This is a genomic window from Burkholderia sp. YIM B11467 (genome assembly GCF_052952715.1).
The window spans coordinates 847422-905092 of sequence record NZ_JBQVSQ010000002.1; the positions used below are offsets into that span (position 1 = coordinate 847422).

Here is a 57671-nt window from a genome sequence, read left to right on the forward strand (position 1 = left end):
GGCCGTTCGCCGGTCATCAGCGCGGCAACGAGCCGCGCGCTGCCCGGCGCCGTTGTCACGCCGAGCCCTTCGTGCCCGACCGCGAGCCACACGCCCGGCCGCGCCGGGTGCTCGCCGAGCAGCGGCAGGCCGTCGGGGCTCGCCGAACGGAATCCCGTCCATGCGCGGAGCCCGTTCAGGTCGACCAGATCCGGCAGATATCCGACCGCGCGGCGCAGCATGCGCGCGAGCACAGGCGGCTCGACGCGGGCATCCTCGGTGTCGAACTGGCGCGACGAGCCGATCAGCAGCTGGCCGGTCGGACGTGGCTGCACGTTGAACGCGACCGACGTGCCGTCGCTCGCATGCGCGCTCGCCGCATAACCGAGCTCGACGAGCTGGTGCGACACCTGGCCCGGATAGCGGTCGGTAATGAGCAAATGGCCCTTTTTCGGGCGCAGCGGCAGCTCGGGCAGCAACGTGCGGGCCGCGACGCCGTTCGCGACGACCACGCGTTCCGCACGCAGCGTGTCGCCGCTCGCGAGCGTCACGCTCGGGCCATCGACCGCAACGGCCCTGTCGCGGCGCAACGCGATGCGCGGTGCGCGCTGCAGCAACCAGTTCGCGGTGACGGGTGCATAGAGGATCGCGTCGCCGGGTATCTTCAGCGCGCCGCCGAGGCCCGCGCGCAGCATCGGCTCCAGTTGCGCGAGCGTCGCCGCGCCGATCAGCTCGCCCGCCACGCCGTGCGCGGCAAGCGTCGCCTGCTTCGCGCGGGCCAGATCCATCTCGTGCGCATCGGCCGCGAGCCACAGCGTGCCGCAGTTGCGGTACGCGCAGCCTTCCGGCATCTCGCCGCTCAACGCGCGCCACAGCTCGATCGAGTAATGGCTCAGCGCGAGCTCGGCCGCGTTGTCGTCCATCGCGACGAGATGGCCCATCCCCGCGCCGGTCGCGCCGCCGCTCGCGTCGTCGACGACGAGCACGCGCAGCCCGCGCTGCGCGAGTTCGTGCGCGCACGCCGCGCCGACGATGCCGGCGCCGATCACGACGACGTCGGTCCTTGTTTCGCTCACGACACGATGCCCCAGCCGAATGGATCGTCTTCCTCGATCAGCAGCGTCGCTTCCGCGCTCAGGTGCGCGCTGCCGCGGATGGTCGGCACGATGCCGCCGTCGGCCTGCTCGTAGCTCGCCTGGAACACGCTGCCGATCACGCTCGCCTGCCGCCACACCGCGCCCGGCGCGAGCTTGCCGTCGGCCGCGAGGCACGCGAGCTTCGCGCTCGTGCCGGTGCCGCACGGCGAACGGTCGTACGCGAGGCCAGGGCACAGCACGAAGCTGCGGCTGTCGTGCGCGGGATCGTCGGCGAACAGCTCGATGTGGTCGATCTCGTCGCCGTTCGCGCCGGTGATGCCCGCGCGTTCGAGCCCTTCGCGCACGGCCGACGCATACGCGGTGAGCGCCGCGACGTTGTCGCCGGCGACGCGCTGCCCGTGATCGCTGATCAGGAAAAACCAGTTGCCGCCCCACGCGATGTCGCCCTTCACGGGGCCGTAACCCGGCACGTCGACCGCGACGCCCTGCGCGTGGCGATACGCGGGCACGTTGCGCACGCTGACCGACAGGTCGTCGTGCAGCGTCGCCTCGACGGTGCCGACGGGCGTTTCGATCCGGTGCATGCCGGGGCGGATGCGCCCCATGTGATGCAGCGTGCGCACGACGCCGATCGTGCCGTGCCCGCACATCCCGAGATAGCCGCTATTGTTGAAGAAGATCACGCCGGCCGCCGCGTCGGGCGACACGGGTTCGCACAGCAGCGCGCCAACCAGCACGTCGCTGCCGCGCGGCTCGAGGATGCACGCGGTGCGGTAACGGTCGTGCTCGCGCGCGAGCACGTCGCGGCGCTCGGCCATCGTGCCGTTGCCGAGCGACGGAAAGCCGGACACGACGAGCCGAGTGGGTTCGCCGCCCGTGTGCGAATCGATGATCTGGATGCGCTTCATCATGAGCCTTCCGAAGTGGGGAAAGGAGCATAGCTTCCTCTGTCGCGCGTCCGTCCGCTTGTGGCTTTTCGATGAGGACGACGACGAAATCGGCATAGTGCGAGGCGCCCTTCGCACGCCGTCCGGCCGCTGTGCCGATTTCGTCATTTTGCTCCGCGATACGACTCAAGCGTGATGGGCATTTGCGCGGCGATACTGGTTGCCACACCGACACACCTGTCGGCCGACCGATACGAACGTAGGAGATTTCAGTGAGCCGCAAAGCCATTCAGTGGACCGGGGTTTTCCCGGCCGTCAGCACCCAGTTCAAGCCGGACTTTTCCCTCGACATCGACGCCACGCACCGCGTGGTGAAGAACCTGGTGAACGACGGCGTGTCGGGCCTCGTGGTCTGCGGCACGGTCGGCGAAAACACGTCGCTGTCGACGAGCGAGAAACTCCAGGTGATCGAAGCCGCGCGCGATGCGGCCGGCGGCAAGATTCCGGTGATCGCCGGCATCGCCGAGTTCACGACCGAATTCGCGCGCAACACGGTGCGTGAAGCACAGCGCGTCGGCGTCGACGGCGTGATGGTGATGCCCGCGCTCGTCTACTCGGCCAAGCCGCACGAAACCGCCGCGCACTTCCGCGCGGTCGCGACGAGCACCGACCTGCCGGTGATGGTCTACAACAACCCGCCGATCTACAAGAACGACGTGACACCCGACGTACTGATCGCGCTGCAAGACTGCGAAAACATCGTCTGCTTCAAGGATTCGTCGGGCGATACGCGCCGCTTCATCGACCTGCGCAATGCGGTCGGCGATCGCTTCGTGCTGTTCGCGGGCCTCGACGACGTCGTGGTCGAGAGCATTGCCGTGGGCGCCGAAGGCTGGGTGTCGGGCATGTCGAATGCGTTCCCGAAGGAAGGCGAGACGCTGTTCCGCCTCGCGAAGCAGAAGCGGTTCGACGAAGCGCTCGCGCTGTACCGCTGGTTCATGCCGCTGCTGCACCTCGACGCGCGCCCCGATCTCGTGCAGTGCATCAAGCTGTGCGAAGAGCTGGTCGGCCGCGGCAGCGCGATCACGCGTCCGCCGCGCCTCGCGCTGCAGGGCGACACGCTCGCGGAAGTGAAGGCGATCGTCGCGAAGGCGCTCGAAACGCGCCCGGCATTGCCCGACGTCGGTCTCTGACCGATTCTCCCCGGCGGCGGCGCAAGGTTTTCCCCCTCGCGCCGCCGTCTCCGGTCCGGCATGGCCCACACGGGCCCGCCCCGGTCGTTCGAACCGGGCGACGCCGGCCGGCAGGCGTGCGCCGCTGCTCCGTCGGAGCGCGGCGCACTCGACGCCTGCACCGCCATTCCCCCAGGAGACAAGCCCATGCCAGGCCAAGGCAATGCTCACCCGTCCGTCCCGCTTTCCGGTTCCGCGCACCCCGACGCGGGTCACGGCAAGTTCAAGAAACAGCTGTCGCTGACCGATCTCACGTTCATCGGTCTCGGCGCCATTTTCGGTTCGGGGTGGCTGTTCGCCGCGAGTCACGTGTCGACGATCGCGGGCCCGGCCGGCATCTTCTCGTGGCTGTTGGGCGGCTTCGCGGTGCTGCTGCTCGGCATCGTCTATTGCGAACTCGGCGCCGCGCTGCCGCGCGCGGGCGGTGTGGTCCGCTATCCGGTGTTCTCGCACGGCCCGCTGCTCGGCTACCTGATGGGCTTCATCACGCTGATCGCCTTTTCGAGCCTGATCGCGATCGAAGTCGTCGCCGCACGCCAATATGCGGCCGCGTGGTTTCCGGGCCTGACCGTCGAAGGATCGAGCGACCCGACGACGATCGGCTGGCTCGTGCAGGCCGCGCTGCTGTGCTTCTTCTTTTACCTGAACTATTCGAGCGTGAAGACGTTCGCGAAGGCGAACAACATCATCAGCATCTTCAAGTTCATCGTGCCGCTCGCGGTGATCGGCGTGCTGTTCACGTTCTTCAAGCCCGCGAACCTGACCGTGCACGGCTTCGCGCCGTTCGGCATGCCGGGCATCGAGATGGCCGTGTCCGCGGGCGGCATCATTTTCGCGTACCTCGGGCTCACGCCGATCGTGTCGGTCGCGAGCGAGGTGCGTAATCCGCAGCGCACGATCCCGATCGCGCTGATCCTGTCGATCCTGCTGTCGACGCTGATCTACGTGCTGCTGCAGCTCGCGTTCATCGGCAGCATTCCGACCGCGATGCTCGCGGGCGGCTGGCATGACGTGAGCAAGGCATTTTCGCTGCCGTACCGCGACATCGCGCTTGCGCTCGGCGTCGGCTGGCTCGCGGTGATGGTCGTCGCCGACGCGATGATCTCGCCGAGCGGCTGCGGCAACATCTACATGAACGCGACGCCGCGCGTCGTCTACGGCTGGGCGAAGACGGGCACCTTCTTCAAGGTGTTCACGCGCGTCGACGAAGCGTCGGGCATCCCGCGCGCGGGCCTGTGGCTCACGTTCGGCCTCGCGATCTTCTGGACGATGCCGTTCCCGTCGTGGGAAGCGCTGATCAACATCGTGTCGGCCGCGCTGGTGCTGAGCTATGCGGTCGCGCCCGTGTCGGTCGCCGCACTGCGACGCACCGCCCCTGACCTGCCTCGGCCGTTCCGCGCGAGCGCGTTCGGCATCACCGGGCCCGCGTCGTTCGTGATCGCCGCGCTGATCGTCTACTGGTCGGGCTGGAGCACGGTGTCCTGGCTGCTCGGCCTGCAGATCGTGATGTTCGTCATCTATCTCGCGTGCCGCCGCTGGGTGCCGACCGCGCACCTGAGCCTCGCCGAACAGGTGCGCTCTTCCGCGTGGCTGATCGCGTTCTATGCGGCGATGATCGTCCTGTCGTATCTCGGCGGCTTCGGCGGCACGGGCCAGCTCGCGCATCCGTACGACACGGTCGTCGTCGCGGCCGTCGCGCTGGTCATCTACTACTGGGGCGCCAACACAGGCGTCCGCTCCGACAAGCTGCAACTCGACGACGACGAGGACTGACGCGCCCGTCTCCCCTTTCACACCATCCCTTCGGCCGGGCGCCCCACGCCCGGCCCCTGTTTTTTCCGAGGAAAACCATGCAAATCACAGGTCAGCTCCTGATCGGCCCGTCCGCCGTCACCGGACAGAACGGCACCCTTCACGCGATCGCCGCCGCGACCGGCGAACGGCTCGAACCCGCTTTCGGCGGCGCGAGCCTGCACGACCTGGAGACGGCCTGCGCACTCGCCGACGACGCGTTCGACACGTACCGCGAAACGAGTCTCGACGCGCGCGCCGCGTTTCTCGACGCGATCGGCCGCCACATCATGGCGCTCGGCGACGACCTGATCGAGCGCTGCGTCGCCGAAACGGGCCTGCCGCGCGCCCGCGTCGAAGGCGAGCGCGGCCGCACGGTCGGCCAGCTCGGGCTGTTCGCGTCGCTCGTGCGCGACGGCGGTTTTCTCGATGCGCGGATCGATCCGGCGCGCCCCGAGCGCAAGCCGCTGCCGCGCGTCGACCTGCGCCTGCGCAACGTCGCGGTCGGGCCCGTCGCCGTGTTCGGCGCGTCGAACTTCCCGCTCGCGTTCTCGGTCGCCGGTGGCGATACCGCTTCGGCGCTCGCGGCCGGCTGCCCGGTGATCGTCAAGGCGCATTCCGCGCATCCGGGCACGTCGGAACTGGTCGGCCGCGCGATCCAGCAGGCCGCGCGCGAATGCGGGATGCCGGCCGGCGTGTTCTCGCTGCTGTTCGACGCGTCGCGCGAGATCGGCCAGGCGCTCGTCGCCGATCCGCGCATCAAGGCCGTCGGCTTCACCGGCTCGCGCCGCGGCGGCGTCGCGCTGATGCACATCGCGGCCGCGCGCCCCGAGCCGATTCCCGTCTACGCGGAAATGAGCTCGATCAATCCGGTGCTGCTGTTGCCCGCCGCGCTCGATGCGCGCCACGCTACGATCGCGCCGCAGTTCGTCGCGTCGCTCACGCTCGGCGCCGGCCAGTTCTGCACGAACCCGGGCCTCGTGCTTGCCGTCGACGGCCCCGCGCTGCGCGCGTTCGAAGCCACGGCGGCCGATGCCGTGCGCGCGGCGGCCGCGCAGACGATGCTGACGCCCCCCATCCACGCGAGCTACGTGCACGGCGTCACGGCGCTGCGCGATCACGAGGCGGTCGAGCTGCTGGCGGAAGGCGCCGAAGGCGGCCGCCATCAGGCCCGCGCGGCGCTGTTCGCGACGTCGGCCAATGCGTTCATCGCGCACCCCGAACTGCGCGAGGAAGTGTTCGGCCCTGCTTCGCTGATCGTGCGCTGCCCGGACGCCGACATGCTGCATCGCGTGCTGAAGTCGCTCGAAGGCCAGTTGACGATCGCCGCGCATCTCGCCGACGGCGACGCGCCGCTGTTCGCCACGCTGCGTCCCACGCTCGAACGCAAGGCCGGCCGCATTCTCGTTAACGGTTTCGGCACCGGCGTCGAGGTCGGTCATGCGATGGTGCACGGCGGCCCGTTCCCGGCAACCTCCGACACGCGCACGACCTCCGTCGGCGCACGCGCGATCGAGCGCTTCCTGCGCCCGGTGTCGTACCAGGACCTGCCGGACGCGCTGCTGCCGGACGCGATCCGCGACGGTAATCCGCTGAACGTGCCGCAACGCATCGACGGCGTGCCCGCGCCGCGGGAGGCGAACCATGTCTGAGCACACCACCGAAGTCGTCCTGTCGCTCGATGAAGTCCACGCGCTCGCGCTGCGCGTGCTGACGCACAACGGGATGTCCGATGCGCACGCGCATGCCATCGCCAACGTGATCACGCAGGGCCAGCGCGACGAATGCCATTCGCACGGCGTGTACCGGCTGCTCGTGTGCGTGCGTTCGCTGCGCAAGGGCAAGGTCGATCCGCAGGCCGTGCCGACGCTGCGTCGGCTGTCGTCGTCGATCGTCGCGGTCGACGCGCATCGCGGCTTCTCGCTGCTGAGCTTCGAAACCGGGCTGCCCGTGCTGGTCGAGATGGCGAAGCAGCACGGAATCGCCGCGATGGCGATCAATCACTGCTACCACTTCTCCGCGCTGTGGCCCGAGGTCGAGGCGATCGCGGCCGAGGGACTGGTCGGCATCGCGATGAACCCGAGCCATAGCTGGGTCGCGCCGGAAGGCGGGCGCGAGCCCGTGTTCGGCACGAACCCGATCGCGTTCGCATGGCCGCGCCCGGGCGGCGAGCCATTCGTGTTCGATTTCGCGACGAGCGCGATCGCGCGCGGCGACATCGAGCTGCACGCGAAGCAAGGCAAGGCGATTCCGCCGCACTGGGCGATCGACGCCGACGGCCAGCCGACCACCGACCCGAAGGCCGCGCTGCAGGGTGCGATGCGTACGTTCGGCGGCCACAAGGGCTCGGCGCTCGCGGCGATGGTCGAACTGCTCGGCGGCGCGCTGATCGGCGACATGACGAGCCGGGAATCGATGGACTTCGACGAAGGCGTCGGCGCGACGCCGTGCCACGGCGAGCTCGTGATTGCGTTCGACCCGAAGGTGTTCCTCGGCGACGATCTCGACGCGGGGCTCGCGCGCGGCGAGCGGATGTTCGGCTCGATCGTCGCGCAAGGCGCGCGGCTGCCGTCGCAACGGCGCTTCGACGCCCGCGCGCGCAGCATCGCGAACGGCGTGCGGATTCCGAAGGCGCTGTACGACGAGATCCTGACGCTGCTCGACTGACGCCGGCGGGCGGAAGCCGCGCGCATTCATCGCCGATCAACGCGCGATCCGGACGGTCGCGCGGGCGTGCCGCGGCCGCCCGCGCATTGCGCGCCGGGCACGCCGCACGCGCCGGTTGCCGGCCCCGCGGGCGCCACGCGCCCGGCGGCTGTGGGATAATCGTGCGGTTTGCCCAGGGCGCAGCTCAAGAGGTTGTTCGCACGGGCGCGAGAGAGGCCTTTATTCCCGTGCCTCCACCCTTTTCCCGCGATATTTCTTCAGCAACGACAATGCCCATTTACCGTTCCAAAACCTCCACCGCCGGCCGCAACATGGCAGGCGCGCGCTCGCTGTGGCGCGCCACCGGCATGAAAGACGACGATTTCTCGAAGCCGATCATCGCGGTCGTCAACTCGTTCACGCAGTTCGTGCCCGGGCACGTGCACCTGAAGGATCTCGGCCAGCTGGTTGCGCGCGAGATCGAGGCTGCCGGCGGCGTCGCGAAGGAATTCAACACGATCGCGGTCGACGACGGCATCGCGATGGGCCACGACGGCATGCTCTATTCGCTGCCGAGCCGCGACATCATTGCCGACTCGGTCGAATACATGGTGAACGCGCATTGCGCGGACGCGATGGTGTGCATCTCGAACTGCGACAAGATCACGCCCGGGATGCTGATGGCCGCGATGCGCCTGAACATTCCGGTGATCTTCGTGTCGGGCGGCCCGATGGAAGCCGGCAAGACGCGCCTCGCGAACCCGATCACCAAGACCGTCGAACTGAAGAAGCTCGACCTCGTCGACGCGATGGTGATCGCGGTCGACCCGTCGTATTCCGACGCCGAAGTCGCCGAAGTCGAACGCTCGGCCTGCCCGACCTGCGGTTCGTGCTCGGGCATGTTCACCGCGAACTCGATGAACTGCCTGACCGAAGCGCTCGGCCTGTCGCTGCCCGGCAACGGCACGGTGGTGGCCACGCACGCCGATCGCGAACAGCTGTTCAAGCGCGCCGGCCGCCGCATCGTCGAACTGACGCGCCAGCACTACGAGCAGGACGACATGCGCTTGCTGCCGCGCTCGGTCGGCTTCGCGGCATTCGAGAACGCGATGACGCTCGACATCGCAATGGGCGGTTCGACCAACACGATCCTGCACTTGCTGGCGATCGCGCAGGAAGCCGGCATCGACTTCACGATGAAGGACATCGACCGCCTGTCGCGCACCGTGCCGCAGCTGTGCAAGGTTGCGCCGAACACGAACAAGTACCACATCGAGGACGTGCACCGCGCAGGCGGGATCATGGCGATCCTCGGCGAGCTCGAGCGCGCCGGCAAGCTGCACACCGACGTGCCGACCGTGCACGCACCGACGCTGAAGGACGCGCTCGACCAGTGGGACATCGTCCGCACGCAGGACGAAGCGGTCCGCAAGTTCTACCTGGCCGGCCCGGCCGGCATCCCGACGCAGGTCGCGTTCAGCCAGGACACGCGCTGGCCGAGCCTCGACCTCGACCGCGCCGAAGGCTGCATCCGCTCGTACGAGCATGCGTTCTCGAAGGAAGGCGGCCTCGCCGTGCTGACGGGCAACATCGCGCTCGACGGCTGCGTGGTGAAGACGGCCGGCGTCGACGAGAGCATCCTCGTGTTCGAGGGCTCGGCTCACGTCACCGAATCGCAGGATGAAGCGGTCGAAAACATCCTGAACGACAAGGTCAAGGCCGGCGACGTGGTGATCGTGCGCTACGAAGGCCCGAAGGGCGGCCCCGGCATGCAGGAAATGCTCTACCCGACCAGCTACATCAAGTCGAAGGGGCTCGGCAAGGCTTGCGCGCTGCTGACGGACGGTCGCTTCTCGGGTGGCACGTCGGGTCTGTCGATCGGCCATTGCTCGCCGGAAGCGGCAGCAGGCGGCGCGATCGGCCTCGTGCGCGACGGCGACAAGATCCGCATCGACATCCCGAACCGCACGATCAACGTGCTGGTGTCGGACGAGGAACTGGCGCGCCGCCGCGAAGAGCAGAACGCAAAGGGCTGGAAGCCGGCGCAGCCGCGCCCGCGCAAGGTATCCGCAGCGCTGAAGGCCTACGCGAAGCTGGTCATGTCGGCCGACAAGGGTGCGGTGCGCGACCTGTCGCTGCTCGACGACTGACGGAGTGGGCGCGGGCTGCTCAGAGCCGCCCGCTCGCCCGATCCAGAAGCCGCTCTACGGAGCGGCTTTTTTTCGTCCGGCTCCGGGAGAAACCGCGGCGCTGCCGCCGTCAGTGACGGAACTCGTCGGTGCCACCACCGCCACCGCCTCCGCCACCACCGCCGCTACCACCACCGTGGCTGCCGCCGCCGTTTCCACCGCCTTGCGGCCGCGCACCGTAGCCACCACCGCCCCCTCCACCGCCCTGGCGCATCGGCGGAGGCATCGTGCGCGCCTCTCCGCCCGGCCCGGTCGGCGCATGCAGCACGGCCGGCGGCGGGCCCGCCGGACGGGCATTACCGCCGGCGTTCGGCATCGGCGCGGGTGCCTGCGGCGGCGGCGTGCGGATCGCACCGTTCCAGCCACCGCGTGCGGCCGACGGCCGTGCGTCATGCTGCGCGGGCGGGCCGCCCGGTGCGACCTGCATCGTCCCGCCCGGTTGCGGACGCCCCTGTCCCGGCGGCATGCCTCCGGGGCCGAGCCTCGGCTCCGGACGATGCGCCCAGCGATCGCGGTCGTGAAACCACGGCCGGTTGCGATAGTAGCGATCCCAGTACGCGGCGATCGCGAATCCGGTAATCGGGACACCGATGATCGCGCCATATTCCAGCATCGGCACGTAGCTGCCCTGGTACGGATATTCGAGCAGTTGCGCATCGATCCAGCCGCGCACGCCCGGCAGCGCGACATCGCACCACGAGTAGTCGCTCAGGCAGCCGAACACATCCAGCGCCGTATCGGGCGGGATCTGCGCGACCACCGGATAATCGGGTGCCGGCCCCGCGTACAGTTCGGCCGGCGAATTCGTATAAGCGCTGCTTTGCGCATCGGCGACGCCCGGCGCGGCCGCGAGGCCAAGCAGGACGACGCACAGACTTCGGACAATCGTGTTGCTCATGATGCTCTCCCGCGCGGTACCGCCGCGCGCCGGTCAGTGCCGATGGCCGCCGCCACCCCAATGCCCGCCGCCCCACGGGCGGTGCCAGTAACCGCCGCGGCCACCCCAGTATCCGCCGCCCCAACGGCCCCAGAAGCCGATCGTCACGGGCGGCCCGTACCAGCCCGGGTAGTATGCGGGGTAGTAGACCGGATACGGCGGCGGCACATAGGCCGGTGCGACATACACAGGTGCCTGCGCGTCGACGTCGGCCGGCGTGCCGGGCACCGGTGAAAGGGCCGGACCGGATGGGGCCGGTGCCACCGGGATTTCGCGCTGCGTCAACGTGGCGGGCACCGGCGCGTAATAAGGCGCATAGCCGTACGGGCTCGTGTAGTAACAGCCGCCGAGCGTCAGCGCGGCGAGCGCGATGACGGCAGGCCTCGCGGCGGGAATCGGGTTCATCTCATGCTCCGGCAGAATCCGCGCGTCGCCGCCGGGCGCGCGCTTGACTCTAGCTTACGTCCCCTGCAGATTTCCGCGGGTATGATCGGTTACTTTTTGTTTCCTGCACCGGACGGTCGTGCGAGCATGGCGCGTGCCGGCACGTCTGCCGCACCCGCGTTGAAGTTGGCGGAAATGCCCTCAACTTGAACGATGTCAGGCTGACCGGCGCGAACGGGCGTTCGCGGACACCCGGGTTGCCAGAACCAGGCGGACTTCGGCCCGCCCAGACAGGAACGCGGCTCACGCCGCCATCGACATGACTACGCCACGCCCCACTCCCCGGGCGGACTCGCCGCTCGATCCGATCATCCAGTTGCTGGCGCTTGCCGGCGAACAGGGTTATCTGACGCACGCCGACCTCGTCGACGCGCTGCCGCCCGAAAGCGACAGCCCCGACGCGCTCGAGGTCGTGCGCGCCGCGCTCGCCGACATCGGCATCGCCGTGCTCGACGAGCCGGCCGCGCCCGCGCCGTTTGCCGGCACGGCGCCTGTCGACGTCGATCGCGACGCGCTCGACGAAGGCCGGGCCGTGCTCGGCGACCTCGCTCGCGGCACGAGCGCGTCGACCGATCCGCTCGCGCTCTACATGCGGCGCATGCAGGCGGTATCGCTGCTCACGCGCGAAGGCGAAATCGTGCTCGCCCGCGAGATCGAGACGGGCCGCCACCAGGTGCTGCACGCGGTGGCCGGCTGTCCGGCGGCGGTCGACGCGCTGCTTGCGCGTCACCGCGCGACGGGTGCGGCCGCCGCAACCGGTCCGTCCGATGACGACACCGCCGACACGCCGTTGCCCGCCAGCTACGACGCACTGCAGGCAGCCGTCTCTGCGTTGCGCGGCGCACTGCTTGTGCATGGCTGCCGTTCGGACGAATACCGCGACGCACGCAACCGCATGGCCGCCCTGCTCGGTTCGATCGCGTGGGTCGCGCCGGCCGTCGACGACGCGAGCCGCGTCGTGCGCGCGCTTGCGGCAGCGCCGCGTGACACAGCCACCGGCGAAAGCGCCCGCTTCGACGCGGTCGCGCGACGGGCACTCGCGGCTGCGCTGAGCGACGGCCAGCAGAAAGTGCACGACGCCACCCGCGCGATGCTCGAGGCGAACCTGCGGCTCGTGCTGTCGATCGCGCGCAAGTACATGAACCGCGGCGTCGACCTGCCCGATCTCGTGCAGGACGGTTGCCTCGGCCTGATGCGCGCGATCGAGAAATTCGAATACCGGCGCGGGTTCAAGTTCTCGACCTACGCGACCTGGTGGATCCGCCAGGCGATCACGCGCGCGGTCGCGGATCGCTCGCGCACGATCCGGGTGCCCGTGCACGTCGGCGACCAGTATCAGCGCGTGCAGCGGCATGCGCTGCGCTTTCGCCAGCGCACCGGCCGCAAGGCGACGCCGGCCGAACTCGCGGCCGAAACCGGCCTCGACGAGGACAAGCTGCGCGCGGTGCTCGCGCTGCCCGCCGAGCCCCTCTCGATCGACACGCCGCTGCCCGACGCGGACACCGGCCTCGTGGATCTGATCGAGGACCAGGCGTCGGCCAGCCCGTTCGAGCAACTGGCCGACACGCGCATGCGCGAATGCGTGACGTCGCTGCTCCGGTCGGTCACGCCGGCCGAGGCCGACGTGCTGCGCCGGCGCTTCGGCCTCGGCGGCACCGAGCCCGATACGTACGACGCGATCGCGCACGACGCGGGCATGTCGCGCGAGCGCGTGCGGCAGATCGAGAAGCGCGCGCTCGCCACGCTGCGCACGGCCGCCGAGGCCGAGAACGCGCAGTCGTTTCTCGACGCGTGATCGGGTCAAGCGACGCACGGTCGTGCCATCTGCCGGCACGACCGTGCGCTTCGCGCATGTGCTACGTTTGCCATTGACGTGCGTCAAGTTTTGTTCATCGCGTACCGCGACAATGGTGAAAGGCCGACCGGCGCATCGCTCGCCGCGTCCATTTCGTTTGTGCTTCCCCAGGTCCCGCGCCATGCAGACGACCATCAGCCAAACGTACGAGGAAAACCGGCATATCGCGGCATGCCTGCGCGAGGCCGCTCAGCGGCTGGCCGACCAGGGTGCGAATCCGTATCGGGTCGCCGCGTACCGCGCGTCGGCCGATACGGTCGATGCGCTCGACCACGACATCCGCACGCTGTTCGAGGCCGGTGGCGTGGATACGCTCGGCGCGCTGCCCGAGATCGGCACGGGCGTTGCGCAGGCCATCGCCGAGCTGCTGGTGACCGGGCGCTGGCGCCAGCTCGACCGCCTGTGCGGTGACGCTGAACGCGCCTCCGCGTTCGAAGCCGTGCCGGGCATCGGCCACGGGCTCGCGCTGCGCATTCACGACCTGCTGCATATCGATACGCTCGAGGAACTCGAACGCGCGGCCCGCAACGGCCAGCTCGAGACGATCTCGGGGGTCGGCCCGCGGCGCGCGGCCGGCATCCGCAGCGCGCTCGACGACGTGCTAACCCGCCGCCGGCGCTGGCAGGGCCACGCGCAAGACGCCGGCCCCGGCACGGAACCGCCGGTCGAACTGCTGCTCTACATCGACCGCCTGTACCGCAACAAGGCGGCCGCCGGCGTGCTGCCGACGCTCGCGCACCGGCGCTTGAACGCGGACGGCTACGTGCCGCCGCCCGTGATGCACATGACCAAAGGCGGCTGGCATTTCACGGCGCTGTGCCTGCTGGCCGCCGCGCGCACGCCGGAAGCCGGCCGCCCCACGAACTGGGTGTCACTCTATTTCTACGACGCCGCGCAGTGCGAGCACCAGCGCACCGTCTTCACCGAAACGTTCGGCTCGCTCGTCGGCAAGCGCATCGTGCGCGGGCGCGAGAGGGAATGCCGCGTGTATTACGCGGGATGAGTCATGCGTCGGAGGCTTCGCTGACGTCGAATGCCGCGTCGAGCACGGACGCGATCTCGCGACACGCATGAGTGAGCGCACGTGAACGACGATCGGAATGTTCCAGATCGAGATCGAACAACGTCGAATGCGACACGTATTCGGCAGCCCTTTCCCGGTTCGGCACGTCAAACCATAACGTCACCATGTAGCCGCCCACCCAGCGCAGCGGCATCACCAGCGTGAGTTGCAGTCTCGTGATCGCGCCGTGGCGAAACCGGAAGCCGTCGTCGCCGACGCGGAACCCCGACCACGCACCGTCGTTCGACACGAACACGGTCAGCGTGTCGTCCGCCGCCGCAAGCTCGGCCACCGAAACCATCGCCGCGCCCGAACTGTCGCAACCTGCGTCGACCTCCACGAACGATTCGATTCCCCGCTTCAACTCGTCGTAGAAACGGCGCGTGACGTCGAGCCGCGTGTCGTCGGCCACCAGCACCAGTTGCTTGAATCGCGCATGCTCGCCGAATCGCAACCGCACGTCCGGCTCGTCATCCGGCTCGGCCTCAAGGAGGTCGGCCGGCACGATCGTCGCAGGCGGCGCGGCGGCCGCACGCCGCCGTTTCACCCAGGCAGCACCCCACGTCAGCAGCGCGGTCTGCGTCGCCAGCACGGCGGCCAGCGTCGCGAACCCGGCGAGAAACCCGTAATGCGGCCCGACCTTCGATGCCGCGTACGCGGCCGGAAGCACGTAAAGCAGAAAGAAAAACCACACGCGGCAACCCCGTTGTTCCTGTTTGCGACGTCCGGACGGGTGTAGCGCGGCGCGCCACCCTGCCTCCGGACCTCCCCTGCATCCCGCCGATGACGCGCATCGCGCGGGCCGACCGCCTAAGCGCCTTCCGCCTTCGTGCGGCGCACCGGATGACGATGCGCGGCGATGCGCAGCAGCTTCTGGAACGACGGGCATTCGAGATGGTTCGACGCCGGGCACACGGCCGCATGGCGCAGCGCATCGCGCACGGCGCCGAGGCGGCGGATCGTGAGATCGAGTTCGTCGGCCTTGCCGTCGAGCTTCGCGCGATCGATCGCGGGCCGGCCGTCGGTGCCGACCATCGCAAGGATGTCGTCGAGCGAAAAACCGGCCTCGCGGCCGAGCGCGATCAGCGCCAGGCGCTCCAGCACCGACTCGTCGTATTGCCGCCGCAGCCCGTGCCGGCCGATCGGGACGATCAGCCCCTTTTCCTCGTAATAGCGCAGCGTCGATGCGGGCAATCCCGTGCGACGCGCGACCTCCGCAATGTCCAGACGGCTCATGCTTGACCTCAAGTGAACTTGAGGTAGCAAGATAGTCGCTCGACTCCGTAAAGACAAGCCTGGACCATCATGAAACCGCTGAACCCAACCCGCCTTCCACTGCGCCGTGTCGCCGTCGCCGTCCACCGCGGAGGCGCCCGATGAGCCCGACCGATATCCTGTTCGACCTGCTGCTGATCGGCGCGGGCGCCACGCTCGTGATGGATCTATGGGCGCTGTTCCGGCGGCGTGCGTTCGGCATTCCGTCGCTCGACTACGCGCTGGTCGGCCGCTGGATCGGCCACATGACGCGCGGACGGTTCCGGCACGTGTCGATCGTCGCCGCGCCGCCCGTGCCGGGCGAGCGCGCAGTCGGCTGGATCGCGCATTACACGATCGGCATCGCGTTCGCGGCGCTGCCCGTCGCGATCGCGGGCACGGCGTGGATCGGCACGCCGACGCCGTTGCCCGCGCTCGTCGCCGGCCTCGCCAGCATGGTCGCGCCGTTCTTCGTGATGCAGCCCGCGTTCGGCTTCGGCATCGCGGCATCGCGCACGCCGCATCCGGGCGTCGCGCGCCGGCGCAGCATCGTCACGCATCTGTCGTACGGTGTGGGTCTCTATCTGGCGGCGTTCGCGCTCGCGGCGCTGGGCCGTTGAACATGCGGCTTTGCGGGTGCCATGCCAGCATCGCCGAAGCCTGCGATGCGTCGTGCCGGTGCCCTGTCTCCGCCGTTCTCGTCGTTTTCGATCCTGCCACCCGGCGCGCCCGGATGGCCATGTCCGTCACTCCCCGCCGCAGTCGATCAGGTTGTGGCGTACGCGCCCGAGCAGCCGTACCAGCGTATCGCGCTCGTCGGGCGTGAAGCCGCGCAGCCCGTCGTCGGTGACGGTATCGCCGACTTCGAGCATCTGCGGAAAGATCTCGCGCGCCTTGTCGGTCAGCCGGATCACGAACGCGCGACGGTCGTCGTCGTTCGAGATGCGTTCGATCCAGCCATAACTTTCCATCCGGTCGAGCAGCCGCGTGAGCGAGATCGGCGTGATTTCGAGCCATTCGGCGAGCCGCGCCTGATTCATCTCGCCCTTCCACGTCAGGTAGGCGAGCACACGGCTTTGCGCGCGCGTCAGCCCGATGCGCTTCGCGCGCCGGTCGAACAGGCGTCCTTGCAGGCGGGCCACGTCTGAAATCAGGTAGCCGATCCGGCTCTCGTAGGTCTTGTCCATCCGCCGATTATAGGGTCAAGCCGTCATCGGCCCGCGGCTCGCGCTCCAGCGATAAGCACATACATGATAAGCATGCTTATAATTGGCGCCATGCCGGATCGCCGCCCACGGCGACCGCCCCACGGAGACACCCGCTTGAACCCCGCCGCCGACGTCCCCGCCTCGCCCGCCCTGAACCGGCCGATGCTGACCCTGTCGATCATGCTCGCCACGCTGATCCAGACCCTCGACAGCACGATCGCGAACGTCGCGCTGCCACATATGCAGGGCACCCTGTCCGCGTCGCAGGACGAGATCACGTGGGTGCTGACCTCCTATATCGTCGCCGCGGCGATCGCGACGCCGCTCACCGGCTGGCTGTCCGACCGGCTCAGCGTCAAGCGGCTGCTGATCGTCTCGATCGCGGGCTTCACGGTCGCATCGGCGCTGTGCGGGCTGGCCGAGTCGCTCGTGCAGATCGTCGGCGCGCGGCTGCTGCAGGGTGTGTTCGGCGCCGCGCTGGTGCCGCTGTCGCAGTCGATCCTGCTCGACATCAACCCGCGCGAGAAACAAGGCCAGGCGATGGCGATCTGGGGGATGGGCGTGATGGTCGGCCCGATCCTCGGCCCGACGCTCGGCGGCTGGCTCACCGACAGCTACAACTGGCGCTGGGTGTTCTTCATCAACGTGCCGATCGGCGCGTTCGCGCTGGCCGGCGTGATGACCTTCCTGCCCGCGCGTGCGCCGCGCCCGCATGTGAAATTCGACGCATTCGGCTTCGCGACACTGGCGCTCGCGATCGGCGCGTTCCAGGCGATGCTCGACCGCGGCGAACAGCTCGACTGGTTCGGTTCGTACGAGATCCGCATCGAGGCGCTCGTCGCGGCGCTCAGCTTCGCGTTCTTCCTCGTGCATACGGCGACCGTCGGCAAGGCATCGTTCTTCAAGTCGGAATTGCTGCGCGACCCGAATTTCGCCACGGGCACGCTGTTCATCTTCGTGGTCGGCGCGGTGCTGTACGCGACGCGCGCGCTGCTGCCGCCGATGCTGCAGAACCTGATGGGCTACCCGGTCGCGACGACGGGCCTCGTCACCGCGCCGAGCGGCGCCGGCACGATGATCGCGATGCTGTTCGTCGGAAGGCTGCTGAAATACGTGGATGCGCGGATGCTGCTGCTCGCGGGGCTGTCGATTTCCGCGCTCGCGCTCTGGCAGATGATGCAGTACACGGTCGTGCTGTCCGAATCGGACATCGTGTGGCCGGGCGTGGTCCAGGGCTTCGGGCTGGGGCTCGTGTTCGTGCCGCTGAGCGCGCTGTCGTTTTCGACGCTGGCGCCCGACCTGCGCGCGGACGGCACGGCCACCTACAGCCTGATGCGCAACATCGGCAGCAGCATCGGCATCTCGATCGTGCAGACGCTGATGACGCGCAACACGCAGGTCTCGCATGCGGATCTCGCCGCCCACATCACGCCGTTCAACCCGGCCGTGCAGGCAATGTCCGGCAGCCGCCTCGACCTCGCACTGCTCGACAGCACGATCAACCAGCAGGCGACGATGATCGCGTACCTGAACGACTTCAAGCTGATGTTCGTCGCGACGCTGCTGATGATTCCGCTGTTGCTGCTGATCCGCCCGCCGCAGAAAACGGCGAGCGTCGATGTCGCGCACGCGGCGATGGATTGACGATCACGGCGGGCGCACGCGACGCGCGCCCGGCGCGGGTGGTTGCATCAGACCTTCATTGTCCCGGTCCGCACGTAGCGCTCGTGCCACGACAGCGCCTCGGCGAGCAGGTGCGGCGTGTGCTTGCCGAAGCTGTCGTGCGACGCGCGCTCGAAGTAATCCTCGAGCATCGGCCGGTAATCCGGATGCGCGCAGGTCGCGATGACCTTGCGCGCGCGCTGCTTCGGCGACAGGCCGCGCAGGTCCGCGAGGCCCTGCTCGGTGACGACCACCGCGACGTCGTGCTCGGTATGGTCGACGTGGCTCGCCATCGGCACGATCCGCGAGATCGCGCCGCCCTTCGCGGTACTCGCCGACATGAAGCACGACAGGTAGCCGTTGCGCGCGAAGTCGCCCGAGCCGCCGATGCCGTTCTGGATCTTCGTGCCCATCACGTGCGTCGAGTTCACGTTGCCGTAGATGTCAGCCTCGATCATCCCGTTCATCGCGATGCAGCCGAGGCGGCGCACGAGCTCCGGATGATTGCTGATCTCCTGCGGGCGCAGCACGATCTTCTCGCGGAACGTCGCGATCTCGTCGGCGAAGCGCTGCACGGCGGCCGGGCTCAGCGACAGCGCGGTGGCCGACGCGAAGCTCAGCGTGCCGTCGTCGAGCAGGTCGAGCATCGCGTCCTGGATCACTTCGGTGTACGCGGTCAGGTTCGAGAAGCCGGCCGAGCTGAGTTCCGCGAGCACTGCGTTCGTGATGTTGCCGACGCCCGACTGCAGCGGCAGCAGGTTTTCCGGCAGGCGGCCGCGCTTCACTTCGTGGCGCAGGAAGTCGATCAGTTGCAGCGCGATCTGCTTCGACGTCTCGTCCGGCGCGGAGAACGCGTTGCTGCGATCCGGCGCGTCGGTCTCGACGATCGCGACGATCTTGTCGGCCGGGCAGCGCAGGTACGGCTCGCCGATCCGGTCGTCGCTCTTCGTCAGCGGAATCGGCTTGCGGTGCGGCGGCAGCGCGGTGCCGTAATAGACGTCGTGCATCCCGTCGAGGCCGAGCGGTTGGCGCGCATTGACCTCGAGGATCACGTGCTTCGCGCGTTCGAGCCACGTCTTGTTGTTGCCGATCGACGCGGACGGAATCAGCAGCCCGTCCTCGCGGATGCCCGCGACTTCGACGATCGCGACGTCGAGATCGCCGTACAGCCCGAACCACGCATATTGCGCGACGTGGCTCAGGTGGACGTCCTGGTAGTCGACTTCGCCGCTATTGATCTTGTCGCGCAGCGTCGGGTCGGACTGGTACGGCAACCGCATCGAGATGCCGTTGGTGCGGGCGAGCGCGCCGTCGAGTTCCGGCGCGGTCGACGCGCCCGTCAGCACGTTGATCCGGAAATCCTCGCCGCGCGTGTGCGCCGCGTCGATGTGGGCGGCAAGCGCGGCCGGCACGGCCTTCGGATAACCCGAACCCGTGAAGCCGCTCATGGCGACGGTCATGCCGGGACGGATCAGCGCGGCGGCTTCGTCGGCGGTGCGGACGAGCGAACGCAGGGCGGGAGCGAGGATGCGTGATGAAGACATGGCTGGTTTCTGACGCTTTGGTCTGTCGTTGATGTCGCGGGGGCGCTCCGGAGCGACATGAAGCCCTTGGGGCCGCTCGGGGCGGCCGGCACCACAGGCACGGTCGGAGTATCGCAGAGGCGATCGCCGCGAAATGTCCGCTGAATGCAAAAGATCCTTACCGAATTTGCCGGGTATCGAACGACCGTTCTGTGACAGGCGATCCGCATGCGTCGAATGCACACGAAAGGTGCACGAAAGCTGCGATCGAATGGCCAGCCGACGATCGCCAACCCGTGCGCATTAATCGGCGGATTTCCATTGAAATTTATCGCCTGTCCATCAACAATCGACGACCCGTCTGCGGCGCGGCCAATTGTCGCCCGATGCGGCTGTTCCGGGCCTGACGCGGGTCAAGGTTGCACGCGCCGCGCGCCGCCCGCCGGCATGCGAGAAAATAACCGCCGCGCCGGCCTCGGAGGCCCGTCCGCCCTTGACACCCGCACGATGCGAACCACACTGGAATACGGGTGCGGCCGCCCCGTTTGCCTGCCCTTTCGCATGCGCGGTTTTCGACCGGCCGACACCCGCTGGACGCGGTAACACTCTTGTATGTCAGGACATTGATTGAATAAAAAGCAACAAATTACAATTCCGTATATATTTCGCCGATGGACCAAAGAAAAAACGCCACACGCTCCGAGCCCCCCCTGCCACGCACCTGGGATGCGCGGCTCGCGCGCTCGCTTGTCCGACCGCTCGTCGATACGCCGGTCACCCCGAATCACCTCACTACACTGCGTCTGCTGATCGGCCTCGCCGGCGCCTGGTGCCTCGCGCACGGCGGTTTCGGCTGGAGCAACGCGGGCGCGTTCCTGATCGTGCTGTCGAACTTCGTCGATCACACCGATGGCGAACTCGCGCGCATCAGCGGCAAAACCAGCAAGATCGGCCATTTTTACGACCTCGCGGCCGACGCGCTCGTCACGATCGCGCTGTTCGTCAGCATGGGCCTCGGCATCGTCGCCCAGGGCGGCCAGATGGCCGCGTCGCCGGTGCTGCTCGGCGCGGTGGCCGGCGCGGCCGTCGCACTGATCTTCTTCCTGCGCATGCGGATCGAATCGATCGCCGGCAAGGCCGGCACCAAGCAGGCATTCGCAGGCGGCTTCGAGACCGAAGACGTGCTGTACCTGCTGCCGCTCGTGACGCTCGTCGACGGCGTCGAGCCGTTCCTGCTCGCGGCGTCGATCGGCGCGCCGCTGTTCGCCGCCTGGGTCGTGATCGACTGGTGGCGCATCGTCCGGCGCGGCAACCTCCCGCAGAACCCTACTGAAATCCAGGCTTCCAAATGACTCCTAGCACGCGCGACGACTCCGTGCTGAGCCCGGCACGCCCCGCGCCTGCACGCGCGGCCGCGTCCGACCCCGATCGCACCGTGGCCGACCGCGTCGGCCATCTCGACCTCGACCGCCTGCGCGGCGACTACACGCGCCAGGGGTCGTTCCTGTATCTCGACACGTTCCTGCCGGCCGACGCGCACGCGAAGCTGGCGGCGGCCGCCCGCGCGATGCAGGCCGGCCTGAACCGCAATTACCTGCCCGGCCACAAGCAGGGCGGCAGCGTGAGCCGCCACACGATCGACGAGCAGGCGCCGTACATCGCCGAACTGTATCGATCGAAGGCGCTGATCAGCTTCCTCGAGAAGGTCACGGGCGACAAGCTGATGCTGTCGCCGGACGACGATCCGCACGCGTACGCGCTGTATTACTACACGAAGCCCGGCGACCACATCGGCTGGCACTACGACACGTCGTACTACGACGGCCGCCGCTACACGCTGCTGATCGGCGTGATCGACGAATCGTCGTGCCGGCTCGACTACGAGCTGCACACGCGCAATCCGGACGTGGCCGACGAACCGGGCTCGGTGCAGATCGCCGACGGCGGCATCGTGCTGTTCGACGGCGACAAGCTGCGCCACCGCATCACGCCGCTCGGCCAGAACGAGATGCGCGTGTCGCTCACGTTCGAATACGTGACGAACCCCGGCATGCGGCCGTGGAAGCGCTTCATCTCGAACATGAAGGACGCGATCGCGTATTTCGGTTTCCGCCAGGTGTTCAAGCAACTGGCCACGCGACGCACGACCGGGTCATGACACGCGCCGGCCTGATCCTGCTGTCCCTCGGGACGGCACTCTTCATCGCACTCCTCGCATGGCAAGGCGTCGGCGCGGTCGCGTCCACGTTTCTCGCGGCCGGCTGGGGGCTCGCGCTCGTCGCGGCGTTCCACGTCGTGCCGCTCGTGATCGACGCGGTCGCGATCTCGGTGATGTTCCGTCGCGGCCAGCCGGGCGCCGAACTCGGCAACGCGCTGCGTGCGCGCTGGGTCGGCGAATCGGTCAACAGCCTGCTGCCTGCCGGGCAGATCGGCGGCCCCGTGCTGATGGTGCGCCACCTCGCGCAGCGCGGCACGCGGATGGCCGATGCGGCGGCGGCGGTCACCGTCAGCACGACGATGCAGGCGCTCGCGCAAATGGCGTTCGCGCTGATCGGCATCTGCGCGTTCAGCCTGTATGCGACGCACGAGTCGGTCGCGCACCTGCGCACGCCCGCGCTGATCGCCACCGGCGTGCTCGGCACCCTCGCCGCGCTGTTCTATGTCGCGCAGCGGCGCGGGCTGTTCGGCCGCGGCATGCGTCTCGCGTCGAAGTTGCTCGGCCCGCGCGACTGGTCGTCGCTCGCGACCCGTGCCGATGCGATCGACGAAGCGGTCGGTGCGCTGTACCGCGATCGTGCGAAGGTCGCGAAGACGTTCGCACTAAGCCTCGTCGGCTGGATCGTCGGCACCGCGGAAGTGTGGCTCGCGCTGCACTTCCTCGGGCACCCGGTCAGCTGGCTCGACGCGCTGCTGCTCGAGAGCGTCGGCCAGGCGATCCGCGGTGCGGCCTTCGCGATCCCGGGCTCGCTCGGCGCGCAGGAAGGCGGCTACCTGCTGCTCGCGCCGCTGGTCGGCCTGCCGCCCGACGCGGCGCTTGCGCTGTCGCTCGCGAAGCGCGCGCGCGAACTCGCGCTCGGCCTGCCCGGCCTGCTCTATCTGCATTTCAGTGAAAGAAACTGGCAGCGGCGCCGTGCGCCGCAGCCGCTCGCCGACTGATCGTTCAGATCCGCCGGCTTTTTGGTTGGAGAACCCATGCGAGCCATCATTCTTGCGGCAGGCCTCGGCTTGCGCCTGCAACAACCGCCCGAAGCGCAGTTCCCGAAGTGCCTGCTGCGCTTTGACGACGTTTCGCTGCTCGAGCGCCATTTGCGCGTGCTCGACGCCGCGGGCGTCGACGAGATCGTGCTCGGGCTCGGCTTCCAGTCCGAGAAGGTCGAGCAGGAATTGAAGCGCCTCGGCCGCCAGGCCGAAATCGTGCTGAACGAGCGCTACGACCTCGGCAGCGTGCTGACCGTGCATACCGTCGCCGATGCGATGACGCGCGGCGGCGACGTGCTGCTGATGGACGCGGACGTGCTGTACGACGAAAACATCCTGCATGCGCTGATGGCCGATCCCGACAAGGCGGTCGACCGCCTGCTGATCGACCGCGACTTCGAGGCCGGCGACGAACCCGTCAAGCTGTGCGTGAAGAATGGCGTGCCGGTCGAGCTGCGCAAGCAGCTCGCGGTCGACCTCGACTACGACACGATCGGCGAATCGGTCGGCTTCTTCCGCTTCACCGAAGGCACCGCGCGCCGCCTCGCGACGATCGTCGCGGGCTACGTCGACAGCGGCCGCGCGAACATGCCGCACGAAGAAGCCGTGCGCGACCTGCTGCTCGAAGGCGGCCATTCGTTCGACATCGCCGACGTGACGGGCTCGCCGTGGATCGAGATCGACTTCCCGAACGACGTCGCACGCGCCACGCAAGAAATCCTCCCCCTGATTCAACGCACTACCGCAGGAGCCGCACGATGAACGCACGCGAACCCAATTTCACCGAATCGCGCAGCGCACGCCTGCGCCGCATGCTCGTCAGCAGCGACCTCGAATTCCTGATGGAAGCGCACAACGGCCTGTCCGCGCGGATCGTCCGCGAAGCCGGCTTCAAGGGGATCTGGGCGTCGGGCCTGGCGATCTCCGCGCAGTTCGGCGTGCGCGACAACAACGAGGCCAGCTGGACGCAGGTCGTCGACGTGCTCGAATTCATGGCCGACGCGAGCGACCTGCCGATCCTGCTCGACGGTGACACCGGCTATGGCAACTTCAACAACGTGCGCCGCCTCGTGAAGAAGCTCGAACAGCGCGGCATTGCCGGTGTCTGTATCGAGGACAAGCAGTTCCCGAAGACCAACAGCTTCATCGGCGGCGAGCGCCAGCCGCTCGCGGAAATCGACGAGTTCTGCGGCAAGATCAAAGCCGGCAAGGATTCGCAGACCGATCCCGACTTCTCGATCGTCGCGCGTGTCGAAGCGCTGATCGCAGGCTGGGGGATGGACGAGGCACTGCGCCGCGCGAACGCGTATGCGGAAGCCGGCGCCGACGCGATCCTGATCCACAGCAAGCTGTCGCGCCCGGACGAGATCCTGCAGTTCGCACGCGAATGGAGCGGCAAGGCGCCGCTCGTGATCGTGCCGACCAAGTACTACAGCACGCCGACCGACGTGTTCCGCCAGGCCGGCATCAGCACCGTGATCTGGGCGAACCACCTGATCCGCGCGTCGGCATCCGCGATGCAGGCGACCGCGCGCGAGATCCACGAGAGCGAAACGCTGATCAACGTCGAGGACCGCGTGGCATCGGTCAACGAGATCTTCCGCCTGCAGGACGCCGACGAGTACTCGGCCGCCGAGCGCATCTACCTGTCGTCGTCGTCACGCGCGTCGAACGCCGCGATCGTGCTCGCCGCGAGCCGCGGCAAGGGCCTCGAAGCCGTGACCGAGGACAAGCCCAAGGTCATGCTGCCGGTCGCCGGCAAGCCCCTGCTGCGCTGGCTCGTCGACGGCTTCAAGACGCACGGCGTGAACGACATCACCGTGGTCGGCGGCTATCGCGCCGACGCGATCGATACGTCGGGCATCAAGCTCGTGGTCAACGAACGCCATGCGCAGACGGGCGAACTCGCGTCGCTCGCATGTGCGGCCGAACGCCTGACCGGCGACACCGTGATCTCGTACGGCGACCTGCTGTTCCGCAGCTACATCGTGCGCGACCTCGCGGAGAGCGAGGCCGAGTTCAGCGTGGTGGTCGATTCGTCGTTGACCGAGCCGACCAACCAGAGCGTGCGCGATTTCGCGCTGTGCTCGGCGGCGGACGATCGCGGCCTGTTCGGCCAGAAGACCTATCTGCAACGCGTATCGAGCGACGTCGCCGCAGGCACGCCGCACGGCCGCTGGATCGGCCTCCTGAACGTGCGCGGCGCCGGCGTCGACCGCCTGAAGGCGATGCTCGCGACGCTGCAGGCGCGCGACGATTTCGACACGCTCGACATCCCGTCGCTGCTCAACGAACTGATCGCCGCCGGCGAGAAGATCGAGGTGCAGTACGTGCACGGCCACTGGCGCGGCGTCAACGATCTCGAGGACTTCCGCCGCGCGGGCGACTTCGCGCACGGCCAGACGCCGCTGTCCGAACCAGGTGCCGGCAACGGGGGCGCGCAATGATCGAAGCGGCCCAGTTCGTCGAGGCCGCGCGCGAACGCGGCTTCGACTGGTACGCGGGCGTGCCCTGCTCGTACCTGACGCCGTTCATCAACTACGTGCTGCAGGACCCGACGCTGCACTACCTGTCGGCCGCAAACGAAGGCGACGCGGTCGCGCTGATCGCGGGCGCGACGCTCGGCGGCAAGCGCGGGATCGCGATGATGCAGAACTCGGGGCTCGGGAACGCGGTAAGCCCGCTGACGTCGCTGACCTGGACGTTCCGCCTGCCGCAACTGCTGATCGTCACGTGGCGCGGCCAGCCGGGCGTCGCCGACGAGCCGCAGCACGCGCTGATGGGCCCGATCACGCCCGCGATGCTCGACACGATGGAGATCCCGTGGGAGACGTTCCCGACCGACCCCGAGCAGGTCGGCCCGGCACTCGACCGCGCGATCGCGCACATGGACGCGACGGGCCGCCCGTACGCGCTCGTGATGCAGAAAGGCAGCGTCGCGCCGTATGAACTGAACGCGAACCCGGCGGCGCAGCCGCGCGCGCATGTCGCCGCGCAATCGTCGTCGCGCGCCGCGTCGGCCGATGCCTGGCCGACCCGCCAGGACGCGCTGCAGCGCGTGATCGCGCACACGCCGGTCGACTCGACCGTCGTGCTCGCGTCGACCGGCTTCTGCGGCCGCGAACTCTACGCGATCGACGATCGCCCGAACCAGTTGTACATGGTCGGCTCGATGGGCTGCGTGACGCCGCTCGCGCTCGGCCTCGCGCTCGCGCGCCCCGACCTGCGCGTGGTCGCGGTCGACGGCGACGGCGCCGCGCTGATGCGGATGGGCGTGTTCGCCACGCTCGGCACCTACGGCCCGGCCAACCTCACGCACGTGCTGCTCGACAACGGCGCGCACGAATCGACGGGCGGCCAGGCAACGGTGTCGCGGCACGTGTCGTTCGCGGGCGTCGCGGCCGCATGCGGCTACGCGTCGGCGGTCGAAGGCGACGCGCTCGACGTGCTCGATACGGCGCTGGCCGGGTCGCACGACGGTGCCCAGTTCGTGCGTCTCGCGATCCGCACCGGCGTGCCCGACGGCCTGCCCCGCCCGACCGTCACACCGGTCGAGGTCAAGACCCGTCTGATGCGGCACATCGGCGCCGCGCAGACCGAAGCCCACGCTGAAGGAGCCCTTTGATGCTGCTGCTGAACCCCGGCCCGGTAACGCTGACCGAACGCGTGCGCCGCAGCCTGCTGCAACCCGACCTGTGCCATCGCGAAAGCGAATTCTTCGACCTGCAGGATGAAGCGCGTGCGCGCCTCGTCGCCGCGTACGAACTCGATCCGGCCGAATGGGCCGCCGTGCTGATGACGGGCTCGGGCACCGCCGCCGTCGAGAGCATGATCGCGGCGCTCGTGCCGCAGGACGGCAAGCTGCTCGTGATCGAGAACGGCGTGTACGGCGAGCGGATCACGCAGATCGCGACGCAGTACGGGATCGCGCATGATGTACTGAAGCATGAGTGGATGCAGGCGCCCGATCTCGCTGAGATCGGTGCACGGCTCGATGCGGGCGGGTATTCGCATGTCGCCGTGATTCATCATGAAACGACGACGGGCCGGCTGAACGATCTCGGTGCGATTGCCGAGGTGTGTCGTTCGCGCGGCGTGAAAATGCTCGTTGATGGTGTGAGCAGCTTTGGTGCGGAAGCGATCGATTTTGCCGGTGGCGACATCGATGCTGTTGCCGCGACCGCGAACAAATGCCTGCACGGTGTGCCGGGCGCGGCGTTCGTGATCGTACGCCGTAGTGCGCTCGCGAAGGCCGCGAGCCGTACTTACTACCTCGATCTCGGTCGTCTGGCGAAGCTGCAGGATCAGCGGAATACGCCTTTTACGCCGTCGGTGCACGCGTACTACGCGCTCGTCGAGGCGCTGCGCGAGTTTGATGAGGCTGGTGGATGGCGCGCGCGTCATGCGCATTACAAGGCGCTCGCCGATCAGGCGCAGGCCGGGCTTGCCGCGCGCGGGATGCCGCTGGTGCTGCCGGAAGGTGCGTCGTCGGTTGTTCTGCGCGCGTACCGGCTGCCACAGGGGGTCACGTACGAGACGCTGCATGACGGGTTGAAGGCGCGTGGCTTCGTGATCTACGCGGGGCAAGGCGGGTTGTCGAAGGAACTGTTCCGGATTTCGACGATGGGCGCGATTCAAGCGGCTGATGTTGAGCGGTTGCTGGAAGGGTTTACGGCACTGACGCGGTAAGCCGCTGCTTTTTTCGCCGACATGTCGACAAAAGGCCCGGCATATGTGAACTGAACCGCGGAAGTTGGACGGTTCAAGAATGCTGGGCCAAGAAGGCTGAACCGCTTGGAAGAAGCGCCTGGCAGCCGCCTTGTCGCGGCGCTTCTGTCGCAAGATGTCCAGTTCGACGCCATGCTCGTCGACCGCCCGCCACAGCAGGTAGGGCTCGCCGCGCAGTGACACGAACATTTCATTCAGGTGCCAAGTGCTGCTCGGCTTGCGCCGTGCAGTCTTGACGTTATGCGCGAAGCCCGGGCCGAACTTGTCGCGCCAGCGGCGGATCTCTCGTGGCTGGCGACCACGCCGCGCTCGAACAGCAGTTCCTCGATGTCGCGCAGGCTCAGTTGGAAGCGGAAATACCAGCGGACCGCCTGGCAGATGATCACCGATGGGAATCGATGGCCGTGGTAGGGCGATTTCTTTTTCATCGCCGCAGCTTACCCGACTCCCTCCGGCAACGTGACAGCGCCATTAGCGACTCTAAATCAATGGATTGAACCGGGATGCGGCGGATTTCTCGCGAATCCCGGCCAAGCCTCAACTCCACAGGTCAATCCACATTACGCACACTGATTACTTGAATTCACCTAGTTCTTTGGCCTCTTCACATGTCCTGAAACTATGGCTGCCCACGCGATCATTAGCACCAACCACAACGTAATACGGTAGTAGGCCGCTGCCGTTTGCGGAGACCTGGTAATCCCAGCACTCACCATCCCGACCCCTTGTAATTTTCTGCGGAGCCTGAATTCGCCGCACATCCTTGCCAAATGCCCCCTCTTTTTTAGAGGACGCCATCACGATCGGATGACCAGCGGCATGAATACGCGCCATGCCGTCCGCACAACCCGTCAAACTTACCGCGCTCATAGAAAATAAAAGAGTAAAAGTCCATTTATTCAGCATAACCAACCTTTCCATATAAAGCTGTTCTTCACGCTACCAAAGCATAAGCACAAAATTCGACCTGGATCGGCTTCAAGCGAGTGTAGTGCTCCAATTTCCATTTTCGCGGCCAATCCCCAATTGTTTGTAGCCACCGACCGGCATCTCAGCAGGCGGCTCACCCCAAGTGTTTTCCAGACAAACGCTTGTTTCACGCCGATGAATCACGCGATGCGCGCGGCTGAGATTTTCGGCTGCAACGCCCGCAGCCAATCCGTACTCAGTGTTGTTGGCACGTCGAAGGCAATGTCCCAAAGATAGATGAGAGTTGGGACAGCGGGTGTGATATCGGTTAGGCAACCATTCGATCATGGCCAATTTTTTTAGTTTTCAATTCATCCCGGATACCGAATTATGTTTTTCGTAAGTCGAAATTTCAGCATGCCGAAGGAGAATCATCTGCGGCCGCTTCCTTGCCTCTGCTGCATTGGAAGACCCAGATTTTACTCATCCCGCGCTCTTGTTCTGTCACGTTTTGTACTGCTCCCGTGCACGGGAGCATGAGGAGCTGCTGCCAAGATGCGTTAATCCCACACATTGGCGTATGACCGGAGAATTTGTCGAATTTTGTGATCAGAGATACGAAGCCGCGCGCCATAGGAGCGTAGGTCGTGTCGAGCGCCCAGGCCTGGTTGGCCCGCTCGATCTTCATGCCGCGCAGTAGGGCACGCCTGTCGCGGAGGTCTGCCACAAGATGAGGATCAGCGACGCGACGTTTTACAACTGGCGGACGAAGTACGGTGGGCTGTCGCCCTCGGAGTTGCCCGGCTGAAACAGCTTGAGGAAGAGAACGCAAAGCTCAACGGGTTGAATCCGCAGCCGAACACTAACGCTCTATCATACGTTCCCAGGAAATCTGCAAAGCCCCCTCTTTCCCATCGAGACCATGAAAATCCGTCGCTTCGTTCCTTTGCTGGCGCTTGCCGCTGCTCCCGCCGTGCACGCCACCGACAGCCAGCCTTGCGGCGACGATACCGTCACGGCCATCGCCCGCTGGGCCGGCATTGCCAGCGCACGGATCGCCACGCGCGACGCGGACCGGCTCGTCGTCGCGTCCGCGTGCAAGGTCATGCCGAACGCGCCGGACACGACGATCGCGGCCGTCGCGTTCGATTCGCGTCCGAAAAGCAAGAACCCGGACGACAGCGACAAGCTGCAGATCGTCGCGCTCGTCGAGGGCGGCAAGGTCGTTGCGGCCGAGCGGTCAGTGGTCCAGGAAGATGCGCTCACGGAGGTCGGCGAGAACAGCTATCGCATCGATACGGCACCTTACCGGCTGTCGCCCGACGTGCGAGCGTTCGGTGTCGTGTTCACGAGCAGCGCACGTGGGCCGAGCTGCCCCGACGCCGCTGCCAGCGAAGAATTGACGCTGTGGGTACGCGAAGGCAACCGCATCCGCCCGGTATTCGGCACCAACCTCTACGGCTGGGTCAGTAGCGAAGGCACAGCCTGCGGACCCGCCACCGGCGACGCACGCAGCGAATCGGCGCGCATGACGATCGCCGTCGAGAAAGCCTCGAGCCACGGTTTCGCAGACCTGTCGATCACTGCGCACATCACGAAGACGCAACGCAAGGACGGCGACTACTCGGACACGGGCACACGCACCGCACGCACGGTCGTCCGCTATGACGGCAAGACGTACGGAATCGATATGTTCCGAAACTTCTGGTATCCGCCTTCGGCGATGAAATAACGCAGTGACCTACTCCACCACCTTCGGCCCGATCGCCTCGGTCGGCACGGGCCTGCGCAACGCGTCATCACGCACGCGTCGCGCCTCGCGCGCCGTATAGCGATCCTTCAGCCGCAGGAACGGTTTTTCAACGAGGAAGTAACTGGCCGTCGCCGCCATCAGCGCCCACACGATCCCAAGCGGAAACGCGTGCGCGACCGGCAGGTCCGGGTTCGCGAACGGCTGCTGCCACAGATAGAGACTGAACGAGATCGTGCCGATGAACACGACCGGCCCGGCGCGCAGCCAGCGCGCGCACCAGAACTCGTTGCGGAAATTCAGCACGACGATCACGATCGCGATCAGCGCGGCTTCAAGCGTCACGCCGTACGTCGCATTCCAGAAGCCGCCGAGCCGGTGTTCGGCGAGCGGCATCCCGAGCAGCACGACAACGATGATCGCCGTCACGATGTGCGTCTCGCCGCGCCACGAACGGATCCACGCTTCGAGCCGTTCGCGGTTGAGCGACGCATAACAACCGATCAGGATCGGATCGACGCCGGTGTGCAGCATCATCCCGAGTTGCCCGCGCAGCGCCGGCGCAACGAAATACGTGACGGCGCGCACCAGCGGCACGATCAGGATCAGCGCGGCCAGCCAGCGCGTGCCGCGGCGGCGGATGCCGTACACGAACAGCAACGGCCAGAACCAGTAGAACTGTTCCTCGAGCGCGAGCGACCAGAAATGGCCGAGATACCACGCGCCGTCGCGATGCAACAGGTTGTCGGCGGTCAGCCCGAACCACGCCGAGTAATTCCACAGGTGCAGCGCGGCATACAGCCACTGTCGGCGATCGACGTCGAACCAGCCGGCGAAGGCCACAATCGCGACGGCCGCGAGATAGACGTAGCAGGCCGGCCAGATCCGCAGCGCGCGGCGCACGTAGAACGACGTCAGCGCGATATCGCCGGTGCGCGAGAACTCGGCGCGCAGCACGTTGGTGATCAGGAAACCGCTGAGGACGAAAAAGATCAGCACGCCGAGCTTGCCGTCGGCGATCAGGCGCAACGGCGCGTACCAGCCCGTGTAGCCGCCGGGCAGCACGTGCTCGGCATGACCGACGACGACCATCGACACCGCGACGGCGCGCAACCCGGTCAACTGCGTGACGCGATGGTTCATCGACTGATTCCCGTTGGCACGGTAAAGAAGCAGGAGATAGGCAGGTGCCCCGATCCGGCGCACCGATATGCCGCCGGGATTTTGTATGAAAAATATCGGAATGAAATTGCTTCAAAAATCCCGGCGCGAACCCCGGCGACGGTGCTCACCATAGCGAGCACACGTCCGGCGCGGCGAATGGGCATAATGACAAGCCTTGTCCGGCGGCGGCCGGCCGATGCCTGCGCAACGAGTTTTTTGCGGCGCCGCAATATTCAAAGTACCGTGCCCGCCCGCACACCGGCCCGCTCGTCCGCCTCCTGTCGACCCTCACCCGGAGCCTGTCTGTGTACCCACCGATCGAACCCTACGCCCACGGCCACCTCGACACCGGCGACGGCCATCGCATCTATTGGGAGCGCTGCGGCAACCCGGCCGGCAAGCCCGCCGTGTTCCTGCATGGCGGCCCCGGCGCGGGCTGCAGCGCCGATCATCGCCGCCTGTTCGACCCGGAGCGCTACGACATTCTGCTATTCGACCAGCGCGGCTGCGGGCGCTCGATGCCGCACGCGAGCCTCGAGAACAACACGACGTGGAATCTGGTCGCCGATATCGAACGCCTGCGCGAGATGGTCGGCGCCGAGCAATGGCTCGTATTCGGAGGCTCGTGGGGCAGCGCGCTGTCGATCGCGTACGCGGAAACGCACCCGGAACGCGTCAGCGCGCTGATCGTGCGCGGCATCTTCACGATGCGCCGCGCGGAATTGCTGTGGTACTACCAGGAAGGCGCGTCGTGGTTGTTCCCCGACCTGTGGGAAGCCTTCGTCGCACCGATTCCGGAAGCCGAGCGCGGCGACCTGATGGCCGCCTACCATCGCCGGCTGACGGGCGACGACGAAGCCGCGAAGCTCGAAGCCGCGCGCGCGTGGAGCATCTGGGAAGGCCGCACGATCACGCTGCTGCCCGATCCCGCGCTCGCCGCGCACTTCGCGGACGGCCACTATGCGCTCGCGTTCGCGCGGATCGAAAACCACTACTTCGTCAACCACGGTTTCGTCGAGGAAGGCCAGTTGCTGCGCGACGCACATCGCCTCGCCGGCATTCCCGGCGTGATCGTGCAAGGCCGCTACGACATCGCGACGCCCGCTCGCACCGCATGGGATCTGTCGAAGGCGTGGCCGGAAGCGACGTTCGAGATCGTGCCCGGCGCCGGGCACGCGTATAACGAACCGGGGATCCTGGAAGCGCTGATCGCGGCGACGGACCGGTTCGCGGATTAGCCACGCAGCGTCAGGAGGTCGTTTCCCGGCGCGCAGCGCCCGCCCCGGTGGAAGCGTCGGGATTCGACCACTGCTCCCAGTCGCTCTGCTTCGGCGGCTTCGTCGCGCGTATCAGCACCAGCGCAATGCAGAACGTGACGATCGCGTAAACCGTGATCGGTTGCCACGGAATGGCGATGCGCCGGTATTCGTGCGGCAGGTAGCGCACCAGCGGCGTCGCGACCGACACGTAGCTCAACAGCATCGCCAGCATCGCGACGGCGGACGTCATCAGCGACATCCCGCAGCACCACATGCGTTGCCCGCGTGGCGCGACAGCAGTGCCGACGACCAGCGCGATCGCAGCGGCGATCAGCAGGTCCATCGGCCGGCCATTCGGCAGCAGGTAGCCGAACGTGCCGGTACGCATCGTCGCGAACGAGATCGCCCAGTAATGCAGCGCGGACGAGGCGGCCAGCAGGCCGACGGATACGAAGCGCCGTGCCGTCGGTTCGATCGCGGCGTGCGGCAGGTTCAGATAGTCGTTGCTCAGCCGGTTGTACATCAGCGCGAGACCGGCGACACCCAGCGGCAGCCCGATGAGCACCGTGATCCACGACGACAGCATGAGCGACGCGGCGCTCAACACCATCCAGGTCGCCACATCCAGCGTCCGTCCCCATCCGCGACGAAATGCCAGCGCGATGTGACCGACGAGACCTGCAATCGCCGCCGCGAACGACACGCCCTGCAGCGCCCACATCTGCCCCGACCATGACGAGAATGCGGCCAGCGACCGTTCGTGCAGGAACAGCATGAACGGGACGAACGCCAGCAAGGCCGTGACGTTTTGCAGGATGCCGTGATACGCGATCACGCGAATCGTCGTATAGCGGCGGGAAACGGGAATGGCAGCGCCAGTTGCGGGCATCGGGCATGCGTGAATGAGCCGGTCGGACCGGCAGCATACTCCCTGATCCGCGCCGCCGCGCCGTGCTTATGCCGTCACAGTGCGGTTTCGACGATGGTCCTGCCGCTGATCGCCCGTTCGACGAGCTGTTCGTCGCCGACCTTGCGGATCGCGTCGTCGAGGAGCCCTTCCGGTTCTTCGGTTGCGACCTTCAAGAGACCCGACAGGCCGCGCGCGTCGAGCACCACCAGCGTCTCCATCGAATCCGCGCGGCTCACGAGCACACGGCGCAACGCCGGCCCCGCGCCGAAGCTCGCGCAGAGCGCAATCGTCTCGCTGCCGAGCGTGTAGTCGAAGTGCTTGATCATGGTCTGCCGTCGTTGCAAGGGAATGTCGACGCGCGACGGCGCGGCGCCGTGACGTCGACGCACCCGCGCGTGCTGCCGGCGCCGGACCGGGGTCCGATCCGCGCGCCGGCATCACCATGCTAGGCGTGCAGTATTAACGAAGACTTAAAGGGGCGAAGCGCCCGCGCGGGCGGCATCGCACGACGTTACGGCGCCTCCAGCGGCTCGACCGTCACACCGACCTTCAGCTCCTGATCCGCGCCGCCGCCGCGGATCACGCCGCGCAGCGGCGTCACGTCCGCGTAATCGCGGCCGATCGACAGCATCACGTAGTCGTCGCCCGGCGCGCGGTCGTTGGTCGGATCGAGCTGCAGCCAGCCGCCGTCTTCGGGCCACGCCGGGTCGTACACCTCGACCCACGCATGCGACGCGTCGGCGCCGATCAGCCGCGGCTGCCCGGGCGGCGGCTGCGTGAGCAGATAGCCGCTCACGTAACGCGCAGCCAGCCCGAGCGAGCGCAATGCGCCGATCATCACGTGCGCGAAATCCTGGCAGACACCCTTGCGCAGCCGCAGCGCGTCGAGTGCCGACGTCGTGATGTCGGTACTGTTCGGCGTATACGCAAAGTCGGCGTGCACGCGCCGCATCAGATCCCAGGCGGCCTGCACGAGCGCCCGGTGCGGCGTGAAGCTCGCGGCCGCGTACGCGGCGAGTTCGGGATCGCACGCGACATGCGGCGACGCGAACACGAATTCGCTCGCCGCGTCGTAAGGCTGCCCCGCGCGAAACCGCAAGCGGTCGCGCACGGCTTCCCATTCGGTCGCCTGCTTTGCATCGGGACGCGCGATCGCGGGCGGCGGCGCGCCGCGCGCACCGAGCGACCACACGGGCGGCGTCACGCGCACCGTGCTGCGGCTGCGCACGAGCAGCGTGTCGTGCGGCTGGTTCAGCGCAAACGACGCGCGTGCGTTGCCGAATGCGTCGATCTCCGTGCAGACCGATTCCGGCGCGGGCTCGATGTCGAGCGCGAACGACAGCACCTGCTGCCGCGGCGTCGCGAGCGGTTGCAGGCGGGCCTGGTGCTGGGCCGATTCGACGCGTGCCGCGTAACGGTATTCGGTATCGTGCGTGACGCGCAGCAATCTGCCGGGCGCAACGGCGGCCGGCGCGGCCGATGCGGGTGGTATAACCGGTGCCGCGGCCTGCCGTGCATGGCCGGAACCGGCCGGCGTTTTCGCCGCGCCTTTCGTCGTCACCATAGCGTCCTGCCCGCCTCGCGCACGTGGCTGAAATAGCGTTCGCCGATCCGGTTCGACAGCTCCCAGACCGCCCTCACCGTCGCGTCGAGCGCATCGAGCAGCTTGTCGTGCCGGCCGCCGTCGGCGGTTTCGCAAAGTTCGTGCAGCGACCACGCGGGCACGTCCGGAATCGTCTCGGCCAGCTCCGACAACGCATAACCTTCGCTGCGCTCGACCTTCGTCAAGCGGCCGCGCAGCGCCTGCACGACCCAGCCGAGCGAGCGCGGATTGTCGGTATCGAGCACGACGAGCGACAGCAGCGGCGCGACATCGAAGCCGCGCTGGAAACGCGAGCGGAACGTGATCGTGCTGTCGAACAGTTCCAGCACGAGCTCGAAGCCGTCCTGCCGGTGCACGGCGCCCTCGTCGAACGCGAATTTCAACACGGCGCACAGGAAGTCCAGCCGTTCGATCTGGCGGCCGATCGACAGCAATCGCCAGCCGTCGTCGCGCGTCATGTTGTCGGTCTGCGCGCCCGTGATCGCGCCGAGCAGCAGGCCAAGACGCTCCAGCAACTGCAGCGCGTCGTTGCCGATCTGCTCCTCGGCTTCCGGCAGGCCGGCGCTGTCCGCGAACAATTGCGTCGCGTCGTCGATCAGCCGCCATTGATCGCTCGACAGCCGTTCGCGGATCGCGGCGGCGGCGCCGCGCATCCCGAACAGGCACGACGCGATTCCCGACGTGCGATCGGCGCCGCGCGTCAGCGACGTCGCGAGCGTGTGCTGGAACGCACGCGGCGCGTCGACGGCGTTCGGCGCATCGGCCGCGATCAGGCCGGTGTCGCGACACAGCGTGTCGATCAGCTCCAGATGCGCGGGACTGTCGACGTCGTCCTCGCCGCGCAGCCGCTCGAGCGCAGCACGTGCGAGGCGCATCAGGTTGGTCGCGCGCTCGGTGTAGCGGCCGAGCCAGAACAGGTTCTCGGCCGCGCGGCTCGCGATCGCGCGCGGCCGCTCGACGAGATCGTCGGGGCCGAGGTGCGTTTGAAGCAGCGTCGTCGAATCGACGATGCCTTCGGTCATCACCCACGTATCGACGGTGCTGCCGCCGCGCGGCATCGGCGCGTTGAACAGCGTGTCGCGCGTACCAACCCGCGACAGCCCGCCCGGCAGGAGCCGCCAGCGCTGCGCGCCGTCGGCGAGCGCGAAGACGCGCAGCAGCACCGGCTTCGGCACGATGCGCGCGCTGTCGTTGCCGTCGGGCGCGTCGTGACGCGGCCACGTCGGCGCCTGCGACAGCGGCAGGTCGGCCTGCACCGTGTAGTGTTCGGGCTGTGCCAGGATCCGCGCGCGCCAGTCGGCGAGCTGCGCCTGCGTGAGCCGCGCGCCGATCACCGGGTCGAACGGGCCGCCGGCCTGCACGTCGGGCGGATACGACGCCTTCACGATGCCGCGCGCGAGCTGCGGCAACGCATCGTCACAGGCGGCCGCCTCGCCGCACCACCATGAATGCACGGCCGGCAGCGTCAGCGTTTCACCCAGCAGCCCCTCCGCGAGACGCGGCATGAAACCGAGCATGGCCGGCGATTCGAGAAAGCCCGAACCCGGCGCGTTCGCGAGCAGCACGTTGCCCGCGCGCACGGCCTGCAGCAGCCCCGGCACGCCGAGCATCGAATCGGGCCGCAGTTCGAGCGGATCGAGCCACGCGTCGTCGACGCGCCGCAGGATGCCGTGCACGGGTTCGAGCCCGCGCAGCGTTTTAAGGAAGACGCGGTTGTCGCGCGCGGTCAGGTCGCCGCCCTCGACGAGCGTCAGGCCGAGGTAACGCGCGAGATACGCATGCTCGAAATAGGTCGCGCTGTGCGGCCCGGGCGTGAGCAGCACGATCCGCGAATTCTTCGCGGTCGGGCTGAGTGCCTGCATGCTCTGCAGCAGCGCGCGGTACGCGGACGCGAGCCGCTGCACGCGCAGCCCGCGAAACCCGCGCGGAAACAGCCGCGACACGATCAGCCGGTTTTCGAGCAGATAACCGAGCCCGGCCGCGCCCTGCGTGTGCTGCGCGACGATCCGCCATTGCCCGTCCGGGCCACGCGCGAGATCGAACGCGACGACGTGCAGCCACGTGTCGCCCGGCACGCGCGCGCCGCGCATCGCGCGCAGGTAGCCGGGATGCCCGGTGACGAGCGCAGGCGGCAGCAGCCCGCGCTGCAGGATCGTCTGCGGCCCGTACAGGTCGGCCATCGTCGCGTTGAGCAGCCGCACGCGCTGCAGCACGCCGCGCTCGATCGCGACCCAATCCTCGGGCGTGACGATCAGCGGCAGCAGGTCGAGCGACCACGGGCCGACCGCGCCGGCGCCGGCGCGTTGCTCGTGCAACTGATAGAACAGGCCGTTCTCGCGCATGCGCCGCTGCAGCGCGTCGGCGCGGCGATCGAGGTCGGCCACGCCGTCGCTGCCGATCGACGTGAAAAAGCTGCGCCATGCGGGCGCGAGCGCAGGCGCGTTCAGGCCGGCCGCGCTGCCGCGCAGTTCGTCGTAACGGCCGGCGGCGGCCGGCGCCGCGAGCGCGGCGGCCAGTTCCGCGGCGTCCGGCTGCGCGCCGGTATCGAAAAGCGTGGGCATCGCGTCGAGGGCGGCGAGATGATCGGTTTGAATGGGCGACACAGTATCGTTTCGTCTTCAGGGTGCGGCCGCGCACGCGCGCCGCCGCACAGGCGGCGGGCCGCTGCGCGCGGCCGCAATCTGCCCGCATCCTAGCATTCCGGCGGGGCCGCCATCGACCGGTGCGCCGGGAGAACGCGAGCCGCACATCGTCGTGAGCCCTGTCATCGGCCGGTCAGGGCCGCCGCAAGTCGAGCGTGAACGGGAATTCGCGGCTCGGCGCGGCTGCCGACACGTCCATCCGCCCCGGCGTGTGCCCCATCTCGACGAAGCGCGCGAGCCGGCGGCTCTCGGCCTCGTACGCATTGACGGGGAACGTCGCGTAGTTACGCCCTCCCGGATGCGCGACGTGATAACGGCAGCCGCCGAGCGAGCGCTGCAGCCACGTATCGACGATGTCGAACGTGAGCGGCGCGTGCACGCCGATGGTCGGATGCAGCGCGGACGGCGGCGCCCACGCCTTGTAGCGCACGCCCGCGACGTATTCGCCGACGGTGCCGGTCGGCTGCAGCGGCAGCGCGCGGCCGTTGACCGTCACGACGTGCCGGTTGTCGTTCAGCCCCGTCACGCGCACTTCGAGCCTTTCGACCGACGAATCGACGTAGCGCACCGTGCCGCCGGGCGCACCCTCCTCGCCCATCACGTGCCACGGCTCCAGCGCGCCGCGCAGCGACAGCTGCATCCCGTTCACCGCGATCTCGCCGAACAGCGGGAAGCGGAATTCGAAATGCGGCGCGAACCAGGCCGGATCGAACGCGAAACCCGCGTCGCGCAGTTCGGCCAGCACGTCGTCGAAATCCATCTGAAGAAACGCCGGCAGCATGAAGCGGTCGTGCAGCGCGGTACCCCAGCGCGTCAGCGGCGTCGTGTACGGCGCTGCCCAGAAACGCGCGACCAGCGCGCGCAGCAACAGTTGCTGCACGACGCTCATCCGCGCATGCGGCGGCATCTCGAACGCGCGCAGTTCGAGCAGGCCGAGCCGGCCGGTCGACGAATCGGGCGAATACAGCTTGTCGATGCAGAATTCGCTGCGATGCGTGTTGCCCGTCACGTCGATCAGCAGGTTGCGCAGCACGCGGTCGACGAGCCACGGCGGCATGTTCTGCCCGTACAGCAGCTTGTTGCGCTGGATCTCCGCGAACGCGATGTCGAGTTCGTAGAGCTGGTCGTTGCGCGCCTCGTCGACGCGCGGCGCCTGGCTCGTCGGCCCGATGAAGAGCCCGGAGAACAGGTACGACAGCGACGGATGGTTGTGCCAGTACGCGACCAGGCTCGCGAGCAGGTCCGGGCGGCGCAGGAACGGGCTGTCGGCCGGCGTCGCGCCGCCGAGCACGAAGTGGTTGCCGCCGCCCGTGCCGACGTGGCGGCCGTCGACCATGAACTTCTCGCTGCACATCCGCGACTGCCATGCAGCGTCGTACAGGAATTCGGTGTGGTCGACGAGCTCGTCGAAGCTCGCGGCCGGATGGATGTTCACTTCGATCACACCGGGATCGGGCGTCACCTGCAGCATCTTCAGCCGCGCATCGCGCGGCGGCGGGTAGCCTTCGAGCACGAGCTTCACGCCGAGCGCGTGCGCGGTCAGCTCGATCGCGCCGAGCAGTTCGAGATAATCCTCGAGCGCGGCGAGCGGCGGCATGAACAGGTACAGGATGCCGTTGCGCACTTCGACGCACAGCGCGGTGCGCGTGATCCACGCGGCCGATTCGAAGCGCTCGGGCCGACGCTGCGGATCGTGCGCGGCGGGCCGCCCGTCTCCGGCCGTGCCACCGTTGCGCCACTGCATCACGGTCTGCGCGGACGCTTCGCGATGCACGCCGGACAGGTAGCGCGGCGCGTCGGCCGGCCCCGCATAACGCGCGCGGATGGCGGCAGCTTCCGGCAGCGCGGTGCGCGGCGCGAACGGATCGCGCTCGACCAGGTGCGGATGGTCGGCACGCGCGGCCCATGGCAGCGAATCGAGCGGCAGCCGATAGCCCATTGGCGAATCGCCGGGCACGAGGTACATCCGCTCGTCGCGGAAGAACCACGGGCCGGTCTGCCAACGCGGCCCGTCGAGGCCCGGCCCATCTTCCGTGCGCTGGACCGGCAGCACGTAGCCGACCACACTGTCGAGCTGCTGCTCGAACACCTTGCGCAGCCGCGCGCGTTCGAGCTCGTCGTCGAGGCGCGAGTCGAACGGGTCGACGTTGACCGGCAGCCGGCGTTCGCGCCACAGGTAGTACCAGACGTCCTCGTAGCCCGGCAGGATGAAGTCGCCGGTCAGGTTCAGCCGCGCGGCCAGCGCGTTGATAAAGCGCTTCGCGTCATCGGTCGTACAGGCGGACGGCTCGCGCTCGTCGGCGAACAGCGACGGATCGTGCCACACGGGCTGGCCGTCCGCGCGCCAGAAGATCGACAGCGCCCAGCGCGGCAACTGCTCGCCCGGATACCACTTGCCCTGCCCGAAATGCAGGAAGCCGCCGTCGCCGTATTCGGCGCGCAGCCGCTGCACGAGTTCGGTCGCGTAGCCGCGCTTGGTCGGCCCGAGCGCATCGGTGTTCCACTCGGCGCCGTCGCGATCGTCGATCGACACGAAGGTCGGCTCGCCGCCCTGCGTGAGCCGCACGTCGCCGGCCGCCAGCGCGCCGTCGACCTGCGTGCCGAGCGTGCGCACCGCGTCCCATTGCGACTCCGTATACGGCTTCGTCACGCGCGGCGATTCGTACACGCGCGTCACCGCCATCTCGTGCTCGAACGACACCTCGCATTCGTCGATCAGCCCTTCGACCGGCGCGGCGCTGGTCGGCTGCGGCGTGCACGCGAGCGGGATATGCCCTTCGCCGGCGAGCAGGCCCGAGGTCGGATCGAAGCCGATCCATCCGGCGCCCGGCAGATAGACCTCGCACCACGCATGCAGGTCGGTGAAGTCGACCGACGTGCCGCTCGGGCCGTCGAGCGACTTCACGTCGGGCGTGAGCTGGATCAGGTAACCCGACACGAAACGCGCGGCGATGCCGAGATGCCGGCACAGCTGCACGAGCAGCCACGCGCTGTCGCGGCACGAGCCGGACGCGAGTTCGAGCGTCTGTTCGGGCGTCTGCACGCCGGGCTCCAGCCGCACGAGATAGCCGATGTCGCGCTGCAACTGCTGGTTCAGCGCGACGATGAAGTTCACGGTGCCGGCCGGCGTGAGGTCGACGCCGTCGAGATACGCGCGGAACAGCGGCGACGCGTTCGTCTTCGGATCGCAGGCGAGATACGGCGCGAGCTCGGTCTTCAGCGCATCGTCATAGCTGAACGGGTATTGCTCCGCGCTGGCTTCCAGGAAGAAGTCGAACGGGTTGTACACCGACATTTCGGCGACGAGATCGATCGTGATCTCGAAGGACTCCGTGCGCTCCGGAAACACGAGCCGCGCGAGATAGTTCGAGAACGGGTCCTGCTGCCAGTTGATGAAGTGCTCCGCGGGCTCGACCGTCATCGAGTACGCGACGATCGGCGTCCGGCAGTGCGGCGCGGGCCGCAGCCGCACGACCTGCGGGCCGAGATTGACGAGCCGGTCGTAACGGTAGCGGGTGGTGTGATGCAGCGCGACGTGGATGGACATGGGAGCTCGGTTCGGGTTGGGCCGGCCGCACACGCCGCGTCGCCCTCGACGCGGCGGCCCGGCATGGCGGATTCGGCTAAAGCGCGCGTCAGGTCAGACGAATTCCGGCGACTGCACGACGCTGATCTCGACGCCGACGGCCGTCGCGCCGAGGCCCGTCACCGGCTGCGCGTCGCGATAGTCGAGGCCGACCGCGATACGCACGTAGCGCTCGTCCGGGCAGCGGTTCATGAACGGATCGAACCCGACCCAGCCGAGCCCTTCGACATAGGCCTCGGCCCACGCATGGCCGGCCGGCTGCTGCGCCAGCGCGGCGGCTTGCGGCTGCGCGCCGAGCGCCTGCTGCGGCAACCCTTGCGACTGCGATTGGGATTGCGATTGCCCCGCATGCGACGCGCCGAGCACCTGCTGCATGCCCTCGCCGCTCTGCAGCGCGAGCGCTTCCTCCTCGTCGTCGCCCACGTTCTGCTTCGCGTCGGCGATGCGCTGCATCGCGCTGTCGGCGAGCACGTAACCCGAGATATAGCGCGCGGGAATCTTCAGCACGCGCGCGGCCGCGATGAACGCATGCGCATGGTCGCGGCTCGTGCCCTCGCCGCTTTGCAGCGCGGTTTCCGCATCGACGGGCGCGTCGGCGGCCAGGTTCGGCGCGTATGCGATGCGGCCGTGCACTTCCGTCATCAGCCAGTGCAATGCGTCGAGGCCGTGCGGCTCGATCGGCAGCGCCTCCGCGAGCGCACGCACGGTGTCGCCGGCCTTCGTCAGCGCGGTCTCGCGCTCGAAGATCCACGGCGGCGCATAACCTTCCGGATTGCCGAGAATGCCCGCACGGTCCTGCGTCTCGACGACGCCGGCCGCGATGACGACGATCTCGGCCTTCGCGCCGCGGTCGTGCCGCACGAGGTCGATCCGGTTGCCGAGCCCGTCGGCGTACGACAGCGTCGGCTCGACGCCGTCGATCGTGACCTGCCACGCGCGCACCGTCTGCCCGGGGCCCGACTGCGGGCGCAGCCGCAGCCGTTGCAGCGCATGGGTGGCTTGATCGTCGAACTGATAACGCGAAATGTGTCGAATGGCGAGTCGCATGGCAAGTCTCAGTCGAAGTTGTAGGCCTGGGCGATTTCGAGCCCGAGGCTGTTGTTGCGGCCGATGAAGTCGGTCAGGAATTCGTGCAGGCCGCTCTTGAAGATCCGCTCGACCGAGGTATCGGACAGCATTTGCAGGATCTTCGTGGCCGTGTCGTGACACGGATGTGTCACGCCGTAATCCTTCGCGAGCAGGTTCAGGCTCGACACGACGCGCCCGTAGCAATAACGCAGCGAACGCGGCATGCGGCCGTTCAGGATCAGGTAGTCGGCAATGTTCAGCGGCTTGTACTGCACGTCGTACACCCAGCGGTACGAACGGTGCGCGGCCACGCAGCGCAGGATCGTCTCCCACTGGTAGTTGTCGAGGATCGTGCCGACGTGCGACACCGACGGCAGCAGCAGGTGGTATTTGACGTCGATGATCCGTGCGGTGTTGTCCGCGCGCTCGATATACGCGCCGATCTGCGCGAAATCGAAGATCTCGTTGCGCAGCATCGTGCTGTAGAAGCTGCCGAGGATCAGCGCGGTTTCGCGCTTCACCTCATCGAGCACGGCCGGCAGCCCGCTCTCCGGCACCGGCTCCGCAAGCGCGCGGCGCAACGCGAGCCATGCGCCGTTCACGCTCTCCCACGCTTCGCGCGTCAGCGCCGTGCGCACCATCCGCGCGTTCGAGCGCGCGGCCTCGATGCACGCCAGCACGCTCGACGGGTTGTCGCGGTCGCGCAGCAGGTAGTCGGTCACGGTATCGGCCGCATACGCGTCGTATTTCTGCCGGTAGCCGTCGTCGGTGCCCGAGCTGACAAGCACCGACGACCATTCGGCCGGCGCGTCGGACGTGCGCGTGAGCGCCATCCGCAGCCCGGCATCGACGATGCGCGCGATGTTCTCCGCGCGCTCGATATAGCGGTACATCCAGTAGAGACCGCTTGCAGTACGTCCCAGAAGCATCTCGTGTCCACTCCGTCTTCGTTCGGTTCGCGCGCCGGCTCCGGCGCGCGCGGTCGTGTCCGGCTCAGTCGGCCAGCACCCAGGTGTCCTTGGTGCCGCCGCCCTGGCTCGAGTTGACGACGAGCGATCCCTCCTTCAGCGCGACGCGGGTGAGCCCGCCCGGCGTGATGCGGATCCGGTCCGACACCAGCACGAACGGCCGCAGGTCGACGTGGCGCGGCGCGAGGCCGGCCTCGGTCAGGATCGGCGTCGTGGACAGCGCCAGCGTCGGTTGCGCGATGTAGTTCGCCGGCCGCGCACGCAGCTTCGCGGAGAACGCCTCGAGCTCGGCCTTCGACGCACACGGCCCGACCAGCATCCCGTAGCCACCCGAGCCGTGCACTTCCTTCACGACCAGTTCGTCGAGATGCTCAAGCACGTACTTCAGGCTGTCGGCCTCGCCGCAGCGCCAGGTCGGCACGTTCTCCAGCAGCGCCTTGCGGCCCGTGTAGAACTCGACGATCTCCGGCATGTACGAATAGATCGCCTTGTCGTCGGCGATGCCCGTGCCGGGCGCGTTCGTGATCGTGATGTTGCCCGCGCGGTAGACGTCCATGATGCCGGCGACGCCGAGCACCGAATCGGGGCGGAACGTGAGCGGGTCGAGGAACGCGTCGTCGACGCGCCGGTACAGCACGTCGATCGGGCGGAAACCCTCGGTCGTGCGCATCGCGACGCGGCCGTCGATCACCTGCAGGTCGCTGCCCTCGACGAGGTGCACGCCCATCTGGTCGGCGAGGAACGAATGCTCGTAGTACGCGGAATTGTGGATGCCGGGCGTCAGCACGGCGATGGTCGGGTTGTCGGCGTTGCCGCCCGGCGGGCACACGGCCGCGAGCGACTGGCGCAGCATCTGCGGGTAGGTCTCGACCGGGCGCACCTTCACCTGCTGGAACAGCTCGGGGAAGAGCTGCATCATCGTCTCGCGGTTTTCCAGCATGTACGACACGCCGGACGGCGTGCGCGCGTTGTCCTCGAGCACGTAGAACTCGTTCTCGCCGGTGCGCACGATGTCGACGCCGATGATGTGCGTGTAAACGTTCCCCGGCGGTCGGAAATCGATCATCTCCGGCACGAATGCCTCGTTGTGCGCGATCAGGTGCTTCGGCACGATGCCCGCGCGCACGATCTCCTGCCGGTGATAGATGTCGTCGAGGAACGCGTTGAGCGCCATCACGCGCTGCTCGATGCCGAGCGACAGCCGGCTCCATTCCGCGCCCGAGATGATGCGCGGGACGATATCGAACGGGATCAGCCGCTCGGCGGCCTCCGCGTCGCCGTAAACGGCAAACGTGATGCCCGTCTTGCGGAACACACCTTCCGCGTCGTGGGCTTTCTGGGCGAGGCTCGCGGGATTCTGCGTGTCGAGCCAACGCTTCAGGCGCGCGTAAGGCGCCCTTACCATGTCGCCGGATTGCAGCATTTCATCGAATGGCTTCATCGATCTTTTCTCCATCGATCGTTTTCCCCGGCATTGCGCATGCCGGACCGGCGTAATGAATGCTTCGCAAGGAACGTGCCTTGCGATATCCCGTCGATATCCTCCCCCCTTTTTGTGCCGCGCCGGGCACGCCCGCGCGGCATTCCGCACCACAACGGTGCAGCACCCGGCGCGACGCTCGGCGACGGTGCGTCGCGCGCGCGCACGGCCGATGCTGCGCCGCGTCTTTCGAACATAGTTCCCCCGCGTGTCACGACTGTGCAATCTGCACTGCACAAAAAATGGCCCGCCTGGGGCGCCCTGGCACACCTGGAGCGCCGGCTCGGCGGCCGCCGGAACATCGGGACGAAAAGGCGGGCCGGCACGCATACAGCGCAGCCGGCCCTGGGGAAGTACCGTCTGCGGCAGCGCGGACAGCTCGACGCGATGAACTGTCCGGTTAGCCGGGTCCGGCACCTCAAACCTATGCAGCCGTAATCCCGCCGACAATGCCCATGCATATTTCGACTGACACCCATCGAAAAAAAACATCGGGCCGACCCACGCGAGGCGCGGTACGCTAGAAAGTTCGTGCAGCGAAGCGGCGCCGCGCCTTCTGACGCCCGACTATAAAAAGCGAAGATCGAAATGGAAGCAAAGTGGCTGGAAGATTTCCTGAGCCTTGCGGATACCAAGAGCTTTTCCCGGGCCGCGCGTAACCGGCACCTCACGCAGTCGGCATTCAGCAGACGAATCGCGTCGCTCGAAACCTGGATGGACGCGAAGCTGGTCGACCGGAGCATCAACCCGATCACGCTGACGCCGGCCGGACAAATGTTCCGCGGGCTCGCCGCGGACATCCTGCGCAGCATGTATGCGGCGCGCAATCTCGTGAACGGCTACGACCAGTTCGCGGCCAGCGATCAGGTCGTGCGGTTCGCCGTCGCCCATACGCTCGTCTTCACGCTGTTTCCCGAATGGCTCAAGCAGCTCAACGGCGAGGTCGGCCACGTGACCGCGCGCGTGAACGCGGTGAACGTGCCGGAAGGCGTGCAGCAACTCGTCGAGGGCGAATGCGACCTGCTGCTCGGCTATCACCATCCGCAATTGCCGATCGTGCTCGACCCGAACCACTTCCCGTTCGTGAACCTCGGCGTCGAGCGGATCCTGCCGGTGTCGACGCCCGACGCGCGCGGCAAGCCCGTGTTCCAGCTGCCGGGCACGCCCGACGCGCCGCTGCCGCTGCTCGCGTATTCGTCGGGCGCGTTTCTCGGCAACATCGTCGAGATGCTGCTGCTGAATGCGACCGAACCGTATGTGCTGCACCGGTGCTTCGAAACGCACATGTCCGAGGCCTTGAAGGGCATGGTCGTGGCCGGGCACGGAATCGGCTGGCTGCCGGAAAGCTGTGTCGCGAAGGAGCTCGCGGAAGGCACGCTCGTGTGCGCGGGTTCCGGCGACTGGATCACCGAACTCGAAATCCGCCTGTACCGGTCGGCACGCAAGCGCGGGCTCGCGGCCGAGCAGTTGTGGACCTACATCATGAACCGGCCGCGCAAGGCGCTTGAAGGCGTGGTCGATGCCGCCGAGCAAACGGCCGCGCCGGCGATACGCATCGCGCGGCGAAGCGCGGACGGCAGCCGCTGATACTCGCGTTCGGTTTCGCGTTCGCGCCCGCTCTGTTCACGGCGCGAACGCGGATGCGGTATCGGGCAATCCGGCGGTGACATGCATTCGCGTCGCACTGCTTCGTATCGAACGCGACCTTCCTTCCGGCAGCAATCGATCATCTCGCCGCAGCCTGTGAAATCACCGTACCCACCTCGCAATCGACAGCAGAAAAATCGCAAACGTTTGCTTTCGAAAGTCGCATTTCTTACTCATCAATCGTAATGTCCGAATATTCGGCTTGATTTTCCGGGTAGAAATACCTCGTTACACAACAAATAGAAAGTTTCGATTTACCTGTAACAACCCGAATATCAAAAACGTCGCACCCTCATTTCAAATCACGCGACCTGTATCCGGGCCTTCATCAATACGCATCGAACACAGACGCAAAAAATTCTTTTATCAGTCGTTATGTTTCGGCACGAATGTCGATACCTCCGACGTGATTCAATGCGTGCTCGATCATCGCTACCGAACAGCAATGATCATATCCGGCAATATCGACTTTCTTCAGCACCAAGCGAGTCAGACAAATTGGTCGTTATCCTATTTAAATAAGATTATTCACCCTCGTCCCATTCCAGCCACACGCGGTTGTTGGTTCAAAAACCATCGTGTATCAATAGCGTGTCGCAAAAAGAACGCTGGAAATTTGACTCGGAGTAAATGCGTTGCCATTGATTCCGGACGGGAGGTTGCAATGTCTACCTCGTTTCGACAGCATGCTCGCCCTCTCCTGAGCGTCGTCCTCTCCACGCTCTGCATCAACGCCATGGCCCAGACCCCCGCGTCCGGTCCAGGCACGGGCCGCTACGTGATTTCCTATATCTGCGGCGACGCACGGATCGACGGTACGGCGCCGCTTCCCCCCGACGGCCGCCCGTACAACCTGGGCGTGTCGTTCGAGTCGGCCCGGACCGGGCAACCGCTCGCCAACGTGCAGGTGCGGCTCAGGCGGCATGGCCGCGTGCTCGTCGAATTCAACGCATCGGGATCGCGCTGCCTGTTCAGCGTGCCCGAGGCGAGCTACCGGGTCGAAGGCACCTATCAGGGGGCCATGCAGTTCGCGATCGTCGAAACGGGCACCCTCACCACGCAGTTGCGATGGTGAGCGCCAGCTGACCCGCCCCGATCGCGTCACTCACCGCAGCGTATCGAATCGAGGAGCATTGAATGACTCGTGCAGAACGACCGGACAACCCGCCCGCCAGCCGGCCGAAACCCTCCTGGGGCCCCGGCAAAAACGCGGCACTCAGCTTCGTCACGTTCGCCGCGCTCTTCGGCATCTTCGCGTATGCCGAGCGTGACACGGCGACCGGCCATGCCAGCGTGACGCACGACATCTCCGGCGTGATCCGTACCGCCGCCGGGAAATACCGCAACGCGATCGTGGCCGCGACTTCCCGCTCGACCGGTGGGTCCGGAACCTCGGTCGCCCAAGGACCGGAGCCGGAGCCGGCGATCGCACCGGCCGCACCGCCCGTCACGCTCGCGGCCGAACCGGAAGCCGCGCCGCGGGCAGCGACCCGCGCCGTCGCGAAACACCGGCAACCGGTGCATGTGCCGCCCATGGCGCTCGCCGCCAACCCGCACGCCGCGCGGGCTCACGGCCACCTCAACGCGCGCTTCGGCGACGCGCATCGCGCGCCGCGAACCGAGACGCTGGCGGGCACGAGAAAGCGTATGGACTTCGCACCGATGCCACGGTCGTACACCCCCGACACGGCGCGCATGCAGACGGCAAGCGTCACGCGCGCGGACCTGGCAGGTGCGCGTGCGCTGGCCAAGGCGCGCTCGTGCGCGCAGATCGACGAATGGAACTGTGTGGAGCAAAACGCGAGCCGGGCGCTCGCGATCGACCCGAAGAACAGCGAATCGCGTGCATTGCTTGGGCAGGCGATCCGCAATCGCCTGTGAACCGGCGCCGCATGGCCGGGCCCGCTGCCCGGCCGCGCGACGAACGGTGGCGTGGATCGTCGGGTGTGCAACCGTTGTGATCGTTTCGAAGCGAGGACACACCGTGGCCAACAATCGCAAACAACACCGCACTGCCGTCGCTCCGTCCAACCGGCGGATCTTCCTGCATGCGCCGCTGATGGTGCTGCTCGTCGCGTCCGGCCCCTGCTTCTCCGCCGAAAGCGATGCGGAATCCGGCGGCGTCAGCGAAATCGCCGGCACCCATGGTGTGCCGGATCCCAAACCGCCGGACGCGCCGACACCGGGTTCGCTCGCACCGGACGCACCCCCGCCGAATGCGCCGACACTGATCGCGCAGGCCTCGGGTGCCCAGATGCCGAATACCGCGGCGCCCGCGGCTCAAACCCCGCCCCCTCAGACATCGGACACGCCGATGCCGAATGCCCCGCCGCCGGCCGCGCAGACACCCGAAGCGGAAACCCCGAATGCGCAGGCGCCCGACCTCCGTACCGCCGACCCGGCCACCGTCCGCAACGACGTGTTCGGCCTCGCGTCGAGCGGCGGCGCGATCAAGGCGCTGGAAGAAGCGAAAGCGCGCCCCGACGTGTTCTCCGCCGTCGATCTCGCGCGGCTCGAGGAACTGTCGATACGCCAGCAAGTGCGCGGCGGGCGCGACAAGTCGCGCTCGATGACGAGCGCCGACCGCTTCGACGGGCTCGACACCGCATTGCGCGCCGCCGACGACCTCGACAAGCGGATGCCGCCCACGCCCGAGTATTCGCCGGTCAGGACGGCGCTCGCCGGCGACCGGACGATCGCGTACGCGGCGCGCGGCGACATGACGAAGGCCGTCGCGACGTTCGAGACGATTCCGTCCGACGCGGAGATCTCGATCGACGCGCTGGCGGCCGTCGGCGACGCGTACCTGTACCTGAGCGAACCGGGCAAGGCCAACGCCGTGTACCAGCGCGCGCTGAAGCAGGCGACCGCCTCGCCGACGGACAGCGCGACGCGCGGCTTCCAGTACGGCGCGCGCACGCGTCCGATCGAATTGCGCGAGGGGCTGTTCTGGTCGTACGTCGACCGGGGGCGCGCGGCCGATGCGAACCAGGTGCTCGACGACATGGGCAAGTCGCTGCCGCCCGCCAAGGAGGTACGCGTGTGGGGGCCGGAAAACGACGACTACCTGCGTTACTACCGGCTGCGCGCGCAGTACCTGATCTACACGGGCCGCGTGGATGAAGGGATCGCCGCGCTGGAAAAGCTCGAGAAGGAAGTGCCGTTCAACGCGGAGGTCCGTTCCGCGCATGCCGATGCCGTATCGGGCCAGTCGCATCCGCGCCAGGCGATCGCGATGTATCACGCGTCGCTGACCGACCACCCGGACAACGTGGAAATGCTCGCGGGGCTCGGCCGCGCGGCGCTGTCGGCCGACGACTACGCGACCGCGAAGAGCGTCGACCAGACCTTCGACAACACGTTCCCCGACAGCGGCTCCGTGCGCGCATTCAAGCGCGACTACAACGCGTACCGCAGCCCCGTGTTCACGACCGACCTGAGCTACGAGCACGGCAACAGCGCGCTGGCCGACAACAGTTTCACGTCGGACAGCTATGTGTATTCGCAACCGTTCGGCGACAACTGGCGCGTGTTTTCGCACACGTTCTTCGGTTATGCGCAAACCGACAGCGGCAACATCAGCCGCACGCGCACGGGCGTCGGCGGCGACTACCGGCACGGGCCGCTCACGGTCCAGGGCGAAGTCACGCGCTCGCTCGGCACCGATGGGCGAACGGGTGGCCGCGGTTCCGTCACGTACAACCTGAACGATTACTGGACGGTCAGCGGCGCGCTCGACTCCAACGACAACACGCTGCCGTGGAAGGCCTATGTCGCGCACATCTGGGGCCGCTCCGCGAACGTCGAGGTCGTGTATCGCCAGAACGACCGCCGCGAAGTCAAGCTGAGCTACGGCGTGAGCCGCTACAGCGACACGAACCTTCACCAGGAAATCTCCGCGACGGGCACGCAGCGCGTGTACACGTCCGCGAACCAGCTCGTCAACGTCTCGCTGGATCTCGGCACCGACAGCAACACGCGGCAGGACGCGCCCTACTTCAACCCGGGCCGCGACTATGCGGCGGCAGCAACCGTCATGCACCAGCTGACGCTGTGGAAGAAGGGCGACATGTCGTTGCAGCAGCGCCTGTCGGCGTCCGGCGGCGTGTACAACGAGCGCGGCTTCGGCACCAGCGCGTTATGGACCGCCCGCCTCCAGCACGTGTGGACGTTCAAGCACGACATCACGCTGAGCTACGGCGTCGAAGTCAGCAGCCATGCGTACGACGGCCAGCGCGAACGCTCCGAAACCGGCTTCCTGTCGGTCAACCTGCCGTTCTAGCAAGGAGATCGGACAATGCAATCCAGACGGACCTTCATGTGCGGATGCCTCGGCGCGTTTACGGCCTGCTCGTTGTTTCCGGGCGTGGCGAACGCGCGGATGATCGACCTGCTGCCGCCGTCCGATCCGGTCGACGGCAAGACGTTCCGCGTGATCTGCATGCACGACGTGCGCGACAACCTGCTGTCGACCTTCTCCACGTCGACGATGGTCGATCCGTACGCGGTGGATACCGGCACGCTGACGGCCATCTTCTCGTGGCTGCAGACCAACAACTACCACACGGTCACGGTCAAGCAGATCGAGGCATCGCGGCACGGCGGCAAGCCGCTGCCGCCCCGCGCGGTGCTGATCACGTTCGACGACGGCTACCGCAGCCACTACACGAAAGTGCTGCCGCTCCTCGAGCGCTTCAAGTATCCGGCCGTGATGGGCATCGTCACCGCGTGGATCGACGCGCCGCCGGATGTGCCGATCAAGATCAGCGACAAGATCCAGATGCCGCGCGACTACTTCATGTCGTGGGACGAAGTGCAGAAGGTCGGCCAGTCGAATCTCGTCGAGCTCGCGTGCCACACGCACAACCTCCATCACGGCGCGGTCGCGAATCCGCAGGGCAACGAGTTGCCGGCCACCACGTCGCACCTGTACTTCGACAACGAGAAGCGCTATGAAACCGATGCGGAGTTCGAAGCCCGTGTGCATGACGACCTGCAGACATGCGTGCGGCAGATTCGCGACCGCACCGGCATCGTCGCACGCTCGATGGTCTGGCCATACGGCGCGGAAAACCAGCCGGTGCGCAAGATCTCGACGTCGCTCGGCATGGACATCCAGTTCAGCCTCGACGCCGGCCCGAATACGCCGGACGTGCCGCTCGACCGGCTGAGGCGGATCCTGATGATGTACGACGTCGACATCGGCGGGTTCGAGCGGTCGATGCGCGAGCCGGCCACCAACCGCGGCGACGTCGACGTGCCCGAGCGCGTCGTGCAGGTCGATCTCGACCAGGTCTACGATCCCGATCCGGCGCGGCAGGAAACGAATCTCGGCAAGCTCGTCGAGCGCATCTACCGGATGCAGCCGAAATCGGTGTACCTGCAGGCGTTCGCCGATCCGAAGGGCACCGGCGTCGCGGAATCGCTGTACTTCCCGAACCGGCACCTGCCGATGCGCGCCGACCTGTTCTCGCGCGCCGCATGGCAGCTCAACACACGCTCGAACGTGCAGGTGTATGCGTGGATGCCGGTGCTGGCGTTCCGGCCGCCGGCCGACAAGCATCGCGGCCTCGAAGCCGTCAGTGCTTACGGCGGCGCGCCCGCGCGCGAAAACGGCTCGCGCATGTACCGCCTGAGCCCGTTCGATCCCGAAGCGCGGCTGTTCATCGAGCAGATCTACGAGGATCTCGGCAAGTACGCGTCGTTCAGCGGCATCCTGTTCAGCGACGACGCCGTGCTAGACGATTACGAGGATGCGGGCCGGCACGCGTTGAGCATTTACTCTCAGTGGGGGCTGCCGGCCGACATCGGCAAGATCCGCGCGACGCCCGACCTGATGAGCCGCTGGACGCGGCAGAAGACGCGCTACCTGATCGACCTGACGCGCCAGCTCGAGCAGATCGTGCTCGCGAACCAGAACGCGGGCGACGTGCTGACCGCGCGCAACATCTTCGCGCTGCCGGTGCTGAAGCCGGAATCCGAAGCGTGGTACGCGCAGAACTACGACGACTTCCTCGCCACCTACGACTTCGTCGCGCTGATGGCGATGCCGTACATGGAACAGGCGCAGGACCCCGTGCGCTGGATGGACCAGCTCGTCGACGCGGTCCGCGCGAAACAGCGCGGCTTCGCGCGCACCGTGTTCGAACTGCAGTCGTACGACTGGCATGCGCGCAAGGACATCGGCGGCGGCGCGCTGCTCGCGCAGATGCGGCGGCTGCGCAGCAAGGGCGCGGTGAACTTCGGCTACTACCCGGACAACTTCCTGAACAACCAGCCGGATCTCGACACGATGCGCGACGTGATGTCGCTGAAGTCACGCCTCGATCCGACGTCGATCAACGCGCTGATGCAGACGCAGCATCAGCAGGGGACGAAAACGCCATGACGACCCACGGCATCATCCAGCGCCTGCAGGATTTCGTCTTCTACTACCCGTTCTTCATGTCGTATCTGTGGATGATCGGCGGCGTCGTGCACTACTTCCTGCTCGAGGAAGGCCGCGTGCTGTCGACGCGGACGATCGCGTCGAGCGGCATTCCGAAGATCTCGATCGTCGTGCCCTGCTTCAACGAAGCCGCGAACGCGCGCAGCGTGATCGGTCACCTGAACGGGATGCAGTATCCGAACTACGACATCATCGCGGTCAACGACGGCAGCAAGGATCGCACCGGCGACATCCTCAACGAACTGGCGGTCGAGATCCCGCGGCTGCTCGTGATCCATCACGCGCACAACGAAGGCAAGGCGGTCGGGCTCACGACCGCGGCGGCCGTGTCGAACGCCGAATACCTGCTGTGCATCGACGGCGATTCGCTGCTCGCGCACGATGCGATCGGCTGGATGCTCGAACACTTCCTGACCGACCCGGGCGTCGGCGCCGTGACCGGCAACCCGCGCATCCGCACGCGCACGTCGCTGCTCGGCCGCATGCAGGTCGGCGAATTCTCGTCGATCGTCGGGCTGATCAAGCGCACGCAGCAGGTGTACGGCCGCATCTTCACGGTGTCGGGCGTCGTCACGATGTTCCGCAAGACTGCGCTCGCCGACGTCGGCTATTGGAGCTCGGACATGCTGACCGAGGACATCGACATCAGCTGGAAGCTGCAGTGCCGCGACTGGCGCGTCGTGTACGAGCCGCATGCGCTGAGCTGGATCCTGATGCCCGAGACGCTCAAGGGGCTCTACCGGCAGCGGCTGCGCTGGGCGAAAGGCGGCATCCAGGTGCTGATGAAATATGCGGGCACGCTCGCGCGACCGACGCAGATGATGATGTGGCCGCTGTTCATCGAATACCTGATCGGCATCGCGTGGGCCTACTCGATGTCGTTCATCCTGCTGCTCGCGCTCGTCGACGTTGTCCATCCGCTACCGCTGAACTGGCACGTATCGGTCGTGCCGCACTGGCACGGGATGCTGCTGGTCGCAACCTGCATCCTGCAACTGATCGTCGGCAGCATGATCGATCGTCGTTACGACGAAAAACTCCTGATGTATTTCCTGGACACCGTCTGGTACCCCGTCGCCTTCTGGCTGATCAGCATGATCACCACCGTCGTCGCCCTGCCCGCCGTCGTGCTGCGGGGCCGCGGCAAGCGGGCCGTATGGGTCAGCCCCGACCGAGGCATTCAACATGAAGAACGCGCCGATTATTGACCTTTCCCTGCGCGCGCCGCGCGAAATGATCGCCGAGCGCGGTCGCATCGTCGGGCTCGGGCTCGTCGTCTGGTTCCGCCTCGTGCGGCCCGCGCTGGTGGGCGCCGTGTGGGCATCGATCTGCATCTACACGTACCGCTACCTGCTGCCGTTCAACCAGGCGGAGATGCCGATCGAGCAGATGGTGTTCTACGCGACGTGTATCGCGATCATCGGCGGCACGATCGTCACGTGGCTGATCGCGGGGCGCGTCGTGCATCCGCTCGCGTACCGGCTGCGCGTATCGAAGATGCTGCGACGCTCGGCCAGCGCGAAGGTGCGCTCGGTGCCCGCGACCGCGCTGGCCGGCGCCCGCCGGCGCGGCGTACGGCGCACGACGCGCATTCTGGTCGCGTCGCACGATGCGAACGGCTCGATCTCGGGCATCGAATGGGTAGCCCACGCGGGGCCGCCGCCCCGCGAGTAGAACAGCGGAGACGCGCCGCCGAGCACGAGACCGCATTCGTGCGGCGCGGCGTAGCTCCTGACGCCGCGCTGCCGTGTTTCGCCGGCAGGCCGGCAACTTCTTGTGGACGAGGTGAATCATGTGCGGAATCGTCGGAGCAAGCGGCCTGAAAAATCAGGTGCCGCAACTGGTCAATGCACTAAGCCGGCTCGAGTATCGCGGCTACGATTCATGCGGCATCGCCGTGCAGGACGCCGGACGCCTGCGCAGCGAACGCACGCTGCGGCGCGTGACGGACCTGCAGGATCGCGTGATGACGCTCGGTCTCGAAGCGCAGACCTGCATCGCGCATACGCGCTGGGCGACGCACGGCGCGCCGTCGGAGATGAACGCGCACCCGATCATGTCGGGCGACACGATCGCGGTCGTGCACAACGGGATCATCGAGAACCACGACGCGCTGCGCACCGAGCTGCGGCAGCGCGGCTACGCGTTTCGCGGCGAAACCGACACCGAGGTGATCGCACACCTGATCCACAGCGTCTATCGCGACGACCTGTTCGACGCGGTCGTGCACGCCGTCAAGCGGCTGCACGGCGCATACGCGATCGCGGTGCTGAGCGCGCGCGAGCCGCAGCGTCTCGTCGCCGCGCGCGCCGGCTCGCCGCTCGTGATCGGCATCGGCGCTGAGCAGAATTACCTGGCGTCGGACTGCGCGGCGCTCGGCGACCTGACCGACCGTTTCATCTACCTGGAAGACGGCGACGTCGCGCTGATCACGCCGGAACGCATCGCCGTGGTCGACGCGGGCGGGCAGGAAGCGCAGCGCCCGTTGTGCCAGGTGAAGGCGCGCGACGGCGACGTTGCGCTCGGCCCTTACCAGCACTTCATGCAGAAGGAGATCTTCGAGCAGCCGAAGGCGATCGACAGCACGCTCGACGGCATCGACACGATCTCGCCGGCGCTGTTCGATGCGACCGACAGCACGCGCGCGCTGCTGTCGCGAGTGCGGAGCGTGCTGCTGCTCGGCTGCGGCACCAGCTACTACGCGGGCCTGACCGCGAAGTACTGGCTCGAGAGCATCGCGGGCGTGCCGGCGCAGGTCGAGGTCGCCAGCGAATTCCGCTACCGCGATACCGTGGCCGATCCGCGCACGCTCGTGGTCGGCATCTCGCAGTCGGGCGAAACGGCCGACACGATCGGCGCGATCGAGCGCGCGCGCGAGATGGGCCAGGAACTGTCGATGGCGATCTGCAACGTGGCGACCAGCACGATCGCGCGCAACGCGCCGCTCCGGTTCCTCACGCGGGCCGGCATCGAGCTCGGCGTCGCGTCGACCAAGGCATTCACGACACAGCTCGTCGCGCTGTTCGTGCTGACGCTGACGCTCGCGCAGCTGCGCGGCCGGCTCGACGCGGCACAGGTCGCGATGCACCTGAAGCAGTTGCGCGCGCTGTCCGGCCGCATCAGCCATGCGCTCGCGCTGGAAACGCAGATCATGGGCTGGGCCGCGAAGTTCGCGCGCACCGAGAACGCGCTGTTCCTCGGGCGCGGCATCCATTTCCCGATCGCGATGGAAGGCGCGCTGAAGCTCAAGGAGGTGTCGTACATCCACGCGGAAGGTTATGCGGCCGGCGAGCTGAAGCACGGCCCGCTCGCGCTCGTCACCAGCGCGATGCCGGTCGTCACGATCGCGCCGGACGACCGCCTGTTCCAGAAGCTGAAGTCCAACATGGCCGAGGTGCGTGCGCGCGGCGGGCGGCTCTACGTACTGGCCGGTAATCAGCTCGAAATCGACGCCGACCGCGACACGCACCTGATCCGCGTGCGCGAATCGGGCGACCTGCTGTCGCCGATCGTCAACGTGATTCCGCTGCAACTGCTCGCGTATCACGTCGGCTGCGCGCGCGGCGCCGACGTCGACAAGCCGCGCAACCTCGCGAAATCGGTGACGGTCGAATGATACGGCGCACGCGCGCGGCGCAGGCGGTCGCGCGGCGCGTCGCGGCTGCGCTGTGCGGCGCGTGCTGCGTCGTCGCGGCAGCGCCGCCGGCCTTCGCCGGCTCGCCGGCCGTGCATACGGTCGCCGTGCAGAGTTCCCCGCCGCCGCAGGAGACCGGCGACCCGCGGCGTTTCATGCACGGCATCGGCGTGGCCGACGCGGGCAACGGCAACCGCTGGGTGTTCTTCAGCAGCTCGGGCATCGTGCCACGCGGCGCGATGCGCAACGGCAACTGGCCGCATGACGTGTACGTCGGCGAATGGCTGCCCGGCAAGCCGCACCTGCTGCACGTCCATACGTTCATCAGCCGCCCCGAGGCGCAGGAACCCGTGTCGATCGCGCAGAACGCGCGCGGCGACATCTTCGTCACGTTCGAGGACGGCTGGAACGCGCCGCAGGAAGTCAGCCAGCGCTACGGCGTCTACCGCCGCGACCTGAAGCCGATCAAGCCCTACCCGAACGACGTCGAGTCGGGCGGTCACTCGGGGCATGTCGCCACGGTCGGCGAACGCTTCGTCGTGTTCTATTCCGCCGACTGGGTCGATGGCGGCGGCGTCGACAACCTCGGTACCGGCAACGGCGTCTACCTGAAAACCTACGACGCGGCCGGGCGCGTGCTGAACCACGTCGCGGTCGCGCCGCACCGCCGCGAGTGGTGGCCGGTGATCGCGGGATCGCCGCGCAACGCGCTGCTCGTCTGGCAAAAATTCATCGAAGGCAGCACGGACGCGACGCTCGAATACGCGCTGTTCGATCCGGTCACGGCGAAGCTGGACACGCTGGGGCCGTTGAACGAGGCCATCCGGTACTACGTGTACGCGTCGGCCTACGTGGCGGCAATCGACCGCTTCATCGTCGTCACGACGGCGGCGGACGATCGCGGCGTCGC

At 67.4% G+C, this 57671-nt stretch carries 45 protein-coding genes and 3 pseudogenes (1 of these 48 only partly in view); 28 read left to right on the top strand and 20 right to left on the bottom strand.

Translation table 11 applies throughout. The features are described from left to right. Both ACTRWB_RS10935 and ACTRWB_RS10940 read right to left on the bottom strand, forming a co-directional pair. On the bottom strand, positions 1-1055 hold a 1055-nt coding region (locus ACTRWB_RS10935; protein ID WP_446901894.1), incomplete at its 3' end, for an NAD(P)/FAD-dependent oxidoreductase. Then, positions 1052-1984 carry a 4-hydroxyproline epimerase gene (locus tag ACTRWB_RS10940; RefSeq protein ID WP_446902043.1) on the bottom strand — a complete coding sequence of 311 codons (933 nt, stop codon included), beginning with the start codon at positions 1982-1984 and terminating at the stop codon, positions 1052-1054. The genes ACTRWB_RS10935 and ACTRWB_RS10940, both read right to left, overlap by 4 nt. A 251-nt stretch (positions 1985-2235) precedes the next feature. Here ACTRWB_RS10940 and ACTRWB_RS10945 point away from each other — a divergent pair, with 251 nt between their 5' ends. From ACTRWB_RS10945 to ilvD, 5 genes are all read left to right on the top strand, one after another. Next, a complete protein-coding gene (locus ACTRWB_RS10945; protein ID WP_011547925.1) occupies positions 2236-3156 on the top strand; it encodes a dihydrodipicolinate synthase family protein in 921 nt (306 codons plus the stop codon). 186 nt (positions 3157-3342) lie between these two features. Beyond that, the gene (locus ACTRWB_RS10950) at positions 3343-4968 is read left to right on the top strand and encodes an APC family permease (protein ID WP_343495317.1); all 1626 of its coding nucleotides are present in this window, start codon (positions 3343-3345) and stop codon (positions 4966-4968) included. A 77-nt stretch (positions 4969-5045) separates the two neighbouring features. Further along, positions 5046-6638: an aldehyde dehydrogenase (NADP(+)) gene (locus ACTRWB_RS10955; protein ID WP_446901895.1), complete on the top strand. Its 1593-nt coding sequence runs from the start codon at positions 5046-5048 to the stop codon at positions 6636-6638. Beyond that, positions 6631-7653: an Ldh family oxidoreductase gene (locus ACTRWB_RS10960; protein WP_446901896.1), complete on the top strand. Its 1023-nt coding sequence runs from the start codon at positions 6631-6633 to the stop codon at positions 7651-7653. The genes ACTRWB_RS10955 and ACTRWB_RS10960 overlap by 8 nt, the downstream gene beginning before the upstream one ends. A 269-nt stretch (positions 7654-7922) precedes the next feature. Next, on the top strand, positions 7923-9782 hold the full coding sequence (gene ilvD / locus ACTRWB_RS10965) for a dihydroxy-acid dehydratase (RefSeq protein ID WP_412024760.1): 1860 nt from the start codon (positions 7923-7925) through the stop codon (positions 9780-9782). A gap of 109 nt (positions 9783-9891) precedes the next feature. On the opposite strand, the gene ACTRWB_RS10970 is transcribed toward ilvD, so the two are convergent. Beyond that, a complete protein-coding gene (locus ACTRWB_RS10970; RefSeq protein WP_446901897.1) occupies positions 9892-10719 on the bottom strand; it encodes an SH3 domain-containing protein in 828 nt (275 codons plus the stop codon). 33 nt (positions 10720-10752) lie between these two features. Continuing rightward, positions 10753-11163: a hypothetical protein gene (locus ACTRWB_RS10975; protein ID WP_446901898.1), complete on the bottom strand. Its 411-nt coding sequence runs from the start codon at positions 11161-11163 to the stop codon at positions 10753-10755. A 298-nt stretch (positions 11164-11461) separates the two neighbouring features. Between ACTRWB_RS10975 and ACTRWB_RS10980 the strand changes: the two genes are divergently transcribed. Further along, positions 11462-12997 carry a sigma-70 family RNA polymerase sigma factor gene (locus tag ACTRWB_RS10980; RefSeq protein WP_446901899.1) on the top strand — a complete coding sequence of 512 codons (1536 nt, stop codon included), beginning with the start codon at positions 11462-11464 and terminating at the stop codon, positions 12995-12997. A 181-nt stretch (positions 12998-13178) separates the two neighbouring features. Beyond that, on the top strand, positions 13179-14060 hold the full coding sequence (locus ACTRWB_RS10985; protein WP_129517147.1) for a helix-hairpin-helix domain-containing protein: 882 nt from the start codon (positions 13179-13181) through the stop codon (positions 14058-14060). Position 14061: 1 nt separating this feature from the next. Here ACTRWB_RS10985 and ACTRWB_RS10990 read toward each other — a convergent pair whose 3' ends face one another. Together ACTRWB_RS10990 and ACTRWB_RS10995 are read right to left on the bottom strand one after the other, a co-directional pair. Continuing rightward, on the bottom strand, positions 14062-14814 hold the full coding sequence (locus tag ACTRWB_RS10990) for a hypothetical protein (RefSeq protein WP_446901900.1): 753 nt from the start codon (positions 14812-14814) through the stop codon (positions 14062-14064). 116 nt (positions 14815-14930) lie between these two features. After that, positions 14931-15356, bottom strand: coding sequence for a helix-turn-helix domain-containing protein (locus ACTRWB_RS10995; RefSeq protein ID WP_446901901.1), 426 nt, complete (start codon positions 15354-15356; stop codon positions 14931-14933). Positions 15357-15496: 140 nt separating this feature from the next. Here ACTRWB_RS10995 and ACTRWB_RS11000 point away from each other — a divergent pair, with 140 nt between their 5' ends. Continuing rightward, entirely contained in the window at positions 15497-15994 is a 498-nt protein-coding gene (locus ACTRWB_RS11000) for a DUF2938 domain-containing protein (protein WP_446901902.1), read from the top strand. A 126-nt stretch (positions 15995-16120) separates the two neighbouring features. Here the strand turns inward: ACTRWB_RS11000 and ACTRWB_RS11005 are convergent, their stop codons facing one another. Then, the gene (locus ACTRWB_RS11005; protein WP_129517143.1) at positions 16121-16561 is read right to left on the bottom strand and encodes a MarR family winged helix-turn-helix transcriptional regulator; all 441 of its coding nucleotides are present in this window, start codon (positions 16559-16561) and stop codon (positions 16121-16123) included. A 183-nt stretch (positions 16562-16744) separates the two neighbouring features. Here ACTRWB_RS11005 and ACTRWB_RS11010 point away from each other — a divergent pair, with 183 nt between their 5' ends. Then, on the top strand, positions 16745-18226 hold the full coding sequence (locus ACTRWB_RS11010) for a DHA2 family efflux MFS transporter permease subunit (protein ID WP_446902044.1): 1482 nt from the start codon (positions 16745-16747) through the stop codon (positions 18224-18226). Positions 18227-18273: 47 nt separating this feature from the next. Here the strand turns inward: ACTRWB_RS11010 and ACTRWB_RS11015 are convergent, their stop codons facing one another. After that, positions 18274-19788 carry an acetyl-CoA hydrolase/transferase family protein gene (locus tag ACTRWB_RS11015; protein WP_446901903.1) on the bottom strand — a complete coding sequence of 505 codons (1515 nt, stop codon included), beginning with the start codon at positions 19786-19788 and terminating at the stop codon, positions 18274-18276. Positions 19789-20438: 650 nt separating this feature from the next. On the opposite strand from ACTRWB_RS11015, the gene ACTRWB_RS11020 reads away from it, so the two are divergent. The 7 genes from ACTRWB_RS11020 to ACTRWB_RS11050 are packed head-to-tail and all read left to right on the top strand — an operon-like array spanning position 20439 to position 27654. Continuing rightward, entirely contained in the window at positions 20439-21119 is a 681-nt protein-coding gene (locus tag ACTRWB_RS11020; protein ID WP_446901904.1) for a CDP-alcohol phosphatidyltransferase family protein, read from the top strand. Beyond that, positions 21116-21925 carry a HalD/BesD family halogenase gene (locus ACTRWB_RS11025; protein ID WP_343495304.1) on the top strand — a complete coding sequence of 270 codons (810 nt, stop codon included), beginning with the start codon at positions 21116-21118 and terminating at the stop codon, positions 21923-21925. Before ACTRWB_RS11020 ends, ACTRWB_RS11025 begins: the two co-directional genes overlap by 4 nt. Further along, the gene (locus ACTRWB_RS11030) at positions 21922-22923 is read left to right on the top strand and encodes an HpnL family protein (protein WP_446901905.1); all 1002 of its coding nucleotides are present in this window, start codon (positions 21922-21924) and stop codon (positions 22921-22923) included. The genes ACTRWB_RS11025 and ACTRWB_RS11030 overlap by 4 nt, the downstream gene beginning before the upstream one ends. Before the next feature lie 36 nt (positions 22924-22959). Continuing rightward, positions 22960-23727: a phosphocholine cytidylyltransferase family protein gene (locus ACTRWB_RS11035; protein ID WP_129517136.1), complete on the top strand. Its 768-nt coding sequence runs from the start codon at positions 22960-22962 to the stop codon at positions 23725-23727. Next, a complete protein-coding gene (aepX, locus tag ACTRWB_RS11040) occupies positions 23724-25412 on the top strand; it encodes a phosphoenolpyruvate mutase (protein WP_193100781.1) in 1689 nt (562 codons plus the stop codon). Before ACTRWB_RS11035 ends, aepX begins: the two co-directional genes overlap by 4 nt. Beyond that, positions 25409-26590, top strand: a complete 1182-nt coding sequence (gene aepY, locus ACTRWB_RS11045) for a phosphonopyruvate decarboxylase (protein WP_446901906.1) — start codon at positions 25409-25411, stop codon at positions 26588-26590. The genes aepX and aepY overlap by 4 nt, the downstream gene beginning before the upstream one ends. Beyond that, positions 26590-27654 (top strand): 2-aminoethylphosphonate aminotransferase, encoded by a 1065-nt coding sequence (locus tag ACTRWB_RS11050; protein ID WP_446901907.1) that lies wholly within the window; start codon positions 26590-26592, stop codon positions 27652-27654. Before aepY ends, ACTRWB_RS11050 begins: the two co-directional genes overlap by 1 nt. Before the next feature lie 84 nt (positions 27655-27738). Here the strand turns inward: ACTRWB_RS11050 and ACTRWB_RS11055 are convergent. The 3 genes and pseudogenes from ACTRWB_RS11055 to ACTRWB_RS11065 all read right to left on the bottom strand — a co-directional run. Further along, a pseudogene (locus ACTRWB_RS11055) lies at positions 27739-28121 on the bottom strand (IS6 family transposase); the annotation flags it as partial. 145 nt (positions 28122-28266) lie between these two features. Continuing rightward, the gene (locus ACTRWB_RS11060) at positions 28267-28599 is read right to left on the bottom strand and encodes a hypothetical protein (protein WP_155420354.1); all 333 of its coding nucleotides are present in this window, start codon (positions 28597-28599) and stop codon (positions 28267-28269) included. 28 nt (positions 28600-28627) lie between these two features. Beyond that, a pseudogene (locus ACTRWB_RS11065) lies at positions 28628-28881 on the bottom strand (aldehyde dehydrogenase family protein); the annotation flags it as partial. A 421-nt stretch (positions 28882-29302) separates the two neighbouring features. Between ACTRWB_RS11065 and ACTRWB_RS11070 the strand changes: the two are divergent. Together ACTRWB_RS11070 and ACTRWB_RS11075 are read left to right on the top strand one after the other, a co-directional pair. Then, positions 29303-29449 (top strand): annotated as a pseudogene (locus ACTRWB_RS11070) (transposase); the annotation flags it as partial. Positions 29450-29524: 75 nt separating this feature from the next. After that, positions 29525-30334: a PA3715 family protein gene (locus ACTRWB_RS11075; RefSeq protein ID WP_446901908.1), complete on the top strand. Its 810-nt coding sequence runs from the start codon at positions 29525-29527 to the stop codon at positions 30332-30334. Positions 30335-30343: 9 nt separating this feature from the next. On the opposite strand, the gene ACTRWB_RS11080 is transcribed toward ACTRWB_RS11075, so the two are convergent. Beyond that, a complete protein-coding gene (locus ACTRWB_RS11080) occupies positions 30344-31495 on the bottom strand; it encodes an acyltransferase family protein (protein ID WP_446901909.1) in 1152 nt (383 codons plus the stop codon). Positions 31496-31821: 326 nt separating this feature from the next. Between ACTRWB_RS11080 and pip the strand changes: the two genes are divergently transcribed. Beyond that, positions 31822-32754 (top strand): prolyl aminopeptidase, encoded by a 933-nt coding sequence (gene pip, locus ACTRWB_RS11085; protein WP_446901910.1) that lies wholly within the window; start codon positions 31822-31824, stop codon positions 32752-32754. A gap of 10 nt (positions 32755-32764) precedes the next feature. Here pip and ACTRWB_RS11090 read toward each other — a convergent pair whose 3' ends face one another. The 8 genes from ACTRWB_RS11090 to ACTRWB_RS11125 all read right to left on the bottom strand — a co-directional run bounded on the left by ACTRWB_RS11090 (position 32765) and on the right by ACTRWB_RS11125 (position 44993). Then, complete coding sequence (locus ACTRWB_RS11090; RefSeq protein WP_446901911.1) at positions 32765-33664, bottom strand: hypothetical protein; 900 nt, start codon at positions 33662-33664, stop codon at positions 32765-32767. 74 nt (positions 33665-33738) lie between these two features. Beyond that, positions 33739-34011: a hypothetical protein gene (locus ACTRWB_RS11095; protein WP_048251347.1), complete on the bottom strand. Its 273-nt coding sequence runs from the start codon at positions 34009-34011 to the stop codon at positions 33739-33741. Positions 34012-34196: 185 nt separating this feature from the next. Then, entirely contained in the window at positions 34197-35249 is a 1053-nt protein-coding gene (locus ACTRWB_RS11100) for a transglutaminase family protein (protein WP_446901912.1), read from the bottom strand. Then, positions 35243-37849, bottom strand: a complete 2607-nt coding sequence (locus tag ACTRWB_RS11105) for a circularly permuted type 2 ATP-grasp protein (protein ID WP_193102151.1) — start codon at positions 37847-37849, stop codon at positions 35243-35245. Before ACTRWB_RS11105 ends, ACTRWB_RS11100 begins: the two co-directional genes overlap by 7 nt. A gap of 214 nt (positions 37850-38063) precedes the next feature. Continuing rightward, positions 38064-41477, bottom strand: a complete 3414-nt coding sequence (locus ACTRWB_RS11110) for a transglutaminase family protein (RefSeq protein ID WP_446901913.1) — start codon at positions 41475-41477, stop codon at positions 38064-38066. A gap of 93 nt (positions 41478-41570) precedes the next feature. After that, positions 41571-42563, bottom strand: a complete 993-nt coding sequence (locus ACTRWB_RS11115; protein ID WP_446901914.1) for a transglutaminase family protein — start codon at positions 42561-42563, stop codon at positions 41571-41573. An 8-nt stretch (positions 42564-42571) separates the two neighbouring features. After that, positions 42572-43513: an alpha-E domain-containing protein gene (locus tag ACTRWB_RS11120; protein ID WP_129517122.1), complete on the bottom strand. Its 942-nt coding sequence runs from the start codon at positions 43511-43513 to the stop codon at positions 42572-42574. Between the two features lie 64 nt (positions 43514-43577). Further along, entirely contained in the window at positions 43578-44993 is a 1416-nt protein-coding gene (locus ACTRWB_RS11125) for a circularly permuted type 2 ATP-grasp protein (protein ID WP_164992104.1), read from the bottom strand. Positions 44994-45620: 627 nt separating this feature from the next. Here ACTRWB_RS11125 and ACTRWB_RS11130 point away from each other — a divergent pair. The 9 genes from ACTRWB_RS11130 to ACTRWB_RS11170 form a co-directional block, all read left to right on the top strand. Continuing rightward, a complete protein-coding gene (locus tag ACTRWB_RS11130; RefSeq protein WP_129517120.1) occupies positions 45621-46619 on the top strand; it encodes a LysR substrate-binding domain-containing protein in 999 nt (332 codons plus the stop codon). A gap of 724 nt (positions 46620-47343) precedes the next feature. Then, positions 47344-47754, top strand: a complete 411-nt coding sequence (locus ACTRWB_RS11135; protein WP_412024782.1) for a hypothetical protein — start codon at positions 47344-47346, stop codon at positions 47752-47754. 62 nt (positions 47755-47816) lie between these two features. Next, on the top strand, positions 47817-48560 hold the full coding sequence (locus ACTRWB_RS11140) for a hypothetical protein (protein ID WP_446901915.1): 744 nt from the start codon (positions 47817-47819) through the stop codon (positions 48558-48560). Positions 48561-48663: 103 nt separating this feature from the next. Then, positions 48664-50961 (top strand): poly-beta-1,6 N-acetyl-D-glucosamine export porin PgaA, encoded by a 2298-nt coding sequence (gene pgaA, locus ACTRWB_RS11145; RefSeq protein WP_446901916.1) that lies wholly within the window; start codon positions 48664-48666, stop codon positions 50959-50961. Positions 50962-50976: 15 nt separating this feature from the next. Next, positions 50977-53067, top strand: coding sequence for a poly-beta-1,6-N-acetyl-D-glucosamine N-deacetylase PgaB (gene pgaB, locus ACTRWB_RS11150; protein WP_446901917.1), 2091 nt, complete (start codon positions 50977-50979; stop codon positions 53065-53067). Beyond that, positions 53064-54335, top strand: a complete 1272-nt coding sequence (gene pgaC, locus ACTRWB_RS11155) for a poly-beta-1,6-N-acetyl-D-glucosamine synthase (protein ID WP_048251336.1) — start codon at positions 53064-53066, stop codon at positions 54333-54335. The genes pgaB and pgaC overlap by 4 nt, the downstream gene beginning before the upstream one ends. Beyond that, entirely contained in the window at positions 54313-54801 is a 489-nt protein-coding gene (locus ACTRWB_RS11160; RefSeq protein ID WP_129517116.1) for a Biofilm PGA synthesis auxiliary protein PgaD, read from the top strand. Before pgaC ends, ACTRWB_RS11160 begins: the two co-directional genes overlap by 23 nt. A gap of 118 nt (positions 54802-54919) precedes the next feature. Further along, positions 54920-56743 (top strand): glutamine--fructose-6-phosphate transaminase (isomerizing), encoded by a 1824-nt coding sequence (gene glmS, locus ACTRWB_RS11165; RefSeq protein WP_446901918.1) that lies wholly within the window; start codon positions 54920-54922, stop codon positions 56741-56743. Beyond that, positions 56740-57671 carry the 5' portion of a hypothetical protein gene (locus ACTRWB_RS11170; RefSeq protein ID WP_446901919.1) on the top strand. It continues 337 nt past the right edge of the window, so 932 of the gene's 1269 nt are visible here — the first part of the coding sequence; the start codon lies at positions 56740-56742; its stop codon lies beyond the right edge, outside the window. The genes glmS and ACTRWB_RS11170 overlap by 4 nt, the downstream gene beginning before the upstream one ends.

What these genes read in the sequence shown, in the direction of transcription:
- ACTRWB_RS10940 (WP_446902043.1), bottom strand. Translation starts at nt 1,984, where the DNA reads ATGAAGCGCATCCAGATCATCGATTCGCACACGGGCGGCGAACCCACT.
- ACTRWB_RS10950 (WP_343495317.1), top strand. Translation starts at nt 3,343, where the DNA reads ATGCCAGGCCAAGGCAATGCTCACCCGTCCGTCCCGCTTTCCGGTTCC.
- ACTRWB_RS10955 (WP_446901895.1), top strand. Translation starts at nt 5,046, where the DNA reads ATGCAAATCACAGGTCAGCTCCTGATCGGCCCGTCCGCCGTCACCGGA.
- ACTRWB_RS10960 (WP_446901896.1), top strand. Translation starts at nt 6,631, where the DNA reads ATGTCTGAGCACACCACCGAAGTCGTCCTGTCGCTCGATGAAGTCCAC.
- ilvD (WP_412024760.1), top strand. Translation starts at nt 7,923, where the DNA reads ATGCCCATTTACCGTTCCAAAACCTCCACCGCCGGCCGCAACATGGCA.
- ACTRWB_RS10970 (WP_446901897.1), bottom strand. Translation starts at nt 10,719, where the DNA reads ATGAGCAACACGATTGTCCGAAGTCTGTGCGTCGTCCTGCTTGGCCTC.
- ACTRWB_RS10975 (WP_446901898.1), bottom strand. Translation starts at nt 11,163, where the DNA reads ATGAACCCGATTCCCGCCGCGAGGCCTGCCGTCATCGCGCTCGCCGCG.
- ACTRWB_RS10980 (WP_446901899.1), top strand. Translation starts at nt 11,462, where the DNA reads ATGACTACGCCACGCCCCACTCCCCGGGCGGACTCGCCGCTCGATCCG.
- ACTRWB_RS10985 (WP_129517147.1), top strand. Translation starts at nt 13,179, where the DNA reads ATGCAGACGACCATCAGCCAAACGTACGAGGAAAACCGGCATATCGCG.
- ACTRWB_RS10995 (WP_446901901.1), bottom strand. Translation starts at nt 15,356, where the DNA reads ATGAGCCGTCTGGACATTGCGGAGGTCGCGCGTCGCACGGGATTGCCC.
- ACTRWB_RS11000 (WP_446901902.1), top strand. Translation starts at nt 15,497, where the DNA reads ATGAGCCCGACCGATATCCTGTTCGACCTGCTGCTGATCGGCGCGGGC.
- ACTRWB_RS11005 (WP_129517143.1), bottom strand. Translation starts at nt 16,561, where the DNA reads ATGGACAAGACCTACGAGAGCCGGATCGGCTACCTGATTTCAGACGTG.
- ACTRWB_RS11010 (WP_446902044.1), top strand. Translation starts at nt 16,745, where the DNA reads ATGCTGACCCTGTCGATCATGCTCGCCACGCTGATCCAGACCCTCGAC.
- ACTRWB_RS11015 (WP_446901903.1), bottom strand. Translation starts at nt 19,788, where the DNA reads ATGTCTTCATCACGCATCCTCGCTCCCGCCCTGCGTTCGCTCGTCCGC.
- ACTRWB_RS11020 (WP_446901904.1), top strand. Translation starts at nt 20,439, where the DNA reads ATGGACCAAAGAAAAAACGCCACACGCTCCGAGCCCCCCCTGCCACGC.
- ACTRWB_RS11025 (WP_343495304.1), top strand. Translation starts at nt 21,116, where the DNA reads ATGACTCCTAGCACGCGCGACGACTCCGTGCTGAGCCCGGCACGCCCC.
- ACTRWB_RS11030 (WP_446901905.1), top strand. Translation starts at nt 21,922, where the DNA reads ATGACACGCGCCGGCCTGATCCTGCTGTCCCTCGGGACGGCACTCTTC.
- ACTRWB_RS11035 (WP_129517136.1), top strand. Translation starts at nt 22,960, where the DNA reads ATGCGAGCCATCATTCTTGCGGCAGGCCTCGGCTTGCGCCTGCAACAA.
- aepX (WP_193100781.1), top strand. Translation starts at nt 23,724, where the DNA reads ATGAACGCACGCGAACCCAATTTCACCGAATCGCGCAGCGCACGCCTG.
- aepY (WP_446901906.1), top strand. Translation starts at nt 25,409, where the DNA reads ATGATCGAAGCGGCCCAGTTCGTCGAGGCCGCGCGCGAACGCGGCTTC.
- ACTRWB_RS11050 (WP_446901907.1), top strand. Translation starts at nt 26,590, where the DNA reads ATGCTGCTGCTGAACCCCGGCCCGGTAACGCTGACCGAACGCGTGCGC.
- ACTRWB_RS11060 (WP_155420354.1), bottom strand. Translation starts at nt 28,599, where the DNA reads ATGCTGAATAAATGGACTTTTACTCTTTTATTTTCTATGAGCGCGGTA.
- ACTRWB_RS11075 (WP_446901908.1), top strand. Translation starts at nt 29,525, where the DNA reads ATGAAAATCCGTCGCTTCGTTCCTTTGCTGGCGCTTGCCGCTGCTCCC.
- ACTRWB_RS11080 (WP_446901909.1), bottom strand. Translation starts at nt 31,495, where the DNA reads ATGAACCATCGCGTCACGCAGTTGACCGGGTTGCGCGCCGTCGCGGTG.
- ACTRWB_RS11090 (WP_446901911.1), bottom strand. Translation starts at nt 33,664, where the DNA reads ATGCCCGCAACTGGCGCTGCCATTCCCGTTTCCCGCCGCTATACGACG.
- ACTRWB_RS11095 (WP_048251347.1), bottom strand. Translation starts at nt 34,011, where the DNA reads ATGATCAAGCACTTCGACTACACGCTCGGCAGCGAGACGATTGCGCTC.
- ACTRWB_RS11100 (WP_446901912.1), bottom strand. Translation starts at nt 35,249, where the DNA reads ATGGTGACGACGAAAGGCGCGGCGAAAACGCCGGCCGGTTCCGGCCAT.
- ACTRWB_RS11105 (WP_193102151.1), bottom strand. Translation starts at nt 37,849, where the DNA reads ATGCCCACGCTTTTCGATACCGGCGCGCAGCCGGACGCCGCGGAACTG.
- ACTRWB_RS11110 (WP_446901913.1), bottom strand. Translation starts at nt 41,477, where the DNA reads ATGTCCATCCACGTCGCGCTGCATCACACCACCCGCTACCGTTACGAC.
- ACTRWB_RS11115 (WP_446901914.1), bottom strand. Translation starts at nt 42,563, where the DNA reads ATGCGACTCGCCATTCGACACATTTCGCGTTATCAGTTCGACGATCAA.
- ACTRWB_RS11120 (WP_129517122.1), bottom strand. Translation starts at nt 43,513, where the DNA reads ATGCTTCTGGGACGTACTGCAAGCGGTCTCTACTGGATGTACCGCTAT.
- ACTRWB_RS11125 (WP_164992104.1), bottom strand. Translation starts at nt 44,993, where the DNA reads ATGAAGCCATTCGATGAAATGCTGCAATCCGGCGACATGGTAAGGGCG.
- ACTRWB_RS11130 (WP_129517120.1), top strand. Translation starts at nt 45,621, where the DNA reads ATGGAAGCAAAGTGGCTGGAAGATTTCCTGAGCCTTGCGGATACCAAG.
- ACTRWB_RS11135 (WP_412024782.1), top strand. Translation starts at nt 47,344, where the DNA reads ATGTCTACCTCGTTTCGACAGCATGCTCGCCCTCTCCTGAGCGTCGTC.
- ACTRWB_RS11140 (WP_446901915.1), top strand. Translation starts at nt 47,817, where the DNA reads ATGACTCGTGCAGAACGACCGGACAACCCGCCCGCCAGCCGGCCGAAA.
- pgaB (WP_446901917.1), top strand. Translation starts at nt 50,977, where the DNA reads ATGCAATCCAGACGGACCTTCATGTGCGGATGCCTCGGCGCGTTTACG.
- pgaC (WP_048251336.1), top strand. Translation starts at nt 53,064, where the DNA reads ATGACGACCCACGGCATCATCCAGCGCCTGCAGGATTTCGTCTTCTAC.
- ACTRWB_RS11160 (WP_129517116.1), top strand. Translation starts at nt 54,313, where the DNA reads ATGAAGAACGCGCCGATTATTGACCTTTCCCTGCGCGCGCCGCGCGAA.
- glmS (WP_446901918.1), top strand. Translation starts at nt 54,920, where the DNA reads ATGTGCGGAATCGTCGGAGCAAGCGGCCTGAAAAATCAGGTGCCGCAA.